This is a genomic window from Escherichia sp. AM3 (genome assembly GCF_032029835.1).
Classification (GTDB): domain Bacteria; phylum Pseudomonadota; class Gammaproteobacteria; order Enterobacterales; family Enterobacteriaceae; genus Escherichia; species Escherichia coli.
Genome location: NZ_JAVUPQ010000034.1, coordinates 1 through 43,937 on the forward strand (window position 1 = coordinate 1; position 43,937 = coordinate 43,937).

Sequence of the window (43,937 nt, forward strand, 5' to 3'; positions counted from 1 at the left end):
TCGGTGGAGCTGCATGACAAAGTCATCGGGCATTATCTGAACATAAAACACTATCAATAAGTTGGAGTCATTACCAGATAAATCTTAGCAAAATACAAATTAAAGATAAGGAAATTGTTACGAAAGCTATTAATTATTGTTGGTAATATAGTTTCAAGTGGTACTATAACTGGCTGTTAAATGGCATTTATAACTATTAGGTGCAGAGATATTCGCTTAAATGGATTAGTTTCTTTGTGGAAAAGTAACTGATGTTATAATGTATGATGTTGACTATTGCACTATTCCAATAAAACCAGTCAGCTTTAAACAAGCAGCGTCATATTAAGAGAGATAAACATTTGCCGCTGTTGGTCCTCGCAGGCCATTTACGCGGCAAAATTCCACACGTAATCCTGGTATAAGCACTTCTGCGTCGCGGGGAGTGAATGCGGAAATATGGACCTGAACTTCTTTACGACCGTCGGAGGGGATAATGAATCCTTTGCCGCTTTTGCGATCAAAGGTTTTGACAATTCCTGTCATTTTACGGGACAAACAAATTCCTTACTGAAAATACTGCGCTGCACTATACGGGGTTAATAAAATAAAGCCAGCGATATTTAAGACCGCCGGACGGCTAAAATAAAATTTGCTTAATCTCAATTATCATGCGTTAATAGCTGCGTCGGTTTGAAAGACAGACAGCATACAAAGTAGTTTACTAAAGCAGTTCTCATTATCAGGCATTATCCCCTTCTTTTGAGTCTCTCTCCTGAACACTAAGTAGTTTCTGTATTAAAGCCCTGTTTGCCGAAAGGCCCAAAATGAAGGAAGTAAAATATGTCTAATAAAATGACTGGTTTAGTAAAATGGTTTAACGCAGATAAAGGTTTTGGCTTTATCACTCCTGATGATGGCAGCAAAGACGTTTTCGTCCATTTCACTGCCATCCAGAGCAATGAATTCCGCACGCTGAACGAAAATCAGAAAGTTGAATTTTCTATTGAGCAGGGGCAACGTGGCCCCGCGGCAGCGAACGTTGTTACGCTCTAAGGTTGCCGTTATTACTCAACATCTCCATTTCCGCTGTCCATGTTGTCATGGTTCACAGTACCGTACATCGGCATTCGATGTGACGGAGCGAAACCCTTTGGGCGCTAAGTGTATTTTTTGTAAATCGACGATGATCACCTTTGATAACGTCGCGCTGCAAATACGCACGGACCATGCGCCGCTGGATTTCACAAAATAATATCAGGCTCCCTCGTGGAGCCTTTTTTATATCTGCCTTATTTTTCTTCAACGCTGTATGTATAGTAAGCGATAACCTGTTGATTATTGAATCTTTCGGGGAGATGGCTTATAACATTTCTTACCTGACCAGGGTACCGGGAACCAACACCTTACTGGCGTGTTGCTGTCTTTTAAGACCAGAAGAGGTTAACAGTGAATATTGAAGAGTTAAAAAAACAAGCCGAAACGGAAATCGCCGACTTTATCGCGCAAAAAATCGCCGAGCTGAACAAGAATACAGGGAAAGAAGTCTCTGAAATTCGCTTCACCGCACGAGAAAAAATGACCGGGCTTGAAAGTTATGATGTCAAAATCAAAATAATGTGATTTTGTGAACATCACCCGTGCGAGGTGATGTTCCGCTTGTTGCTAATTTAGTGACCAATCATTGGCGCTTGTGGAATTAAGCGTCGGTACAATTCATCCGGTACCGGGCTTTGCCATACTCCCGCATACATTGCGTAACCAATCACCGCAAACATAATCCCCAGAACCAGTAGCGTCATTAACCAGCCAGACAACGCAAAGGCTTTTTTATTTGCCGCAGGTTTTTGCAGTGAAAAGGTCAATGTTGAGGCTACCGGACATGACTCTACGCAAGTCATACAGCCGGTACATTCCACTGTTCGTACCTGAATTAATTTATCGACCGGGATCCGTGATGGGCAATTTTTTGCGCATTTGCCACAGTCGATACAACTTTCGGCATTGCGACGAATCTTAAACGGCGACAATAGCGAAACCACGCCCATCAGCGCGCCATATGGGCAAAGATAACGACACCAGGCATGGCGAATAAACAGGCTGGCAATCAGCAAAACGGTCACGCTGATTAATGTCGCGGTCCCCATATGACGAAAGAAATCGAGCATTTTAACGTCCATCACCACGCTGTAGGGCGACAACATAAAATAGTGAATCGCCTGAGCGGGCATCAATAACGCGATATAGAGAAAAAAACTCAACAGCAAATACTTCACGCCGCGCAGAGGAATATCCAGCCAGCGGGGAAGGACACATTGCCGACCAAACAGTTTGTTACCGAGATCGCCGATTAATTCAGAAAGCGTACCAACCGGGCATAACCATGAGCAAAAGGCCTTTTTGAGTAATAGACTGATGACGATAAAAGCGACCAATAACAGCATCGCGGCGGCGTGGACGGACGGTAACTGACCTGTTACAAGGCTATATTTCAGATTCATCAGCCCGGCAATCGGTAGCCAGCCTTCGATACCTCCCGGTCTGGCGACAAATGTCGTGCTACTTGCCGTTTCGTAATAGCGCACCCAATACCAGAACGTGATGGCAATATAAATATTCATTGCCAACAGTAATAATTGCGTCGCTTTACGCCAGGTCGTGGCATTACGCCAGTCATTCCACGGTAATTTGCCGCCCGTCGTGCCTGGCCGCCGCTGCCAGCGGGTTCTTTTATTCTCTGCCATGATTTTGCCAGTCCGTTAAGTTGTATACCAAATGCCACTATTCTAGTTGTTCTTAACTGGCTGATATTGATTCAAATCGCGTTCAGGTCTTTCTTATGCAACCATGCTTCCAGAGCGGCAACACTGCGTGTAATTTCTTCGTGTGGAAGGGGGGCAGATAATGGCTGCTGCTCCAGTTGTGCGCATAGCTGGCTGGCGATATGCATTCCCAGACTCGAGCAACTGCTTTTTAGCTGATGCGCGGCACGCTTTATTTTCTCGCTATCCTGACTGGCGCGGGCAATGTCGATTTCATCGAGAAGCGGCAGGGCATGTTGTGTAAATAATACCAGCCATTCGTGGATCTTCTCCGTCCCCATTAACTGAGCATCTTCATTGAGTTGCGATACATCCAGCGATTGATCATTATTGACTTGCAGTTGGAGATAGTGCGCCAGTAACTGACCGAGCACTTCACGCGGCACCGGTTTAGGGATAATCCCGCGGAATAATGAACTGGTACGCTGGCGCAGCGTTTCGTCAATGACATGGGCGCTAAAGCCAATCAAAACCAGCGACGGATATTGCTGTGCCAGTTGTCGGGCAAGCGTAATGCCGTCGATATCCGGCAGATCAAAATCCACCAGTGCGGCAGCAAACGGTTCGCTATTTTGCAGTGTCTCTAAAGCCTGCGCGGCATTGCCAACAGCAACAATCTGCGCACCACTGGTTTTCAGCATCTCAATGGTAATTCGCTGGGTTAGCGGGTTATCTTCAATTAACAGCAAACGTAAACCGTCAAGACGCACCGCCTGATTGACTGTTTTTGGCACGGGTGCCGTGGCAACACGTAACGGCAAGCGTAAACAAAAACAGCTTCCAACCTCCGGCGTGCTGGTGGCGCTCAGTTCGCCGCCCATCGCCTGGGCCAGACGGCTACTGATAGTCAGTCCCAGCCCGGTGCCGCCGCGTTTGCCGCTTACCTGCACAAATGGCTGGAAGATTTCTGCCAGTTTCGCGGGATCAATACCGCAGCCGCTGTCTTCCACTTCGACCAGCCATTGCTCGCCATCAGTGCGACTACGCAGGATAATGTACCCTTCGTCAGTAAAACGCAGGGCGTTGCTCAACAGGTTGGTTATAACCTGACGAATACGTCGTGGATCGCCCATTAACGCGCACGGCATATCATCGGCAATTGCCGTTGCCAGGCGAATCGGGCGACCTTTCACCCGTCCGCTCATTAATTGCAGGGTACTTTCCAGCAGCGGGCGCGGTTCAAAGGGCTCATCGCTGACCGAAACATTCTTGCCACCTGCTTCGATAGCGGAATAATCGAGAATATCGTTGAGGATGGTCAGCAACGATTCACCAGAGTCAGTAATTGCCCGCAAATCATCACGCTGGGCGTTAAGTGCGGGGTTATCTGCCAGCAGTTGAGCAGTGCCGAGAATACCGTACAGCGGTGTGCGGATCTCATGGCTCATCGCCGCCAGAAACGCCGATTTTGCCTGGCTGGCTTTTTCTGCTTCCGCCCGTGCCTGTCGGTGTTCTATCACCAGTTCCTGCAATTCAGCTGTACGCGCTTTGACCTGCGCCGCCAGCTGTTCGCGGTGGCGATTCAGTGCATGAACATTGCTGCGAAACGCATCCATCAGCCGCCCGATGGTATCCAGCTCCCGTACGCCAGCGGTTTCCGGGAAAGGGGAGTCAATATCACCGTCCAGCAGCCGTTGCAGCGCCTGCGTTTGTTCGGCAAGTGGACGCGTGACTGAGCGATAAACCACGCGCCAGAGGATCAGAATCAGTGCGCAAAGTGAAACCATCCCCAGCAATAACAGGCTGTATTGCCCGCGTGCACTCGCTTTTTCCAGATGCGCCAGTCCGTGCTGATTACGCAGCTCAATGGTGTCGACCAGCTGACTGACTTCGCTACTAAACTGCGCGAACTGGGCGATGTTATTTTGTGCGAGAGTTTGTAGGTGATTGCTGATTTCACTGTCCTGCTGATACAGCGCCAGCAAATCGCTATATTGGCTAACGGTAGTTAACGTTGTTGCGACCTGCGCACGAACACCCGGATCTTCAATGCGTATTTGCCGACGTTGCAGAATTTTCACCGCATTATTGAGCTGCTTTTCCAGCGTTGGTGCATTTTTCTGGATCTGCTCCAGCCCCAGATTCATCACCATTTGCTGCACCCGCAGAGCGCTAAGGCGCAGTTCATTCATCTGGTTAACATACTCAAGATCGATATCAATCAGCCGATCGAGTGCACTTTCAGCAGCCTGACGCTGATCTTGTTCGATCAAATCGTAAATCCCGGCCTGGGTCGCTCCAGCGGAAGTTGTCGCATTATTCGCCTGACCTTGCGCCAGGCGTGCGATCTCATCGGCGGCAGCGACTATCTGCTGACTGAGTTGCTGTTGTTGCTGGCGCAGTTGCAAACGCTGCCCCACCAGTTCCCCTTGCTGACGTAACGAACGGGAGATCTCCTGCTCCTGTTGTTCAATAGCGGTGGTATCAAAACCTTGTTCCCGTAACGCTTGCAGCAACGCATTAATCTTCAGGCTTTGTGCGGTGAGCATTCGCCCCTGCGCCTGCCACATCTTTTCGTTATCGGCACTGGTCAGGTTCTGCGCGGCGAAAAGTTCCCAGGCGCTGGCTTCGCTCAACTGGCGCGCCATATTCATGGTAGGAATCAATGCCTGAGTGTTGTCTTTTTCCACCTGGCTGATAAAGCGCAGGTTGTACCATCCCACCAGGGTACTGGTCAGGGTTAACAGCGCCATCAGGGCAAAGCCCATCCAGAGTCTTCGGGTCAGGGTTAAATTCACGGTCGGTGCACTTTAGGTGAAAAAGGTTGAGTCGCAAAGCGGAATGCATCTAGCATAAAGCCTTATTATTGATGAGGCTATCATGCGCGTACTGCTATTTTTACTTCTTTCCCTTTTCATGTTGCCGGCATTTTCGGCTGATAACCTGTTGCGCTGGCATGATGCGCAGCATTTCACGGTGCAAGCCTCTACGCCGCTTAAAGCCAAACGCGCATGGAAACTGTGCGCGCTTTATCCCAGCCTGAAAGATTCATATTGGTTATCGTTGAACTATGGTATGCAGGAGGCTGCTCGCCGCTACGGTGTGGATTTAAAAGTGCTGGAGGCAGGCGGCTACAGCCAGTTGGCTACCCAGCAAGCACAAATCGACCAGTGTAAACAGTGGGGCGCAGAGGCCATTTTGCTCGGTAGTAGCACGACCTCATTTCCCGACCTGCAAAAGCAGGTAGCAAGTCTGCCGGTGATCGAACTGGTAAATGCTATTGATGCTCCCCAGGTGAAAAGCCGCGTTGGTGTGCCCTGGTTTCAGATGGGCTATCAACCGGGGCGATATCTGGTGCAATGGGCGCACGGTAAACCACTGAATGTGCTGTTGATGCCCGGACCCGATAACGCCGGGGGCAGTAAGGAGATGGTCGAGGGTTTTCGCGCAGCCATTGCCGGAAGCCCGGTGCGTATTGTTGATATTGCGCTTGGTGATAACGATATTGAAATCCAGCGTAACCTGTTGCAGGAGATGCTGGAACGCCATCCAGAAATCGACGTCGTTGCCGGAACGGCCATTGCGGCAGAGGCGGCAATGGGGGAAGGGCGTAACCTGAAAACGCCGCTTACCGTGGTGTCGTTTTATCTTTCACATCAGGTGTATCGCGGGCTGAAGCGGGGAAGAGTGATTATGGCTGCCAGCGATCAAATGGTCTGGCAGGGGGAACTGGCGGTTGAGCAGGCCATCAGGCAATTACAGGGGCAATCGGTGTCTGATAATGTCAGCCCACCGATTTTAGTTCTGACGCCGAAAAATGCCGACCGTGAACATATTCGCCGCTCGCTGTCACCAGGGGGATTTCGTCCGGTCTATTTTTATCAGCACACATCAGCGGCTAAGAAATAACCTTCACCATGTTGCGTCACCAGTAAATCCGCGCTGAGTTTATGACGTAAACGACGAATTAACACATCGACGGTGCGCAGGTCAGGGTTTTCCACCCGACGCGCAGAAAGCATACGTAGCAGACGTTCACGGCTGAGAATTTCGCCCGGATTCGTCACAAATGCCACCAACATTTCATACTCTGCGCGGGTCAGTTTAATCGGCTCGCCATCCCGCTCCAGCGTATGGCGCGACACATTCAGGCAATAACCGGCAAAGCGATAGCAGTTGTCCTGAGTGTGCGGTTGAGCTTGTCGCGCGAGGTCGATTCGCCAGAGCAGATTTTTCACCCGTACTACCAGTTCGCGCAGTTCCAGCGGTTTGGTGACGTAATCGTCTGCGCCCATTTCCAGCCCAACAATACGGTCAATCCGATCGCTGCGTCCGGTAACCAGAATAATCCCCACCGTTGAGCGTTCTCGCAGGGCGCGGGTTAACATCAGGCCATTTTCATCGGGTAAGTTGATATCCAGCAGAATTAAATCTACCGACTGATTCTGCATAATTTCCCGTAGCCCGGCACCGCTCGCCGTAACGGAAACGGTATACCCCTCCTGAGTGAAGTAGGATTGTAATCGCGCCTGGGTAACCGGCTCATCTTCAACAATAACAATGTGATGTGGCATCAGAGGGTTTTACTCATTCTGTTCATATCTGTTCATATTCTGCCGTAAGCCGTTCATCCTGACCAGTGCCGCTGTTCATATTTGCTCATTAAGATCGCTTCACTAAACCATAATTCTACAGGGGTTATTATGCGGAAACTCTGGAACGCGCTACGCCGACCCAGTGCTCGTTGGTCGGTACTGGCGCTGGTCGCAATTGGGATTGTGATTGGCATTGCGCTGATTGTATTGCCACACGTTGGGATCAAAGTCACCAGCACAACCGAATTTTGTGTCAGTTGCCACAGTATGCAACCGGTGTATGAAGAATATAAACAGTCGGTGCATTTCCAGAACGCCTCCGGCGTGCGAGCTGAATGCCATGACTGTCATATCCCGCCGGATATTCCAGGCATGGTGAAGCGCAAACTGGAAGCGAGCAATGATATCTACCAGACCTTTATTGCTCACTCCATTGATACACCTGAAAAATTCGAAGCCAAACGCGCGGAACTTGCCGAGCGTGAATGGGCGCGAATGAAAGAAAACAACTCGGCAACCTGCCGCTCCTGCCATAACTACGATGCGATGGATCATGCGAAGCAGCATCCTGAAGCAGCACGTCAGATGAAGGTGGCAGCGAAAGATAATCAATCCTGCATCGACTGTCATAAAGGTATTGCCCACCAGTTACCGGATATGAGTAGCGGCTTCCGTAAGCAGTTCGATGAGCTGCGCGCCAGTGCTAATGACAGTGGTGACACGCTGTACTCTATTGATATTAAGCCAATTTATGCGGCGAAAGGCGATAAAGAAGCCTCTGGTTCTCTGCTGCCTGCTTCGGAAGTGAAAGTCCTTAAACGTGACGGCGACTGGCTGCAAATTGAAATTACCGGCTGGACGGAAAGCGCCGGACGTCAGCGTGTACTCACCCAATTCCCAGGTAAACGCATCTTTGTTGCCTCGATTCGTGGTGATGTGCAGCAGCAGGTAAAAACGCTGGAGAAAACCACCGTTGCCGACACCAATACCGAGTGGAGCAAGTTGCAGGCCACTGCGTGGATGAAGAAAGGCGACATGGTGAACGATATCAAACCGATCTGGGCTTATGCGGATTCGTTGTACAACGGCACCTGTAACCAGTGCCACGGCGCACCGGAAATCGCCCACTTTGACGCTAACGGTTGGATCGGCACGCTCAACGGCATGATTGGCTTTACCAGTCTCGATAAACGTGAAGAACGCACCTTGTTGAAATATCTGCAAATGAATGCGTCTGACACCGCAGGTAAGGCTCACGGCGATAAGAAGGAAGAAAAATAATGAACAATAACGATCTCTTTCAGGCATCACGTCGGCGTTTTCTGGCACAACTCGGCGGCTTAACCGTCGCCGGGATGCTGGGGCCGTCATTGTTAACGCCGCGACGTGCGACTGCGGCGCAAGCGGCGACTGACGCTGTCATCTCGAAAGAGGGCATTCTTACCGGGTCGCACTGGGGGGCTATCCGCGCGACGGTGAAGGATGGTCGCTTTGTGGCGGCAAAACCGTTCGAACTGGATAAATATCCGTCGAAAATGATTGCCGGATTGCCGGATCACGTACACAACGCGGCGCGTATTCGTTATCCGATGGTACGCGTGGACTGGCTGCGTAAGCGCCATCTCAGCGATACCTCCCAGCGCGGTGATAACCGTTTTGTGCGCGTGAGTTGGGATGAAGCCCTCGACATGTTCTATGAAGAACTGGAACGCGTGCAGAAAACTCACGGGCCGAGTGCCTTGCTGACCGCCAGTGGTTGGCAATCGACGGGGATGTTCCATAACGCTTCGGGGATGCTGGCGAAAGCTATTGCCTTGCATGGTAATAGCGTTGGTACGGGCGGAGATTACTCTACCGGTGCTGCGCAGGTGATCCTGCCGCGCGTAGTCGGTTCGATGGAAGTGTATGAACAGCAAACCTCCTGGCCGCTGGTATTGCAGAACAGCAAAACCATTGTGCTGTGGGGCTCCGATTTGCTGAAAAACCAGCAAGCGAACTGGTGGTGCCCGGATCACGATGTTTATGAATATTACGCGCAGCTAAAAGCGAAAGTCGCCGCCGGTGAAATTGAGGTCATCAGCATCGATCCGGTTGTCACATCCACCCATGAGTATCTGGGGCGCGAGCATGTGAAGCACATTGCGGTTAACCCGCAAACTGACGTGCCGCTGCAACTGGCGCTGGCACATACGCTGTACAGTGAAAACCTGTACGACAAAAACTTCCTTGCTAACTACTGTGTGGGTTTTGAGCAGTTCCTGCCGTATCTGCTGGGTGAGAAAGACGGTCAGCCGAAAGATGCCGCATGGGCTGAAAAACTGACCGGCATTGATGCCGAAACCATTCGTGGGCTGGCGCGGCAGATGGCGGCGAACAGAACGCAAATTATTGCTGGCTGGTGCGTGCAGCGTATGCAGCACGGTGAACAGTGGGCGTGGATGATTGTGGTTCTGGCGGCGATGCTGGGGCAAATTGGCCTGCCAGGTGGTGGTTTTGGTTTTGGCTGGCACTACAACGGCGCAGGCACGCCGGGGCGTAAAGGCGTTATTCTGAGTGGTTTCTCCGGCTCTACGTCGATTCCGCCTGTTCACGACAACAGTGACTACAAAGGCTACAGCAGCACTATTCCGATTGCCCGTTTTATCGATGCGATCCTCGAACCGGGGAAAGTGATCAACTGGAACGGTAAATCGGTAAAACTGCCGCCGCTGAAAATGTGTATTTTTGCCGGAACTAACCCATTCCATCGCCATCAGCAGATCAACCGCATTATTGAAGGCTTGCGCAAGCTGGAAACGGTTATCGCCATAGATAACCAGTGGACCTCAACCTGCCGCTTTGCCGATATCGTACTGCCTGCGACCACGCAGTTTGAGCGTAACGATCTCGACCAGTACGGCAATCACTCCAACCGTGGCATTATCGCCATGAAACAGGTGGTGCCGCCGCAGTTCGAGGCGCGCAACGACTTCGATATTTTCCGCGAGCTGTGCCGTCGCTTTAATCGCGAAGAAGCCTTTACCGAAGGGCTGGACGAAATGGGCTGGCTGAAACGCATCTGGCAGGAAGGTGTACAGCAAGGCAAAGGACGCGGCGTTCATCTGCCAGCGTTTGATGACTTCTGGAATAACAAAGAGTACGTCGAGTTTGACCATCCGCAGATGTTTGTTCGCCACCAGGCATTCCGCGAAGATCCGGATCTCGAACCGCTGGGCACGCCGAGTGGCCTGATTGAGATCTACTCGAAAACTATCGCCGATATGAACTACGACGATTGTCAGGGGCATCCGATGTGGTTTGAGAAAATCGAACGCTCCCACGGTGGGCCTGGCTCGCAAAAGTATCCGTTGCATCTGCAATCTGTGCATCCGGATTTCCGACTTCACTCGCAGTTATGTGAGTCGGAAACGCTGCGTCAGCAATATACGGTAGCGGGTAAAGAGCCAGTATTCATTAACCCGCAGGATGCCAGCGCGCGCGGTATTCGTAACGGTGATGTGGTACGCGTCTTTAACGCTCGCGGTCAGGTGTTGGCAGGGGCAGTGGTTTCTGACCGCTATGCACCCGGCGTGGCACGAATTCACGAAGGGGCATGGTACGATCCAGATAAAGGCGGCGAGCCTGGTGCGCTGTGCAAATACGGTAACCCCAACGTGTTGACCATCGACATCGGTACATCGCAGCTGGCGCAGGCGACCAGTGCGCACACTACGCTGGTGGAAATTGAGAAGTACAACGGAACAGTGGAGCAGGTGACGGCGTTTAACGGCCCCGTGGAGATGGTGGCGCAGTGCGAATATGTTCCCGCGTCGCAGGTGAAATCATGACCACGCTGACAGCACAACAGATTGCCTGTGTTTACGCCTGGCTAGCGCAGTTGTTCTCCCGTGAGCTGGACGATGAACAACTGACGCAAATCGCCAGTGCGCAGATGGCTGAATGGTTTTCGTTGCTGAAAAGCGAACCGCCGCTGGCTGCGGCGGTGAATGAGCTGGAAAACTGTATTGCCACGCTGACAGTACGTGACGATGCCCGTCTGGAACTGGCCGCTGACTTTTGCGGCCTGTTTCTGATGACCGACAAACAAGCGGCGCTGCCGTATGCATCGGCCTACAAACAGGACGAGCAAGAGATTAAACGCTTGTTAGTTGAGGCAGGGATGGAAACCAGCGGCAATTTCAACGAACCGGCAGATCATCTGGCGATCTATCTCGAATTGCTCAGCCATCTGCATTTTTCGCTGGGAGAGGGGACCGTTCCTGCGCGAAGAATCGACAGTTTGCGGCAAAAAACACTGACGGCGCTGTGGCAATGGTTACCAGAGTTTGTTGCGCGTTGTCGTCAGTATGACAGCTTTGGTTTTTACGCGGCACTAAGCCAGTTATTGCTGGTGTTAGTGGAGTGCGACCACCAAAACAGATAACGTCGTTTGTGCGCCTGAAAAGACGCGTTTAGCGTCGCATCAGGCATTATGGCGCAGTTGCCGGATGCGGCGTGAACGTCTTATCCGGCCCACAGGAACTGTAATCTTTGTAGACCGGTTAAGATGCGTCATCGCATCCGGCAAACACACATCACGGATGAGCTACAAACCGGGAAAGCCGCTGGCGCAGCAGGCGGTTTTCCTGCTTCAGGTGCGCAATATCATCCATTAACGTCAGCGCCACCGCGATCCCCGGCCAGTCCAGAGCCAGTTCATGACGCAGGCGTACCGCGCGTTGCACCACAATGGCGGCATGGTCGTCAAATACCCAGGTTGTTTCCTGGATCTCACGCGGTTCAACCACCCCCAAACCGACAATTTCATTCAACTCCTCTTCAGAGATGCCGGTATGCAGGCAAAATTCGGTAATAGTAAAAGTCACCGTAACATTAGCCATTATGCTTTCCCCCAATCTTTACGTGGATCAAAAGACGACTGGGCGTCTGCCAGTTGCTGCCACAGCGCGGCAGTGTTTTCATCCGGTTTCGGCGGCATCACGATTTTCAGTACCGCATACAGATCGCCGGTCTGTTTTTTGCTCACCAGACCTTTGCCTTTAACGCGCAATCGTTGCCCGGCCTGGCTGCCTGGCGGGATAGTCAGCAAAATGCTTTCTTTCAGTGTTGGAACGGTGACTTTAGCACCCAGCGCCGCTTCCCACGGGCTAACCGGCACCACAATTTCCAGATCCTGGCCGACAATATCAAACAGCGGATGTGGCGCAATATGAATCACCAGCCACAAATCGCCATTTGGACCGCCGTTTTCGCCCGGCGTCCCCTGGCCTTTCAGACGGATGCGTTGACCATTGCCGACGCCCGCCGGGATCTTCACATTCAGCGTTTTCGGAATTTCCTGTTCGATCATGCCAAAGGCGTTATAAACCGGCAGGTTATAGCTGATGGTACGCTTATGCTCAGTAAGCGTTTCTTCGAGGAATACCGCCACTTCGATTTCAATATCGTGGCCGCGTGTGGCGGGGCGTTGACGGCTCTGGCGGGCATGCTGACCGAAAATTGACGAGAAGATATCGTCAAAATCTTCGGCGTTAAAACTCTGACCGTCGCCATGGTGGAACTGACGGTTAAATTGCGGATCGTTGCGATGTTGCCACATCTGATCATACTCAGCGCGACGTTGTTCATCACTTAACACTTCCCAGGCTTCAGCGACCTCTTTGAAGCGGGCTTCGGCATCCGGTTCTTTGCTGACATCAGGATGGTATTTGCGGGCAAGTCGACGATAGGCGGTCTTGATTGTCTTGAGATCGTCCGTCGGTTTCACGCCCATGATGGCGTAATAATCCTTTAATTCCATAGCGTTATCTCGCGTAAATCAACACAAATTGAAGGAACCCCTGTAAGGTAACTCCTATAAGTGTAGGGTAATCCTCAAAATTTCATATGCCAACACAGAATATGTTATTGAAATCATCGCGGAGAGGAGGTCGCCATCAAGATGGGTTGCTGAACATATTTTAAACAGGTGAAAAAGGGTGAGCGATTTTTGATAGTTGAACCAGGCACTTTAAGTTTAACTAGGGCGTCATTATTTATTAAATTTTATAGACGCTATATATGGGTAGTAATATACATGGAATTAGTTGCACTGCAAATAATTATTTGAAACAGGCCTGGAACGATATAAAAAATGAGTACGAAAAAAATCAAACATATTCAATCACGCTTTTTGAAAACACACTGGTGTGTTTTATGCGGTTATACAATGAACTCAGACGTAAAGTAAATGAAGAGGATACTCCATGTCTGGAATGTGAATCACTAGAAAAAGAATTTGAGGAAATGCAGAATGATAATGATCTATCATTATTTATGAGAACATTGCGTACTAATGATACACAAATTTATTCAGGGGTTTCAGGAGGTATTACATATACTATACAATATGTTCGAGATATTGATATTGTTAGAGTGTCCTTGCCGGGCAGAGCTTCAGAGTCTATCACAGATTTTAAAGGTTATTATTGGTATGGCTTTATGGAATATATTGAAAACATTAATGCGTGTGATGATGTTTTTTCTGAGTATTGTTTTGATGATGAAAATATAAGTGTCCAGCCAGAGCGGATAAATACGCCGGGAATATCTGATTTGGATTCTGACATTGATTTGTCTGGTATATCTTTTATTCAGCGTGAAACTAACCAGGCATTAGGATTAAAATATGTTCCTGTAGATGGCGATGGATATTGTCTGTTAAGAGCTATACTGGTTTTAAAACAACATGATTATTCATGGGCGCTGGTCAGTTATAAGATGCAAAAGGAAGTTTACAACGAATTCATTAAAATGGTTGATAAAAAAACGATCGAGGCTCTTGTTGATACGGCATTCTATAATCTCAGGGAAGATGTAAAGACGTTATTTGGCGTTGATCTACAATCTGACAACCAAATTCAGGGGCAGAGTAGTCTTATGTCATGGAGCTTTCTGTTTTTTAAAAAACAATTCATTGATAGTTGCTTGAATAACGAAAAATGTATCCTGCATTTACCCGAGTTTATATTTAATGATAACAAGAACTTGCTTGCTTTAGATACCGACACGTCGGATAGGATTAAAGCGGTGAAGAATTTTCTTGCTGTTCTTTCAGATAGCATTTGCTCATTATTTATTGTTAATAGTAATGTGGCATCAATCTCCTTGGGGAATGAATCCTTTTCAACAGATGAAGATCTTGAGTATGGTTATTTAATGAACACTGGCAATCATTATGACGTTTACCTCCCTCCTGAACTTTTTGCTCAGGCTTACAAGTTAAACAATAAGGAAATGAATGCGCAACTCGACTATTTAAATCGTTATGCAATTTAATGGCAAAGGCATATGCTAAAAACCATTGTTATTAGTCTCACACTTTTTTATTGGTAAATATTGTCTCTGTATTGGTAACGCCGCAGATATTCTGTTTAGCCACAGGTGCAATTATCAGCGGCGTACGCGAGGCAGGGGCTAATCAGGCATAGTTTGCGTCAAACCTTGCCTGTTTTTGAAGATGTATATAGAAAAACAGGCGTTCAACAAGCCATTTTGCGAACCTGTTCCCGGAAAAATGTCATATTTCTGTCACACTCTTTAGTGATTGATAACAAAAGAGGTGCCAGGAATGAACAAAACGCTAATCGCCGCAGCTGTGGCAGGGATAGTTTTACTCGCTTCAAACGCTCAGGCACAAACCGTACCGGAAGGCTATCAGCTACAGCAAGTGCTCATGATGAGCCGCCATAACTTACGTGCGCCGCTGGCGAACAATGGCAGTGTGCTGGAGCAGTCGACGCCGAATAAATGGCCAGAATGGGACGTCCCCGGTGGGCAACTCACCACCAAAGGTGGCGTGCTCGAAGTGTATATGGGCCATTACATGCGTGAATGGCTGGCAGAGCAGGGGATGGTGAAATCGGGGGAATGCCCGCCGCCGTACACCGTTTATGCCTATGCCAATAGTCTGCAACGTACCGTTGCGACCGCACAGTTCTTTATTACCGGCGCATTCCCGGGGTGTGATATTCCTGTGCATCACCAGGAAAAAATGGGCACTATGGACCCAACCTTTAACCCGGTGATCACCGATGATTCCGCCGCATTCAGTGAACAGGCGGTGGCGGCAATGGAGAAAGAGCTCAGCAAACTCCAGCTTACCGACAGCTACCAGCTACTGGAAAAAATCGTTAACTATAAAGATTCCCCTGCCTGTAAAGAGAAACAACAGTGTTCGCTGGTGGATGGCAAAAATACCTTTAGCGCGAAGTATCAACAAGAACCAGGTGTTTCCGGGCCGCTGAAAGTCGGCAACTCGCTGGTAGATGCGTTTACTTTGCAATACTACGAAGGTTTTCCGATGGATCAGGTGGCCTGGGGAGAAATCAAATCTGACCAGCAGTGGAAGGTGTTGTCGAAGCTTAAAAACGGCTACCAGGACAGCCTGTTTACCTCACCGGAAGTGGCGCGCAATGTTGCGAAACCGCTGGTCAGTTATATCGACAAAGCTCTGGTCACCGATCGCACCAGCGCACCGAAAATTACAGTGTTGGTTGGGCACGACTCCAACATTGCCTCTCTGTTAACGGCGCTGGATTTCAAACCGTATCAGTTGCATGACCAGAACGAACGCACGCCGATTGGCGGCAAAATCGTTTTCCAGCGTTGGCATGACAGCAAAGCCAATCGCGATTTGATGAAAATTGAATATGTGTATCAGAGTGCGGAACAGTTACGTAATGCCGATGCGTTAACCCTGCAGGCACCTGCTCAGCGTGTGACGCTGGAATTAAGCGGTTGCCCGATAGATGCCAACGGTTTCTGCCCGATGGATAAATTTGATAGCGTGTTGAATGAAGCGGTGAAATAACAGAAAACTCCCCCGCGAGAAGCGGGGGAGTATGAGATTGATGACAAACGTGAGATTGCCTGATGCGCTACGCTTATCAGGCCTACCCGAGAATTGCACTATATCGAATTTGCACGATCATGTAGGCCGGATAAGGCGTTCACGCCGCATCCGGCATGAACAAAGCGCACTTTGTCAACAATTTGAAAGCCCCCCCGCGTGAAGCGGGGGAGCCGCTGGTTAAACGTTTTTACGTTCGATGGTCTGTTCGCCCCAAAAAAGCGAATCTTTATCGGTCTTAGCAAAGGCTTTGACTAACACTTCATCGCTACCTTCTTCCCAAATCTTTTCCGCCATTTTTTCGTCGTACCCGGCGACTTCGAAAATGGCCTCGGCTATTTCCGGCGACGTATTGCGCAGAGATGCCCATTCACCGACGTGATGAGCTTTCGCTTCTTGAGTTGGCATGCGTATCCTCCTGTTGAAGATTAGCCGTTAAGTTTAACTGCCAGACCTGCGACATATTCCCCTTGATAACGAGCAATAGACAGTTCTTCCTGGCTTGGCTGGCGTGAGCCGTCACCGCCTGCGATGGTTGTTGCGCCGTACGGCGTACCGCCGCGAACCTGTGAAACGTCAAATAATTCCTGCGCTGCGTAGCCAATGGGGACAATTACCATGCCGTGATGCGCAAGGGTCGTCCAGGTTGAAGTAATAGTTTGTTCCTGACCGCCGCCAGTACCGGTGGAACTAAAGACGCTCGCCAGTTTTCCGTATAGTGCGCCGGAAGCCCACAGGCCGCCCGTCTGGTCGAGGAAGGTACGCATTTGACCGGACATGTTGCCAAAGCGGGTAGGTGTACCAAAAATAATGGCGTCGTAATCGGCCAGTTCTTGCGGGGTTGCAACCGGTGCAGTTTGCGTTTTACCGCCTGCTTTTTCAAATAATTGCGGCGGCATGGTTTCCGGTACACGCTTAACGACAACTTCTGCGCCATCCACTTTGCTTGCACCCTCAGCGACTGCGCGTGCCATCGTTTCAATATGTCCGTACATGGAATAATAAAGCACCAGAACTTTAGCCATTTCTAACCACTCCTCGTGTTATCTCTATTCCGTAGCGATTCGCTACCACTTATTTAAAGATAAGACGTCCTTTTCAGAGTGCAAATTTCACAACCACTTATTTGATTTATAACAACTTTCACAAGCACGTAATTTTGTCGCAAAATGACACATTTTTATCTCATCGCGTTTTTTTAATCATAAGAGCGGCTTATGGATAATTATTGGAGATGATATCTATTCTCGCTAAGAAGCTGTTGCAGGATATTACCAAACGCGGGTCTGCCCGCGTCAGTTCACTAAGCTTAGTCCCACGTAGCGAAAATATGGCAGCCGCCATACGCCGCGTTAATTCTATGCAATATGATGTCTATACCCAGACGGAGGTCAGTAATGGCAAACCATCGAGGCGGTTCCGGCAATTTTGCAGAAGACCGCGAAAGAGCATCAGAAGCAGGTAAAAAAGGTGGACAGCACAGCGGGGGTAATTTCAAGAATGACCCGCAGCGCGCATCTGAAGCAGGTAAAAAAGGTGGCAAGAGCAGTCACGGCAAAAGCGACAACTAGCCGGGCTAATCAATGACGAATGCATTTTTGTCTGTAGCTCGTCAAAAAGCCATCACCGCCGGTTACCCGGTGGTTGATACTGATGACAAATGTAAGCTTGCCTGATGCGCGATGCTTATCAGGCCTACCAGAAGATTGCAATATATTGAATTTGCACTGTTTTGTAGGCCGGATAAGGCGTTTACGCCGCATCCGGCATGAACAATGCGTACGTTGTCAACAATCTGCACCGCCGGGTAATCCCGGCGGTTTTCTGTTTATGGCTCCTGATGAACAACTTCTGGCGGTGGAACGTCAACCAACTTTCTGCTTAACAACGCATTGAGTAAAATCGCGCCAAAGGTTGCTGTACCAATCCCTCCCAACGTAAAACCGCCCAGCGTGAGAGCAAAATCACCCGCGCCCAGCACTAAGGTTACTGCGACCATAATCAAATTACCGTTCTGGCTTAAATCGACACGGTTTTGTACCCAGATCCTTGCGCCTGCGACGGCAATCAGCCCGAACACAACAATTGATGCACCACCAATCACCGCGGCCGGAATGGTATGAATCAGCGCGCCAAATTTCGGTGAAAAGCCCAACAGCATGGCGATGACGGCAGCAGCGACAAACACCAGCGTCGAGTAGACTTTTGTCACGGCCATTACACCGATATTCTCGGCGTAGGTGGTTACGCCGCTGCCACCGACAGAACCAGAAAGCATCGTCGCCAGCCCATCACCGACGAATGCCCGTCCCATATATGGATCCATATTGCGTCCGGTCATCCCGGCGACCGCCTTGAGATGGCCTAAGTTTTCCGCCACCAGAATCACCGCCACGGGCGCAATCAGCATCATTGCCTGACCATTAAAAGCAGGAGTGGAAAAATGTGGCAAACCGAACCAGGCAGCATGGCTGACGAGAGTAAAATCGACGGCTTTTCCCAGCCCTAAAACGTTGGTCATCACGCCATACAGCAGACAGGCGACAATTAATCCTACGAGAATCAATAATCGCTGGATCATGCCACGGGTAAACACCGCCACCAGCCCAATACACAGCACCGTCATTACCGCCATCCAGCTATCAAAGGCCGAAGCCGATACACTTTTCACTGCGATAGGCGCTAAGTTCAGGCCAATCGCCATCACCACCGCACCCGTCACCACCGGCGGCATTAGCCGTTCAATCCAGCGTGTACCGATTTTCATCACCACCAGGCCAATGACGGTATAAACCAGCCCACAGGCGATAATCCCGCCCAGCGCAATGCTGATATTCGGGTTAATGCCCTGACCGTTAAAGCCCGTCGCGGCAATCACCACGCCGACAAAAGCCGCGCTGGAACCGAGATAACTGGGGACGCGCCCGCCGGTAATAAAGAAAAACAGTAATGTGCCGATCCCCGACATTAAAATGGAAAGATTGGGATCCAGCCCCATCAGAATCGGCATTAACACCGTCGCGCCAAACATCGCCACCGCGTGTTGAACGCCCATTATTGCCGTCTGAGCAAACGGCAATCGTTCATCCGGCGCGACCACGCCGCTCTCTGTAGAGGTCGATTTTAACTGCCAGTGAGGAAGACCGAACATTGCCATCAGCTGTCTCCTTAAGGAGGTTAACAAGCAGGGCGCATCAGCGCGTGATAACTGCGATCGAACCACACCAGCCCGTAGGGTGTGGCGTGACGATGAATCGCTTCGATGGCGCAAAACAAAATGTCGTGGGTGCCGACGCTCACCACCTGGCTGATACGGCAGTCAAACGAAACCAGCGCCTCTTCCAGTTGCGGGCATCCGGTCACACCAGTCTGCCAGCGGGCGGCGGCAAAGCGGTGTTCCATGGGCGTTTTGCCGCCAAAAAGGTTTGAAAGCGGCTCCTGCCCGGCGCTAAGTGTATTTACACACAGCGTTCGATTTTCATTGAATACCGGCCAGACGGACGCCCCACGATTCAGGCACACCAGTAATGTGGGCGGCGTGTCGGTCACGCTGCAGACGGCGCTGGCGGTGAACCCGGCGCGCCCGGCTGGACCGTCCGTGGTGATGATATTGACCGCCGCGCCCATGCAGGACATCGCATCGCGAAAAGTTTGTTGATCGACAATGTTCATAGTTTGCTCCTTACAACAGCCCGCAGGCTTCTTCAAAGGACAGACGTGGCAGGCGCGCAAAAAGTTTGCTGCTATCGCCATAGCCGATATTAATCAGCAGATTGCTCTTCAGCGTGCTGCCCGCAAAAAAGGCGTCGTCAACGTGTTGACGGTCAAAACCCGACATCGGGCCGGTATCCAGTCCCAGCGCACGGCAAGCGATGATAAGATAGGCCGCCTGCATGGAACTGTTGCGAAACGCTGTTTCTTCGGCAAGTTGTGGGCTGGAGGTAAACCAACTGCGGGCATCGCCGTGAGGAAACAGTTGCGGTAACCGTTCATAAAATTCACTGTCCCATGCGACGATAGCGGTGACGGGCGCGGTCAGGGTTTTTTGCAGATTGCCGCTGGAAAGCGCCGGGCGCAGACGTTCTTTTCCCTCTGCAGTGCGGATAAACACGATACGTGCCGGAGAACAGTTAGCTGATGTCGGCCCCCATTTCATCAGGGCATAAAGCTCCCGTAACGTCTCATCGCTGACGGGTGTCTCCCGCCAGCCATTGTGAGTGCGGGCATCGGTGAACAGGGTGCTAAGCGCACCTGGGCTAACGGCTTCGTTCATAGCAATTCCTTACAGGGCGGCTTCACGGTGATGTAACAGGCTGGCAAGCCCGTTGAGTAACAGAGCATTAAACGTTTCGGGATCGGTCACGTTGCAGGCGTGTCCGCCATAGCGCATCACCATTTTCTGGCTATCGGGCAGGGCGGCATGAAGTTCACTGGAACATGCTGATGGCACCAGCAGATCATCACTGGCGCAGATGATTTGCACCGGGCAGCGGATGCGATCCGCATGGTGACTAAAGTCAGCGCGTTTGAGGGCGTTAAGTCGACGCAGTAAATTATTTTTGCCCTGAAAATGCGCCAGTGCCAGCGCGTCTTCTGCCTCAAGGCGAGGTGCGCGGGCCGCCATCCAGTCGGCGGGATAGAGGAACAACGGCTGCGCTTCCACCCATGCCTGCGCGCCACCGCTATACAGTAATCGTTCGCGAACCTGAAAACAGCGGCGCGTATGGGCGTTTATTCGTAGCCAGCCGTTAACGCTGACCAGCACAGTTACCGACGCGGGATAATCCAGCGCCAGCTGCATTCCCACCAGCGCACCGAGCGCATGGCCGACCACCGCGTAATGCTCAATCCCTGCGGCTACCAGCACCTGATGCAGTTCCGCTCCCATCTGGGCGATACTGTAATCTTCTGCCAGTGTGTCGGGATTATTGCCGGTGCCGCGCTGGTCGTAACAGACTACCTGATACTCCTGCTCCAGCACCGCCAGTTGCGGTAACCAGTAACTGCCGCTACCGCCAAGACCCGAAATCAACACCACTACGGGTGCATCAGCATAAGGGGGAGGTGAGAGTGAAAGTTTCATCGCGGCCTCACTTGGCGATATGCGCAATTGTGGCGATTTCCACCAGCGCGTCAGGTTTTACCAGTCCGCACTGAATGCAGAATCGCGCCGGTTTATCACCCGGAAAAAACTCGGCGTAGATTTCGTTAATCGCGGCGTAATTTTTCCAGTCGGTAATAAAGATGCTGTTGAAGGTCACATCCGCCATCGTGCCACCCGCCGTCTCGATCACCTTGCGGATGGTTTCCAGAACGTGGCGGGTTTGCGCCTTTGGGTCATCGGCAAACAGCACGTTATTATGTTGATCAAAAGCCAGCGTACCGGAGACATACACCACTCCATCAGCCAGCGTGCCGGGAACGAAGGGGGCCAGCGGTGCGCTGCTGCCAGCGGGAATAATTACGGATTTTGGCATCGTTAAACTCCTTAAGCGATACGAGCAAAGGACGTGGGAGAAAGCGCGTCGCAGAACGTTTCGACGTCGCTGACCCAGCCAAAAAAGGTTTCGATATTGAACAACGCAGCTTTCTGCGCAAATTCCGGCCCCGCCTGGTGAGTTGCGTCTTCCAGCACCACGCCGAAATACTCCAGAAAAAAGCCGTCGCGTAGCGTCGATTCGACGCAGACGTTGGTAGCGATGCCGGTGAAAACCAGATGGCGTATTCCGCGGCTGCGCAAAATGCTGTCCAGCGGCGTATTGAAGAAACCGCTGTAGCGCGGCTTCGGCAGCACAATATCGCCAGGCTGCGGCACCAGTTCATCCACCAGTTGATAATCCCAGGAGCCTTTCGCCAGCAATTTCCCCTGCAGCTGCGGCTGTTTACGCATGGTTTTCAGGGCGTTCGATTTATGAAAATTCGGTGAGCCAGGGCCGCCAGCCTCGACATACTGTTCATCCCAGCCATTTTGAAACCAGATGATCAACATCCCTGCCGCTCGCGCTGCAGTCACGGCGGTTTGAATGTTGGCAATGACCGGGCGAGTGGTTGAGACATCAAACCCGGCGAGATCTAAGTAGCCGCCTGGCGTGGCATAGGCGTTTTGCATATCCACCACGATCAGCGCACTTTGCTGCGGATCGAAGGTAATGGCTTCCGGTCGAGCGGTTAATGTCGTCATCATGCCACCTCCTGAGTCAGCACAGGGAGATGGGCGCGGCACTGCATCAGTGGTTGAATGCGCTCGCCGAAGGTTTCGATTCCCGACAGAAAATCGTCGAAGGTTAACAGCACGCCTTCGGCACCAGGCACGCTTGCGACTTCATCTAACATGCGCGCGACACTGGCGTAAGAACCGACTAACGTCCCCATATTGATGTTTACCGCCGAAGTGGGATCGGCCATCTGACGGACGTTGGTGTCAGTACCTGAGCGGGTATCTTTCTGACTTTGTTCGGTTAGCCAGCTTAACGCCTCTTCATCCGCGCCCGCTTTGTAGTGTTCCCATTTGGCGCGAGCGGCATCGTCGGTTTCATCGGCAATCACCATAAACAATACATAAGAGCCAACGTCGCGCCCGGTTTGCTCTGCGGCCTGTTTCATCCGCGCAGCGGTCGGGGCGAAAGCCGTGGGTGTATTTACGCCTTTGCCGAAACAGAAGTTGAAATCGGCATACTGGGCGGAGAACGCCATGCCAGCGTCGCTTTGCCCGGCGCAGATCACTTTCATAGGGACACTCGGTTGCGGACTGACGCGACAATCATTCATGGTGAAAAAATCGCCTTTAAAATCGCTTTTTCCCGTGCCCCACAGGTCGCGCAGCACCTGAACATACTCGGTGAGATAGTCGTAACGACGGGAGAAATAGTCATCGCCAGGCCAGATACCCATCTGCTCATACTCGGGCTTTTGCCAGCCAGTCACGAGGTTGACGCCAAAACGCCCGCCAGAGATTGAGTCGATGGTTGCGGCCATACGGGCGACGATTGCTGGAGGTAACGTTAAGGTGGCGGCGGTGGCGTAAATCTGAATGCGCGAGGTCACGGCCGCCAGCCCCGCCATCAAGGTGAACGACTCAAGGTTGTGATCCCAGAACTCAGTTTTGCCGCCAAAGCCACGCAGTTTGATCATCGACAGGGCGAAATCGAAATGGTAGTGCTCCGCTTTTTGCACGATGGCTTTATTCAGTTCAAAGGTCGGCATGTACTGCGGCGCGTGGGTCGAAATGAGCCAGCCGTTGTTGCCAATAGGTACGAATACGCCAATTTTCATCATCAACCTCTCTTCGTCTCGTAAAGTGAAAGTCAGACGGGGCACTGCGTCCTGCATATCCTTTTCAGCCGCGTAATGGCTTGTTTGCAAAGTGGATGCCAGTTTTTAAAAAAGTGAATGTTATTAATGTGTTAATGTTAAGTTATCTAAAATATCTGGTAAAAAGCGGACTAAACGGTCAAAACAGTTGCACATAAAACATGCATCCGTGCGCGATGAGAGTGCAGAAGGTCGAGGCCGGGCGGGGGTTTTGCTATCCTGTTGCCAATCTACAAGAGGGGAGAGCGCATGACGCAAGGCGCAGTGAAAACAACGGGTAAACGTTCGCGCGTAGTAAGCGCGAAGAAAAAAGCGATTCTTAGCGCAGCACTGGACACTTTTTCACAATTCGGTTTTCACGGCACAAGGCTGGAGCAGATCGCAGAGTTGGCGGGTGTTTCAAAAACCAATCTGCTGTATTACTTTCCGTCAAAAGAGGCGCTGTATATTGCCGTGCTGCGGCAGATTCTCGATATCTGGCTGGCACCGTTAAAAGCGTTTCGAGAAGATTTCGCCCCGCTGGCGGCGATCAAAGAGTACATCCGTCTGAAGCTGGAAGTCTCACGCGATTATCCGCAGGCTTCGCGCCTGTTCTGTATGGAGATGCTGGCAGGCGCGCCGCTGTTAATGGATGAACTGACGGGCGATTTGAAGGCATTAATTGATGAGAAATCGGCGCTGATTGCCGGTTGGGTCAAAAGCGGCAAACTCGCGCCGATTGATCCGCAGCATTTGATTTTTATGATTTGGGCTTCCACTCAACATTACGCCGATTTCGCCCCTCAGGTGGAGGCGGTGACAGGCGCGACGTTGCGCGATGAGGTATTTTTCAATCAAACGGTTGAAAACGTGCAGCGGATTATTATTGAGGGGATTCGACCACGTTAAAGATGCCGGAGGAGGTTGTAACATCCTCCGGCTACCTGTTTAACCTATAGTCATTAAGCTGGCGTTACCGCCAGCGGCAGCGGTATTCACACTCAGCGAACGCTCGATATACAGCCGTTCCAGAAGGATATTGCTTTCGCCACGGGCAAAACCCTGCACCGAAACAATTGCGCCATCCCGCGCAGCAACGGCTTCACACAATGCGCGAAGCTGATCCGAATCACCGTGGAAGATCACCGCATCAAACGGTTGAGCGGTTATATTTTCCGCTTTCGCCAGTTGAATACGTTCGCTGACTGCCGATGGCAATGCCTTCACTAACTGACGATGCAGCGCGTCATCCGGCCACAGTACCTGGCTGCCCACCGCCAGCACGGCGGCGAGCTGAGTCAGCGCATCCTGCTCATCATCGGCAATACACAACACGCGCTCACGCGGCAGCAGCGTCCAGGTGTTGCGTTCACCCGTCGGCCCCGGCAGCAATCGTTGTGTTCCTGCCTGCGCCAGCTCGCCATATTGCGTACATAACGCCTGCAATTCTGGACGATTTGCTGCCCATTCCCGCAGTGCATTTAGCGGCTGAGTCAATGCGGCTTTCAACTGCGCATCGACCGGATACTCTGCATCCTGACGCGCGAGCGTTACTGCCAGCGCACTTTCCGGGCGATTCGCCAGCAGACGGTAGAGATAGAGCGGACCGCCTGCTTTCGGCCCGGTACCGGACAACCCTTCGCCGCCGAACGGCTGCACACCAACCACTGCGCCCACCATATTACGGTTAACATACAGGTTACCAACATGGGCCGAGCCAGTGACCTGGGCGATAGTTTCATCAATACGCGTATGGACGCCAAGCGTCAGACCATAACCGGAAGCGTTAATCTGCTCGATCAGCTCTGGTAGCTGGTTACGGTTGTAACGCACCACATGCAGCACCGGACCAAAGACCTCTTTTTGCAATTCGGCAAAGTCATCCAGTTCGATCAGCGTCGGGGCGACAAAGGTGCCGCTTTGCCATTCACGGGCATCTTCACTGTTTTCCCGCACCGCCTGGAACACCGGACGGCCTTTGCTACGCATGGTCTGAATATGGCGCTCAATATTGACTTTCGCTTCGCTATCAATCACCGGACCGATATCGGTGGTCAGGCGACCCGGATTACCCATCCGGCATTCGGCCATTGCGCCGCGCAGCATTTTCAACGTGTGGTCGGCAATCTCATCTTGCAGGCACAGCACGCGCAGCGCCGAACAACGCTGACCCGCACTGTCGAACGCCGAGGCCAGCACATCTATTACTACTTGTTCGGTCAGTGCTGAAGAATCGACAATCATCGCGTTCATGCCGCCGGTTTCAGCGATGAGCGGAATAGGGCGACCCTGAGCGTCCAGGCGGCTGGCGATATTGCGCTGCAGTAACGTAGCGACTTCGGTTGAACCGGTAAACATCACCCCGCGTACGCGATCATCACCCGTCAGTTGCGCGCCCACGGTTTCCCCCTGACCTGGCAGCAACTGCACCACGCCTGGCGGTACACCCGCTTCCAGCAAAATGGCGATCCCTTGCGCGGCAATCAGCGGCGTTTGTTCTGCCGGTTTTGCCAGCACGCTGTTACCTGCCGCCAGTGCGGCAGCAATCTGCCCGGTGAAAATAGCCAGCGGGAAGTTCCACGGACTGATACACACCACAGGCCCTAATGGACGGTGGGTTTCGTTAGCGAAATCATCCCGCACCTGTCCGGCATAGTAGTGGAGAAAATCGACCGCTTCGCGCACTTCGGCAATGGCGTTACTGAAGGTTTTTCCGGCTTCACGCACCAGAATACCAATCAGTTGCTGCATCTGGCTTTCCATTAGCACGGCAGCGCGATGCAAAATCGCCGCGCGTTCAACCGGAGGAGTGGCAAACCAGATTGGCGCGTTATTAACCGCACTTTCCAGCGCCTGTTCTACCTCACGCGGCGTGGCTTCACGCACAAAGCCCACAATATCTTTCGGTTCCGCAGGGTTAATAACGGGCGACATCTCACCTGCCGCTACCGGTTGTTCCAGCATTGGCAAGGCCTGCCATTTTTGCAGTGCACTATTGAGCAGGGCAGAAGAGAGCGAGGCCAGACGGTGTTCGTTAGCGAGATCCAGCCCTGCCGAGTTGTCGCGCCCGTGACCGTAAAGATCGCGCGGCAGGGGAATTTTCGGATGCGGTAATCCAGTTTGCCCTTCCTGTTGCGCCAGTTTTTCTACAGCAGTGACCGGATCGGCGACCAGTTCATCCAGTGGCAAAGAGGTGTCGGCAATACGGTTAACAAACGAGGTGTTAGCACCGTTTTCCAGCAGGCGGCGCACCAGATACGCCAGCAGCGTTTCATGTGTGCCAACCGGGGCATAAATACGACACGGACGGTTAAGTTTGCCGTCGGCAACTTTCCCGGTGACCTGCTCATACAGTGGCTCGCCCATACCATGCAGGCACTGGAACTCGTACTGACCCGGATAGTAGTTTTGACCAGCCAGTTGATAAATCGCTGCCAGCGTATGGGCGTTGTGCGTTGCGAACTGCGGGTAGATTAGATTCGGCACCGCCAGCAGCTTTTTCGCACAGGCGAGATATGAAACGTCGGTATACACCTTGCGGGTATAAACCGGATAGCCTTCAAGGCCGTCCATCTGCGCACGCTTGATTTCACTATCCCAGTACGCGCCTTTCACCAGGCGAATCATCAGACGGCGACGGCTGCGGGTGGCGAGATCAATCAGGTAATCAATCACCAGTGGGCAGCGTTTTTGATAAGCCTGAATAACAAAACCGATACCGTTCCAGCCTGCCAGCTCAGGCTCGAAACAGAGTTTTTCCAGCAGATCGAGGGAGATCTCCAGACGATCGGCCTCTTCGGCGTCAATGTTGATACCAATATCGTACTGACGCGCCAGCAGGGTGAGTGATTTCAGACGTGGGTAAAGCTCTTCCATTACCCGGTCATACTGGGCGCGGCTGTAACGCGGATGCAGCGCCGACAGCTTGATTGAAATGCCCGGACCTTCATAGATGCCACGACCATTGGACGCTTTACCAATGGCGTGAATCGCCTGCTGATAGGAAACCATATACGCTTGTGCATCTGCGGCAGTCAGTGCAGCTTCGCCAAGCATATCGTAAGAGTAACGGAAACCTTTCTCTTCCAGCTTGCGGGCATTGGCTAACGCTTCCGCGATGGTTTCGCCAGTGACGAACTGCTCGCCCATCAGGCGCATCGCCATATCCACACCTTTGCGGATCAGCGGTTCACCGCTTTTACCGATAATGCGGTTCAGCGAGCGGGAGAGGCTGGCTTCGTTATGGGTGGAAACCAGTTTGCCAGTAAACAGCAGCCCCCAGGTGGCGGCATTAACAAACAAAGACGGGCTACGACCAATGTGTGATTGCCAGTTACCGTTGCTGATTTTGTCGCGAATTAACGCATCACGGGTGGCTTTGTCGGGAATACGCAACAACGCTTCCGCCAGACACATCAGCGCCACGCCTTCCTGCGATGACAACGAAAACTCCTGCAATAACCCCTGAACCATACCTGCGCGACCACTGGCGTTTTTTTGATTACGCAGTTTATCGGCCAGTTGATACGCCAGTTTGTGCGCCTGTTCAGCAACTGGCTGCGGCAGGCGGGCTTGTTCCAGCAGCATAGAAACCGCTTCGGTTTCCGGGCGGCGATAGGCCGCTGTGATCGCGGCGCGGGAAACCGACTGGGGCAAAATTTGCTCGGCAAAGTCGAGGAATGGTTGGTGTGGTTCCTCTGCCGGAGTCGGTGCTTCATCGCTCTCATTGGCAGCGCCAGAAAGCAGCGCAGGTAGCTCCGGCAGAGTATCGCTGTTTTCCAGTTGTTCGAGATAAGAAAAAATCGCCTGCTTAATTAACCAGTGTGGCGTGCGATCGATACGTGTCGCGGCAGACTTAATACGCTCACGCGTCGCGTCGTCCAGCTTAACCCCCATGGTGGTGGTTCCCATGCCATTACTCCTGTTGTTCTGAAAGGTGCAACTTAACGTTATCGTGAAATATCCATGATGTTGCAACTTTGTGCAACCATGTTAAATGTGACATGCGTAGCAAGCTTAAAAATGAATGAAATGTTAATAAAAGAAATCGATATGACAGGGATTAAAAAAATAACTCAGACTTTTTCTCTGCGGCAGTTAACATTTTTGAAAGGTGCAACCGCAAAAAATGTGAGAGAGTGCAACCTGATGAAAAATAGTGTCGCTGAGCACTAAAATTTAATGTAAATGGTGTGTTAAATCGATTGTGAATAACCAGCGCTTCCGGCAGGATACGGTCGCCCTGGTAAAACATAAACTCTGTTACCCCGTTCCGGTGGCAGATATAACGGCAAGTTTCGACATTGCCGATAATAATTTTTTGGAGACTTTAGATGGCTATTAGCACACCGATGTTGGTGACATTTTGTGTCTATATCTTTGGCATGATATTGATTGGGTTTATCGCCTGGCGATCAACGAAAAACTTTGACGACTATATTCTGGGCGGTCGTAGCCTTGGGCCATTCGTGACGGCATTATCGGCGGGTGCGTCGGATATGAGCGGCTGGCTGTTAATGGGGTTGCCGGGCGCGGTTTTTCTTTCCGGGATTTCCGAAAGTTGGATCGCCATTGGCCTGACATTAGGCGCGTGGATCAACTGGAAGCTGGTGGCGGGGCGGTTGCGTGTGCATACCGAATACAACAATAACGCCTTAACATTGCCGGATTATTTCACCGGGCGCTTTGAAGATAAAAGCCGCATTTTGCGCATTATCTCCGCGCTGGTGATTTTGCTGTTCTTCACCATTTATTGCGCTTCGGGCATTGTGGCAGGCGCGCGTCTGTTTGAAAGTACCTTTGGCATGAGCTACGAAACGGCTCTGTGGGCGGGAGCTGCGGCGACGATCCTTTACACCTTTATTGGCGGTTTCCTCGCGGTGAGCTGGACTGACACTGTACAGGCCAGCCTGATGATTTTTGCCCTGATCCTGACGCCGGTTATCGTCATTATCAGTGTCGGTGGCTTTGGTGACTCGCTGGAAGTGATCAAACAAAAGAGCATCGAAAACGTTGATATGCTCAAAGGGCTGAACTTTGTCGCCATTATCTCACTGATGGGTTGGGGGCTGGGTTACTTCGGGCAACCGCACATCCTGGCGCGTTTTATGGCGGCAGACTCTCACCACAGTATTGTCCATGCGCGTCGTATCAGTATGACCTGGATGATCCTCTGCCTGGCAGGGGCGGTAGCTGTCGGCTTCTTTGGTATTGCTTACTTTAATGAGCACCCGGCGGTAGCAGGTGCGGTAAACCAGAATGCTGAGCGCGTGTTTATCGAACTGGCGCAAATTCTGTTTAACCCGTGGATTGCCGGGATTCTGCTGTCGGCAATTCTGGCGGCGGTAATGTCAACCTTAAGTTGCCAGCTGCTGGTGTGCTCCAGTGCGATTACCGAAGATTTATACAAAGCGTTTCTGCGTAAACATGCCAGCCAGAAAGAGCTGGTGTGGGTAGGTCGTGTGATGGTGCTGGTGGTGGCGCTGGTGGCCATTGCGCTGGCGGCAAACCCGGAAAACCGTGTGCTGGGGCTAGTGAGCTATGCGTGGGCAGGCTTTGGCGCGGCGTTTGGTCCGGTGGTGCTGTTCTCGGTGATGTGGTCACGCATGACGCGCAACGGTGCGCTGGCGGGGATGATCATCGGGGCGCTGACGGTTATCGTCTGGAAACAGTTCGGCTGGCTGGGACTGTACGAAATTATTCCGGGCTTTATCTTCAGCAGTATTGGGATTGTAGTGTTTAGTTTGCTGGGTAAAGCGCCGTCAGCGGCGATGCAAAAACGCTTTGCCGAGGCCGATGCGCACTATCATTCGGCTCCGCCGTCACGGTTGCAGGAAAGCTAAGGGACTTAGCCTGCGGCGGTTTTGTTTGGCTTCAGCAGCGGGTTGCGCTCCCTTAATGTGCCTCGCCATATAAATTGAATGGTGCAGGGAGCGCGCAGGGGGCGGCCAATCGCCGCCGCCCCCTGCTGTCCCGGCCTTCGGGGAACGCTTCAGCGATTTTGACGCCACCAACACCCGAGCTGTTATTATGTTCCGGGCAAAAAGTTAGATTTGATAATCGCGGATGGACGAAATTGCTTGATACACCCGCTTATCAGTTTTACATGGAAGCTCTGATGCATTGAGTCTGGACAGTTTTGTCGGCTGGATACGGCGTTTACGCGGCATCCGGCAAGAACACATGGCTCGTTGTAAACAATCCCATCTTTGTACCTGGAATAATCGTTTATATCCCCTGGCATTACCTCTCTTTGTTTACATTTCAACATCATTTTATAAACATTCCGCTTGTATTTTTCTTTACCGTAATGATAATCGCTATCACTGCGATTTACTTTTCTTTGCATAGATTGACTCAGAAAAACGTTTAAGGGTGGGTGGCATGTTTGTTCCGTTTCTCATTATGTTGCGCGAAGGACTTGAAGCCGCGCTGATTGTCAGTTTGATTGCCAGCTATCTTAAGCGTACCCAGCGAGGCCGATGGATTGGTGTGATGTGGATTGGCGTGTTGCTTGCCGCTGCGTTGTGCCTGGGCTTGGGTATCTTCATTAACGAAACCACCGGCGAATTTCCGCAAAAAGAACAGGAACTGTTTGAAGGTATCGTGGCGGTGATCGCCGTGGTGATCCTTACCTGGATGGTTTTCTGGATGCGCAAAGTGTCGCGCAACGTCAAAGTGCAACTGGAACAGGCAGTCGATAGCGCATTGCAGCGTGGAAATCATCATGGCTGGGCGCTGGTGATGATGGTCTTTTTTGCCGTTGCAAGGGAAGGGCTGGAGTCGGTCTTTTTCCTGCTGGCGGCATTTCAACAAGATGTCGGGATCTGGCCGCCGCTGGGTGCAATGCTCGGTCTTGCTACTGCCGTGGTGCTAGGCTTCCTGCTCTACTGGGGCGGTATTCGCCTCAATCTTGGTGCATTTTTTAAATGGACCAGCCTGTTTATTCTCTTCGTCGCCGCAGGGCTGGCAGCTGGTGCCATTCGCGCATTTCATGAAGCCGGATTGTGGAACCACTTTCAGGAAATCGCCTTCGATATGAGTGCGGTGCTCTCAACTCACTCGCTGTTTGGCACGCTGATGGAAGGGATTTTTGGCTATCAGGAAGCGCCGAGCGTCAGCGAAGTCGCCGTCTGGTTTATTTATCTCATCCCGGCGCTGGTGGCATTTGCTCTGCCACCACGCGCAGGGGCGACAGCGTCTCGCTCCGCGTAACAAATACGACGCAAACTCTTGCTTAGTTACAACATACTTTAAAGGGATAGTCTCGTCATGACCATTAACTTCCGCCGTAACGCATTGCAGTTGAGCGTGGCTGCGCTGTTTTCTTCTGCTTTTATGGCTAACGCCGCTGATGTGCCGCAGGTCAAAGTGACCGTGACGGATAAGCAGTGCGAACCGATGACCATTACGGTTAACGCCGGGAAAACACAGTTCATTATTCAGAACCACAGCCAGAAGGCGCTGGAGTGGGAGATCCTCAAAGGCGTGATGGTGGTGGAAGAGCGGGAAAATATCGCCCCTGGCTTTAGCCAGAAAATGACGGCGAATTTACAGCCTGGCGAATACGATATGACCTGCGGTCTGCTGACTAACCCGAAAGGGAAGTTGATCGTCAAAGGTGAGGCAACGGCGGATGCGGCGCAAAGTGATGCGCTGTTAAGTCTTGGTGGTGCAATTACTGCATATAAAGCGTATGTCATGGCGGAAACCACGCAGCTGGTGACCGACACCAAAGCCTTTACCGACGCGATTAAAGCAGGCGATATCGAAAAAGCGAAAGCACTGTATGCACCGACGCGCCAGCACTATGAGCGTATTGAACCGATTGCTGAACTGTTCTCCGATCTGGATGGCAGCATTGACGCCCGTGAAGATGATTACGAGCAAAAAGCCGCCGACCCAAAATTCACTGGTTTCCACCGTCTGGAAAAAGCATTGTTTGGCGACAACACCACCAAAGGGATGGATCAGTACGCTGAGCAGCTTTATACCGATGTGGTCGATTTGCAAAAACGCATCAGTGAACTGGCTTTCCCACCTTCAAAAGTGGTCGGCGGCGCAGCCGGACTGATTGAGGAAGTGGCAGCCAGCAAAATTAGCGGTGAAGAAGATCGCTACAGCCACACCGATCTGTGGGATTTCCAGGCTAACGTTGAAGGCTCGCAGAAAATTGTCGATTTGCTGCGTCCACAACTGCAAAAAGCCAACCCGGAACTGCTGGCAAAAGTCGATGCCAACTTTAAAAAGGTCGATACCATTCTGGCGAAATACCGTACTAAAGACGGTTTTGAAACCTACGACAAATTGACCGATGCCGACCGGAATGCACTGAAAGGACCGATTACTGCGCTGGCGGAAGATCTGGCGCAACTTCGCGGTGTGCTGGGACTGGATTAAGCGTTATGCAGTATAAAGATGAAAACGGCGTGAATGAACCGTCACGCCGACGTTTACTGAAAGTGATAGGTGCACTGGCGCTGGCGGGAAGTTGTCCGGTCGCTCATGCACAAAAAACGCAAAGTGCGCCGGGTACGCTTTCACCGGATGCTCGCAATGAGAAACAGCCGTTTTATGGTGAGCATCAGGCAGGGATCCTGACGCCACAACAGGCCGCAATGATGCTGGTGGCGTTTGATGTGCTTGCCAGCGATAAAGCCGATCTTGAGCGGTTGTTTCGCTTGTTGACTCAGCGTTTTGCTTTTCTGACTCAGGGCGGAGCAGCACCAGAAACGCCAAATCCGCGCCTGCCACCACTCGATTCCGGCATTCTTGGCGGCTACATTGCGCCCGATAATCTCACCATCACGTTATCGGTGGGTCACTCATTGTTTGATGAGCGCTTTGGCCTTGCGCCACAGATGCCAAAAAAGCTGCAGAAGATGACGCGTTTCCCCAACGACTCGCTGGATGCGGCGTTATGTCATGGTGATGTGTTGCTACAGATTTGCGCCAACACCCAGGACACGGTTATCCATGCGCTGCGCGATATCATCAAACACACGCCGGATTTGCTCAGTGTGCGCTGGAAGCGGGAAGGGTTTATTTCCGATCACGCGGCGCGTAGTAAAGGCAAAGAGACGCCGATTAATTTGCTGGGTTTCAAAGACGGCACTGCCAATCCCGATAGCCAGAATGATAAGTTGATGCAAAAAGTGGTGTGGGTAACGGCAGATCAGCAGGAGCCTGCGTGGACAATCGGTGGCAGCTATCAGGCAGTACGCTTGATTCAGTTTCGAGTGGAATTTTGGGACAGAACGCCGCTGAAAGAACAGCAGACGATTTTTGGCCGTGATAAGCAAACCGGTGCGCCGCTGGGAATGCAGCATGAGCATGATGTGCCTGATTACGCCAGCGACCCGGAAGGGAAGGTGATCGCGCTGGACAGCCATATCCGGCTGGCGAATCCCCGCACGGCGGAGAGTGAGTCCAGCCTGATGCTGCGTCGTGGCTACAGTTATTCACTGGGCGTCACCAACTCCGGGCAACTGGATATGGGGTTGCTGTTTGTCTGCTACCAACACGATCTGGAAAAAGGCTTCCTGACAGTACAAAAAAGGCTCAATGGCGAAGCGCTGGAGGAATACGTTAAACCTATCGGCGGCGGTTATTTTTTTGCGCTGCCGGGGGTGAAGGACGCGAACGATTATTTCGGAAGCGCGTTATTGCGGGTTTAATGTTTTTAGGCGGATAAGGCATTTGTGCGCAGATGCCTGATGCGACGCTTGCGCGTCTTATCATGCCTACAATCAGTGCGGGTTTGGTAGGCTGGATAAGGCGTTCACGCCGCATCCGGCGATCGTGCACTGATGCCTGATGCAAATCCTGCTGAAAGCACACAGCTTTTTTCATCACTGTCATCACTCTGTCATCTTTCCAGTAGAAACTAATGTCACTGAAATGGTGTTTTATAGTTAAATATAAGTAAATATATTGTTGCAATAAATGCGAGATCTGTTGTACTTATTAAGTAGCAGCGGAAGTTCCCGGCAGTGATAGTCAGTCACTATGGAGATCGCGGATGGTAACGTCCTGTACTGGACATGTTTTAGATAATCAACGCGCCACCACTCGCGGAGTTTTCTCCTCCGGTAGTCATCTCGTCACTTTGCATTTTCAACCTCATCCTTTCTTTTCATGTGTTACCGACGCCGTAAACGGTGCGCGTAGCCGTTTTTCGGCATTTTATCCAAAAGCAAACTATGGCTTACAAGGAAGCCAACCCTCTGATGTTCGTGCGCATAATCGCGCTGCCAACGGCGCGTGTGATGAATACAAACAACTCAAGGTGCTCTCCATGGGAAGACAAAAAGCAGTGATCAAAGCTCGTCGCGAGGCAAAACGTGTGCTGAGACGGGATTCGCGCAGCCATAAGCAGCGTGAAGAAGAATCGGTCACCTCGCTTGTGCAGATGGGCGGCGTAGAAGCCATTGGTATGGCCCGCGACAGTCGCGATACTTCGCCCATCCTCGCGCGAAATGAAGCGCAATTGCACTATCTGAAGGCTATTGAGAGTAAGCAGCTGATATTCGCCACGGGCGAAGCCGGGTGCGGAAAAACCTGGATCAGCGCAGCAAAAGCGGCAGAGGCCCTGATACATAAGGATGTCGACAGGATTATCGTCACCCGTCCAGTTCTGCAAGCCGATGAAGATCTTGGCTTCTTACCTGGAGATATCGCAGAAAAGTTTGCTCCCTATTTTCGCCCGGTCTACGACGTGCTGGTCCGGCGCTTAGGGGCTTCCTTTATGCAGTACTGCCTGCGACCGGAAATAGGGAAGGTGGAAATTGCGCCGTTCGCCTATATGCGTGGACGTACCTTTGAAAATGCAGTCGTCATTCTTGACGAGGCGCAGAATGTGACTGCCGCGCAAATGAAAATGTTTTTAACCCGCCTCGGGGAGAACGTGACGGTTATCGTCAACGGTGATATCACGCAATGCGATTTGCCTCGCGGCGTGTGCTCCGGATTAAGTGACGCGCTGGAACGTTTCGAAGAAGATGAAATGGTTGGGATCGTCCGGTTCGGTAAAGAGGACTGCGTACGTTCGGCACTTTGCCAACGTACGCTGCATGCCTACAGTTAAGTGTGTTATCGGTGCAGAGCCCGGGCGAACCGGGCTTTGTTTTGGGTGTTTATGCCCGGACTAGCGCTTTTTCTGAAACAACCATTTTTATTTGCCCCTGGCTGGTGAAGTGTACGCTCATCCTGTGGCTTTTTTGTAGTTGCTGATAGAGCTCATCAGGTATTGCTAAGCTCTCTGCATATTCTTGCGGCGTATATTGGTAGGCTGCATGATGCTGCTGTTTTTGAAAACGCAGCTTATTGTACAGCGCCCAGACAATTAACACGACGGCATTCGCCACTGCCAGCAAAAAATAGAACTGAAGTCGGCTTCTGGCCTCGCTTTGCCAGTAATAACCCGTCAGCAGATCCATGGCGAATAAGAATATGAACAACGCAAATAATGTCCACAAGATGGTTGTGGCAACATAATCAACCAGTAAACGTACTGGTGATTGTCGGGTCGTAATAATTAAATTGTTCATATTAACCTCTCAGAATCCCGCGATCGGGACTTACCCAACGGGCGCGTTGCTTTTTAGGCATCAACATGACTCGTGTAAATGATACCAATGTCGTTGCCAGGCTCAGCATCCAGAAAATAACCGGGAACCAAATAATCCAGAAAAGCGATGAAGTCAGATTATGCTCATAGCGATTCTCGATCATCAGGCTGACAATAAATTGCAGTAAACATAACGTACACAATAATATTCCGGCAGTATGTGTCGCAGCGATATGTGTCAATTCAATATTTAACGGTACACCGGCAAGTTGGACTGCGTAAATAATGAAACCGACCAGGCAGGTGAAGGCCCATATTGTCGTCAGGCAGTATTCAAAAAACAGCGGCCACATTCGAAAGTTTTCTTTGCGCCACAACCTTGTCATATTTTTGAGGAATACTTCTGCACCGCCCTGAGCCCAGCGCAGGCGCTGTTTCCACAGCCCTTTTAACGTTTCAGGCATTAATATCCAGCACAGTGCCCGTGGCTCGTAAAAAATCGTCCACTGATTCAACTGCAGCTTCCAGCTAATATCAATATCTTCGGTGATCATATCGTCACTCCAGTAACCCACTTCTGCCAGGGCGCTGCGACGAAATGCGGCAATAACACCGGAAACGGTAAATACGTTTCCATAGATACGCTGGGTTCGCTTGATCAAACCAATAATTGAGGAATACTCGCCAACCTGAATTTTACCCACTAGGGTAGAACGTGTTCGAATACGAGGATTACCGGTTACGGCACCCACACGCGGGTTGTACAACATCGGTTCCACAATATATGCCGCCGCATCGCGGTCTAATAACGCATCGCCATCAATGCACACCAGATATTCACTTTTCGCCGCGGCAGCTCCGGTTTTAAGCGCAATGGCTTTCCCCTGGTTTTGCGCCAGATGAATGACCCGCAAATGGGGAATTTGTGCAGCCATGCGATCCAGGATGGCACGGGTTTTATCTGTTGAACCGTCATTTACGGCAATAACTTCAATGTTCTCATAACGCTGTGCTAAAGCGGCGTGTATGGTTTCCTCAACGTTTTTCTCCTCATTAAAACAGGGAATGATAATGGAGATAGACGGATTATCTTTCAACTGGGGAGCTGGTGCGTTTTCTCCCCACGGCCAGTGGCGTTCACGATAGACCCAGAAATAGACGCCGCCAACAATCCACATAATGGACATAAAAAACGGCCAGAAGAAAACGAACCTCATCATCAGTTCACCAGAGTGAAAGTACGCTACGCATAGGGGTATGCATAACACCAGACATAATATAAAAAACGATACGATGCGATTAATCATTTTTCGGATACCAGGCTGTTGAAAACTCAGGACGAATAAGGTCTATTTCAGGTTGGTTATGCAGAAAATTGTCGGGATAATAACCATAGTTTTTCACTCCATTCAGTTGTAATAGGCTCATCCAGTGAGCGAGTTGTTGCGAAGAAATAGCCTGATGCTGACCATTTTTCTGCCAGTTTTGTGCCTGTAATTCTAAAATAGATTTGTCTTTAGCCTGAGGGATGTTTTTAATTTGATTGGTCAATTGTATTAACCATTGGTCAGCCGATTTTTCTGCGACACCTTCCAGATAAGGCATAGCCATAATAGCGGTCCAGTCATAGCTTTTTAGGAAATCAGCATAATTCTGTGCAAACCAGGCTTCACTTTCAGGTTGTATTACCGGAAGTGCAAAAATATTTCGTGCAGTTTTAATATGTGGACCGCGAATGGCTTTTACGCGCGCACTAAGTTCTAAAGTGAAGTCAGTTAACGCACGACTTTTAAAGCGGGCCCACTGTTTAAATTGCTCCGGATTTTGTCGAATTTCGCTCAGACTCCCGCTAAAGCCTGCTTGCTGATAAGCCGTGATAGCCGGTGCACTGGCATCTTCATAATCTGAAAGCAAAGCATCATCGTGGAACAATATGCCATCAAAAGCAGCATGTCCGGCAAGATCTTCATATAACATGCCAACTTGTGCTCTGACTCTGTCATCGAAAGGAGAGAGACGGTGATATTGTTCAGGATGAATTTGTGCTTTTTTCTCCCCTGTTGGTAAGTATTTTACTCGCGTTAATGTGGGATCTAAATCCCAGCTTAATACCGGCATCCACGCATAGATGTTTACACCTGAGCGGGTACGTAATTGCCAGGCAACCCGACTAAAAATATCTGCTTTCATTGGTAGCAAACGATTTGGAAACCAGACCTCTTTGACCAGCCCATCACCATCGGGATCAGCAAATGCCTGCAAATACACGGTTGATATTTGCATATCTTTCACCCGCTGAATTAGCACATCAATATTGCGATCCATTTGCTGGAGGTTTTCGTCATAAACGTAATCAAGATCGATATGCATTATCCGTTGTGGTGATTTTTCCTGTACGGTAATAATTTGCTGGGCAAACTCTTTTAATGAGGGATTATTGGCGATTAATACCCGCGGAATGGAATCCAATTGCGACGCATTTGCCAAACCTGATTCAAGGGTGAAGAACATGTCATAACCGAGTTTTTTTAATTCCTCTATCGCTATGCCATTCGCTTCGCCATAAGGCCAAACAAAAACGTGTGGATTTACCTCAACCTTTGTACGCAGGTATTCCGTCATTTTTACAGCATCCAGACGAATTCTTTCCCGGTATTCTGCTGCGGTTTCATACCGTGCGTGGTCAGTAAAATATGCACGATTTACATATACAGGCAATAAGCTGCCGGTGGCATTAGCCTGAATACCGTAGTGAGAATTCCATGTATGAGAAGCGAGCTCAACGAGCCGGGAACGCGCAACTTCTCGCACTTGTTGCCACGTGGCAAAATATTCTCGATCGACCAACTCATCGCCAAATTTTACTTGTTTATCCGCTGGCGTATCGACCCAACTGCCGACGGGGGCCCATACAGCAGGCCACTGGAAGGCCTGAAGAATTGGGAAGACGCGGGTATAAAAACTCTGGTAGCCGTCATCAAAAGTCAGCACTACAGCTTTTTCCGGTAGCGGTTTTCCTCCTCGATGTGCTTCACGAATTTGAGCAATACTGACCGGTTGATAACCGTTCTCGCGCAGCCAGGCAAATTGTTCACGCAGTGCTGATGTCCGCACTGACATAAAACGCTGGTCGGCAGCTTCGTCTTCAACGTTATGCCATGAAATCGCTACAAAACCATTATGCGGCCACGGTTGCTCGGCGAGTAAAGATTCGCGATCCTGTGGCGGTATAAATGATGTTCTTGACTGGCTAATGCACGCGGTGAGCATAATTATACTCACCAGCATCAGGAGATATTTATTTCCATTACGTAACATATTTATCCTTAAAATCTGAATGTCATATCGAATTCAACGTATAAGTTGTGTTCTCTGTCACCGTCATAAGGTCGTTTTTCCCAGCGTAGCGTTGCGCCAGCATCAATCACGTCATTCCAACTAATGCGTTGCCCGTAGCCGAGTTGGGTGACGACATCCGTGCCATAATGTTTTTGCCAGGAGGCACCAACACCTGCGCTGAATATTTGCTCCCAGCTATTTTCATAGCTTCGCCATAACAAATGGCTTGCCTCAAATGCCGGAACAATATCGAACGTTTTTATAGGGTTGTAGTATGGGGTATCGTGTTCTGTATTTTGTTCGTAATACAGACTGGGTAGGAAATCGACAATCAAATATGGTGAAGACCAGATGCGTTCCTGACCCTCAAGTGAGACTTCATGACGCTGGTTACTGTCGGAAAAATCAGTGAAAGCCCAGGAGACACCGTACTTACGCCGCTCATTTTGATACCAGCGAACATAAGCCTGAGCACTGTTGCCTGTAACACCATTTTTCATTGCCCGTAATGGAACGCGGTGAGAGAGGCGTTCCAGTTGCGAACCAATACGCCAGTTATCATTAAAATCATACCAGCCAGACAGGCGCGCGCCGGGTTTATGCTCATGATTGAAAACGCGTTCAGCGTACTCTGCCTCGAGCCAGATATTACGTGACCGCCACTCAACACCCGCAAGCCAGTCGCGAACAATCCCTTTTCCTTCGCTAAATTGTCCATCGGCATAACCGAATCCAGCAAAACCGCGCCAGTTATCCTTCAGCGGTGGTGAATAAACGATGGTGGTTAAGTCGACATCATGTTTACCACTATCCGGGCCTTCGGCATCAATTCCTGTTGAGCCAGCGATACGAAGCTCTGCAAGATTATGTACATCAACCGCACGTTTTAATCGTACAACGCCGGGATCTTGCGGTTCACGTTCGACAACATCGTGCGTTAAGACAGCTGCCTGCTGCCATTCTTGTAACGTTAATGCTGTCCAGGCTTGTTCAACCTCCAGATTAATATTACGTGGCTCGATCACTTCTGCTTTTTTTAATTCATTTTCTGCTGCACGAGGCCAACCGCGGGCTTGTAACACACTCGCGTAATCAATGCGCAGTCCCTGATTTCCTGGTGCGTTATAAGCAAGCTCTCTGGCTGTCATTTCAGCCTGAGGAAGATCATTACTATATTTTGCTACGGTTGAGAGAAACGAATGCCCCTGTAACCAGGTATCATTCGGGATGCTCGTAGGCGTGCCCATTAACCGAAGGAAAGGCGGCGAAGTATTAATGGTATGTTGGGTGACAGTTAGCGCGCCCGGATAATTTTCACTCTCCAGGTGGCTGTAAAAGAGATCCGCAAGTTCTTCATCGGATAAATCCGGGGCAATGGTCTCCTTGTGATAAAAGAGCTCGGTCATTATTGACTGTGCTTTTTTCGGCTGATGATCTTTGAGATAAGCCGATGCAACCCAATATTGCCCCCAGGGCGGAATAATTTGCCCCGTCTTTTTTAATCGCTGATAGTGAGAAATAACGTCTTTATAACGATCGCGAGTTAATAACGCGCCAAGATGATCAACCTGAATACGCTGGTACTGGGCAGTGCGGTCTGGGTTATCGTACCACAGAATTTCTAATGCAGCGTATTGGGCGAGGGCGCGATCGGCAATGGCATAACGTTCACTTTCACTGCGCGTAGGCATAAACGACAGTCTGACCAGTTCGGCATGAATATCAGCGCGAATATCTGGCGTTAAATTGGCATCGTCAATCGCGGCAGCAAGTTGATTATTACGTAATGCCTGCACGTATTCTGTGGGATATTGTTGCGTAGATGCATTTTCAGGTAATGACTCTGTCATCGCCCGTAATTCATCCTGATGACGCCCCGCCAGTTTATAGATATAGGCTTCTGCGAGTAAATTGGCTTTGTCCGGTGCTCCAGAGTTAAGCTGCTTAAGTTTAACCAGCGCAGTATCATAGTGACCAGCATCTGCCAGGGTTAAAATTTGTCCCCGTTGATAATCCTTATTTTGCGGCTCCAGAGAGAGCGCCTTTTGCCACAGTGTAAGCGAGTTTTGCCATTGTTGCAGGTTACGATAAGCGACGGCGACAGCTGCATAACCACGCGCTGGTAATTGCTGATGACGGTAGCGGTTGTAAACGGTAATAACCTGTTTATCTTGCCCGGCCCATAAGGCAATCTGTAACCAGTCAGCAATTTGGTTATTGCTGAGTGCTGATTTTAGTGCAAACCATGACAAAGCTGGCTGAGTATTACCCTTGCGAGCTTCAATAATCAATGCATCATAGGCGTTATTAACAGCACTCTTCGCCGCGGGACTCGCTGCTAAAAATGCGGCAGTAAGAAGTTTCAAAGCCCATTTGGTTTTCGGGCACCTTTTTCTGCTACTTGAATACATCCTGTATTACTCCATGTATTGCCAAAATCTCTCTCTGTATCTAATTACAGGTAACTGAAAAGAAAGATATTTTTGCACCTCATAATCCGTTATTAAACGCGGAAGAGAGACGTGAATTGTTGATGATGAGAAGAAGAAATGATGAGCAGAGTGTCCATATAAAATCCTTTTCTCGCCCGAAAATCCATTCCAATGATGAGGATCTTCAGGAATACGGCATAAATCCCAATGCCTTTTTCAAAATAAATTAGGATTAAAATAATTAAATCAGTAAATTCCGATGCATGATTTCGGATTTTTCGAAAGTCCTGATGAAAGGCTGCGCTACGGCACTCACGGATTTAATTGTTATTCCTAATGTATCTATGAATTAATGTTTTATAAGGATTTTCTATAACCATTTATAAGTATTTTCAAGCCTGGCTTGTTGCAAACAATGTATAAAGCACTTAGGCAATAATAATTACATTCAGCAACTATCATCATCGGTATTGTTTGTGGGCGGAATTTCATATTGACAACAGTACAGTTCTTATATCTATTAATAATAGAAAGGGATCTACAACCTACAGATTGGTGTAGCTTTATGGAAAAAGACTATTTGAGAATTAGTAGTACTGTATTAGTGAGCTTATTGTTTGGGCTTGCTTTGGTTTTGGTGAATAGTTGGTTTAATCAGCCAGGCGTTGAGGAAGTTGTTCCACGATCAACCTATCTGATGGTAATGATTGCTTTATTTTTTATCGATACTGTTGCATTTATTTTTATGCAGTTGTATTTCATTTATGACCGTAGGCAATTTTCAAACTGTGTACTTAGTTTGGCTTTTCTGAGTTGTTTGATTTACTTTGTTAAAACCGTCATTATCATTCAGCAAATTATTGAGGAGCGTTTGACAAGCAGTGTTGTCCAAAATGACATTGCAATCTATTATTTGTTTCGTCAGATGAGTTTGTGCATATTAATATTTCTGGCATTGGTGAATAAAGTTAGTGAAAACACAAAACAGCGCAATTTATTTTCCAAAAAAATGACTTTGTGCATAAGTTTGTTTTTTGTTTTTGGGGGGCCGATAGTTGCTCACATACTTTCTAGTCATTATGAGAGCTACAATTTACACATTGCCGAGTTAACCAATGAAAATGGTCAGGTGGTTTGGAAAGCCTCATATGTTACCATAATGATTTTCATGTGGTTAACCTTGCTTTCGGTTAATCTATACTTTAATGGTTTACGCTATGATATCTGGAATGGAGTGACGGTGATTGCTTTTTGTGCCGTACTGTACAATATCTCTCTGTTATTTATGAGCAGGTATAGCGTGTCCACTTGGTATATTAGTCGCACTATTGAAGTAGTCAGTAAGTTAACCGTTATGGTAATATTTATGTGCCATATATTCAGTGCGCTACGAGTAACAAAGAACATTGCACATCGCGATCCCTTAACCAATATATTTAACAGAAATTATTTTTTTAATGAACTGACAGTTCAATCAGCATCAGCCCAAAAAACGCCTTATTGCGTCATGATTATGGATATCGACCACTTCAAAAAAGTCAACGACACCTGGGGGCATCCGGTTGGCGATCAGGTGATAAAAACAGTGGTGAATATCATTGGGAAAAGCATACGACCAGATGACCTTTTAGCGCGCGTCGGCGGCGAAGAGTTTGGCGTCTTGCTGACGGACATCGATACTGAACGTGCGAAAGCTTTAGCGGAAAGGATTCGGGAAAATGTTGAGCGTTTAACTGGCGATAATCCTGAATACGCTATACCACAAAAAGTGACGATTAGTATTGGCGCTGTTGTGACTCAGGAAAATGCGTTAAACCCAAATGAGATCTATCGACTGGCTGATAACGCACTTTACGAGGCGAAAGAGACCGGGCGTAATAAGGTGGTTGTGAGGGATGTGGTGAATTTTTGTGAGTCACCATAAAGCGGCATTTTGATCCTACCCACGTAATATGGACACAGGCCTAAGCGAGGTTCTTGTTTTCAAATTGTTCCGGACTGAGGCCGCCACACCAACTGTGCCGCCGCCACCGATTGTAATCACATTCGATATAATTAAACACCGTTGCCCGCATTATTTCC

At 50.2% G+C, this 43,937-nt stretch carries 41 protein-coding genes; 20 read left to right on the forward strand and 21 right to left on the reverse strand.

Going from position 1 to position 43,937, the window contains the following annotated elements; translation table 11 throughout:
• Nucleotides 1–60 (forward strand): IS1 family transposase (locus tag RTW80_RS31375; protein ID WP_071528444.1); only part of this gene is annotated, 60 nt, incomplete at its 5' end.
• Between the two features lie 264 nt (nucleotides 61–324).
• On the opposite strand, the gene cspH is transcribed toward RTW80_RS31375, so the two are convergent.
• On the reverse strand, nucleotides 325–537 hold the full coding sequence (cspH, locus tag RTW80_RS13575) for a cold shock-like protein CspH (protein ID WP_000087763.1): 213 nt from the start codon (nucleotides 535–537) through the stop codon (nucleotides 325–327).
• 285 nt (nucleotides 538–822) lie between these two features.
• Between cspH and cspG the strand changes: the two genes are divergently transcribed.
• From cspG to RTW80_RS13595, 4 genes are read left to right on the forward strand one after another with little or no spacing between them, the layout of a single operon-like run.
• Nucleotides 823–1,035 carry a cold shock protein CspG gene (cspG, locus tag RTW80_RS13580; protein ID WP_000066490.1) on the forward strand — a complete coding sequence of 71 codons (213 nt, stop codon included), beginning with the start codon at nucleotides 823–825 and terminating at the stop codon, nucleotides 1,033–1,035.
• A 10-nt stretch (nucleotides 1,036–1,045) separates the two neighbouring features.
• Nucleotides 1,046–1,234, forward strand: coding sequence for a cold-shock protein (locus RTW80_RS13585; RefSeq protein ID WP_071524879.1), 189 nt, complete (start codon nucleotides 1,046–1,048; stop codon nucleotides 1,232–1,234).
• The gene (gene ymcE, locus RTW80_RS13590; protein WP_001309400.1) at nucleotides 1,209–1,439 is read left to right on the forward strand and encodes a protein YmcE; all 231 of its coding nucleotides are present in this window, start codon (nucleotides 1,209–1,211) and stop codon (nucleotides 1,437–1,439) included. The genes RTW80_RS13585 and ymcE overlap by 26 nt, the downstream gene beginning before the upstream one ends.
• A complete protein-coding gene (locus RTW80_RS13595; RefSeq protein ID WP_001019197.1) occupies nucleotides 1,429–1,602 on the forward strand; it encodes a GnsA/GnsB family addiction module toxin in 174 nt (57 codons plus the stop codon). Before ymcE ends, RTW80_RS13595 begins: the two co-directional genes overlap by 11 nt.
• A 47-nt stretch (nucleotides 1,603–1,649) precedes the next feature.
• Here the strand turns inward: RTW80_RS13595 and RTW80_RS13600 are convergent, their stop codons facing one another.
• Both RTW80_RS13600 and torS read right to left on the reverse strand, forming a co-directional pair.
• Entirely contained in the window at nucleotides 1,650–2,723 is a 1,074-nt protein-coding gene (locus RTW80_RS13600; RefSeq protein ID WP_000829668.1) for a 4Fe-4S binding protein, read from the reverse strand.
• A 71-nt stretch (nucleotides 2,724–2,794) separates the two neighbouring features.
• The gene (gene torS, locus RTW80_RS13605) at nucleotides 2,795–5,539 is read right to left on the reverse strand and encodes a TMAO reductase system sensor histidine kinase/response regulator TorS (RefSeq protein WP_001300633.1); all 2,745 of its coding nucleotides are present in this window, start codon (nucleotides 5,537–5,539) and stop codon (nucleotides 2,795–2,797) included.
• An 82-nt stretch (nucleotides 5,540–5,621) separates the two neighbouring features.
• Between torS and torT the strand changes: the two genes are divergently transcribed.
• A complete protein-coding gene (gene torT, locus RTW80_RS13610; protein WP_001264933.1) occupies nucleotides 5,622–6,650 on the forward strand; it encodes a TMAO reductase system periplasmic protein TorT in 1,029 nt (342 codons plus the stop codon).
• Here torT and torR read toward each other — a convergent pair.
• The gene (gene torR / locus RTW80_RS13615; protein WP_001120125.1) at nucleotides 6,623–7,315 is read right to left on the reverse strand and encodes a two-component system response regulator TorR; all 693 of its coding nucleotides are present in this window, start codon (nucleotides 7,313–7,315) and stop codon (nucleotides 6,623–6,625) included. The two genes, torT and torR, sit on opposite strands and share 28 nt — an antisense overlap.
• 129 nt (nucleotides 7,316–7,444) lie before the next feature.
• On the opposite strand from torR, the gene torC reads away from it, so the two are divergent.
• The 3 genes from torC to torD are packed head-to-tail and all read left to right on the forward strand — an operon-like array spanning nucleotide 7,445 to nucleotide 11,759.
• Complete coding sequence (gene torC / locus RTW80_RS13620; protein ID WP_001230242.1) at nucleotides 7,445–8,617, forward strand: pentaheme c-type cytochrome TorC; 1,173 nt, start codon at nucleotides 7,445–7,447, stop codon at nucleotides 8,615–8,617.
• Nucleotides 8,617–11,163 (forward strand): trimethylamine-N-oxide reductase TorA, encoded by a 2,547-nt coding sequence (torA, locus tag RTW80_RS13625; protein ID WP_001062091.1) that lies wholly within the window; start codon nucleotides 8,617–8,619, stop codon nucleotides 11,161–11,163. The genes torC and torA overlap by 1 nt, the downstream gene beginning before the upstream one ends.
• Nucleotides 11,160–11,759, forward strand: a complete 600-nt coding sequence (torD, locus tag RTW80_RS13630; protein ID WP_000209868.1) for a molecular chaperone TorD — start codon at nucleotides 11,160–11,162, stop codon at nucleotides 11,757–11,759. The genes torA and torD overlap by 4 nt, the downstream gene beginning before the upstream one ends.
• A gap of 151 nt (nucleotides 11,760–11,910) precedes the next feature.
• Here torD and cbpM read toward each other — a convergent pair whose 3' ends face one another.
• Nucleotides 11,911–12,216 (reverse strand): chaperone modulator CbpM, encoded by a 306-nt coding sequence (cbpM, locus tag RTW80_RS13635; RefSeq protein ID WP_000024560.1) that lies wholly within the window; start codon nucleotides 12,214–12,216, stop codon nucleotides 11,911–11,913.
• Nucleotides 12,216–13,136 (reverse strand): curved DNA-binding protein, encoded by a 921-nt coding sequence (gene cbpA / locus RTW80_RS13640; RefSeq protein ID WP_000420621.1) that lies wholly within the window; start codon nucleotides 13,134–13,136, stop codon nucleotides 12,216–12,218. The genes cbpM and cbpA overlap by 1 nt, the downstream gene beginning before the upstream one ends.
• Nucleotides 13,137–13,396: 260 nt before the next feature.
• Here cbpA and RTW80_RS13645 point away from each other — a divergent pair, with 260 nt between their 5' ends.
• Complete coding sequence (locus tag RTW80_RS13645; RefSeq protein ID WP_312719332.1) at nucleotides 13,397–14,653, forward strand: YccE family protein; 1,257 nt, start codon at nucleotides 13,397–13,399, stop codon at nucleotides 14,651–14,653.
• A 292-nt stretch (nucleotides 14,654–14,945) separates the two neighbouring features.
• Complete coding sequence (gene agp, locus RTW80_RS13650; protein WP_001044280.1) at nucleotides 14,946–16,187, forward strand: bifunctional glucose-1-phosphatase/inositol phosphatase; 1,242 nt, start codon at nucleotides 14,946–14,948, stop codon at nucleotides 16,185–16,187.
• 219 nt (nucleotides 16,188–16,406) lie between these two features.
• Here the strand turns inward: agp and RTW80_RS13655 are convergent, their stop codons facing one another.
• On the reverse strand, nucleotides 16,407–16,634 hold the full coding sequence (locus RTW80_RS13655; RefSeq protein WP_001143120.1) for a YccJ family protein: 228 nt from the start codon (nucleotides 16,632–16,634) through the stop codon (nucleotides 16,407–16,409).
• A gap of 20 nt (nucleotides 16,635–16,654) precedes the next feature.
• A complete protein-coding gene (gene wrbA, locus RTW80_RS13660) occupies nucleotides 16,655–17,251 on the reverse strand; it encodes an NAD(P)H:quinone oxidoreductase (protein ID WP_001151437.1) in 597 nt (198 codons plus the stop codon).
• A 372-nt stretch (nucleotides 17,252–17,623) separates the two neighbouring features.
• Between wrbA and RTW80_RS13665 the strand changes: the two genes are divergently transcribed.
• Nucleotides 17,624–17,797 carry a general stress protein gene (locus tag RTW80_RS13665; protein WP_001273658.1) on the forward strand — a complete coding sequence of 58 codons (174 nt, stop codon included), beginning with the start codon at nucleotides 17,624–17,626 and terminating at the stop codon, nucleotides 17,795–17,797.
• Between the two features lie 257 nt (nucleotides 17,798–18,054).
• Here the strand turns inward: RTW80_RS13665 and rutG are convergent, their stop codons facing one another.
• The 7 genes from rutG to rutA are packed head-to-tail and all read right to left on the reverse strand — an operon-like array spanning nucleotide 18,055 to nucleotide 23,498.
• Nucleotides 18,055–19,383, reverse strand: a complete 1,329-nt coding sequence (gene rutG, locus RTW80_RS13675; protein WP_012304885.1) for a pyrimidine utilization transport protein G — start codon at nucleotides 19,381–19,383, stop codon at nucleotides 18,055–18,057.
• Between the two features lie 20 nt (nucleotides 19,384–19,403).
• The gene (gene rutF, locus RTW80_RS13680) at nucleotides 19,404–19,898 is read right to left on the reverse strand and encodes an NADH-dependent FMN reductase RutF (RefSeq protein ID WP_001028095.1); all 495 of its coding nucleotides are present in this window, start codon (nucleotides 19,896–19,898) and stop codon (nucleotides 19,404–19,406) included.
• A 10-nt stretch (nucleotides 19,899–19,908) separates the two neighbouring features.
• On the reverse strand, nucleotides 19,909–20,499 hold the full coding sequence (locus RTW80_RS13685; protein WP_001001189.1) for a malonic semialdehyde reductase: 591 nt from the start codon (nucleotides 20,497–20,499) through the stop codon (nucleotides 19,909–19,911).
• 9 nt (nucleotides 20,500–20,508) lie between these two features.
• Nucleotides 20,509–21,309 carry a pyrimidine utilization protein D gene (gene rutD / locus RTW80_RS13690; protein WP_063119202.1) on the reverse strand — a complete coding sequence of 267 codons (801 nt, stop codon included), beginning with the start codon at nucleotides 21,307–21,309 and terminating at the stop codon, nucleotides 20,509–20,511.
• 7 nt (nucleotides 21,310–21,316) lie between these two features.
• Nucleotides 21,317–21,703: a 3-aminoacrylate deaminase gene (gene rutC / locus RTW80_RS13695; RefSeq protein WP_001126780.1), complete on the reverse strand. Its 387-nt coding sequence runs from the start codon at nucleotides 21,701–21,703 to the stop codon at nucleotides 21,317–21,319.
• An 11-nt stretch (nucleotides 21,704–21,714) separates the two neighbouring features.
• Nucleotides 21,715–22,407, reverse strand: coding sequence for a peroxyureidoacrylate/ureidoacrylate amidohydrolase RutB (rutB, locus tag RTW80_RS13700; RefSeq protein ID WP_001307708.1), 693 nt, complete (start codon nucleotides 22,405–22,407; stop codon nucleotides 21,715–21,717).
• Nucleotides 22,407–23,498 (reverse strand): pyrimidine utilization protein A, encoded by a 1,092-nt coding sequence (rutA, locus tag RTW80_RS13705; protein ID WP_001301233.1) that lies wholly within the window; start codon nucleotides 23,496–23,498, stop codon nucleotides 22,407–22,409. Before rutA ends, rutB begins: the two co-directional genes overlap by 1 nt.
• 288 nt (nucleotides 23,499–23,786) lie before the next feature.
• Here rutA and rutR point away from each other — a divergent pair, with 288 nt between their 5' ends.
• On the forward strand, nucleotides 23,787–24,425 hold the full coding sequence (gene rutR, locus RTW80_RS13710; protein WP_001301219.1) for an HTH-type transcriptional regulator RutR: 639 nt from the start codon (nucleotides 23,787–23,789) through the stop codon (nucleotides 24,423–24,425).
• A 39-nt stretch (nucleotides 24,426–24,464) separates the two neighbouring features.
• Here the strand turns inward: rutR and putA are convergent, their stop codons facing one another.
• The gene (putA, locus tag RTW80_RS13715; protein ID WP_001741503.1) at nucleotides 24,465–28,427 is read right to left on the reverse strand and encodes a trifunctional transcriptional regulator/proline dehydrogenase/L-glutamate gamma-semialdehyde dehydrogenase; all 3,963 of its coding nucleotides are present in this window, start codon (nucleotides 28,425–28,427) and stop codon (nucleotides 24,465–24,467) included.
• A gap of 54 nt (nucleotides 28,428–28,481) precedes the next feature.
• Here putA and RTW80_RS13720 point away from each other — a divergent pair, with 54 nt between their 5' ends.
• The 6 genes from RTW80_RS13720 to phoH all read left to right on the forward strand — a co-directional run bounded on the left by RTW80_RS13720 (nucleotide 28,482) and on the right by phoH (nucleotide 35,601).
• Nucleotides 28,482–28,691 (forward strand): hypothetical protein, encoded by a 210-nt coding sequence (locus RTW80_RS13720; RefSeq protein WP_000979516.1) that lies wholly within the window; start codon nucleotides 28,482–28,484, stop codon nucleotides 28,689–28,691.
• A 158-nt stretch (nucleotides 28,692–28,849) separates the two neighbouring features.
• Nucleotides 28,850–30,358, forward strand: coding sequence for a sodium/proline symporter PutP (gene putP, locus RTW80_RS13725; protein ID WP_001018489.1), 1,509 nt, complete (start codon nucleotides 28,850–28,852; stop codon nucleotides 30,356–30,358).
• A 541-nt stretch (nucleotides 30,359–30,899) separates the two neighbouring features.
• The gene (gene efeU / locus RTW80_RS13730; protein WP_000497942.1) at nucleotides 30,900–31,730 is read left to right on the forward strand and encodes an iron uptake transporter permease EfeU; all 831 of its coding nucleotides are present in this window, start codon (nucleotides 30,900–30,902) and stop codon (nucleotides 31,728–31,730) included.
• Nucleotides 31,731–31,787: 57 nt separating this feature from the next.
• On the forward strand, nucleotides 31,788–32,915 hold the full coding sequence (gene efeO, locus RTW80_RS13735) for an iron uptake system protein EfeO (RefSeq protein ID WP_000154398.1): 1,128 nt from the start codon (nucleotides 31,788–31,790) through the stop codon (nucleotides 32,913–32,915).
• Between the two features lie 5 nt (nucleotides 32,916–32,920).
• Nucleotides 32,921–34,192 carry an iron uptake transporter deferrochelatase/peroxidase subunit gene (gene efeB / locus RTW80_RS13740; RefSeq protein ID WP_001199471.1) on the forward strand — a complete coding sequence of 424 codons (1,272 nt, stop codon included), beginning with the start codon at nucleotides 32,921–32,923 and terminating at the stop codon, nucleotides 34,190–34,192.
• A 620-nt stretch (nucleotides 34,193–34,812) separates the two neighbouring features.
• Nucleotides 34,813–35,601: a phosphate starvation-inducible protein PhoH gene (phoH, locus tag RTW80_RS13745; protein ID WP_000533522.1), complete on the forward strand. Its 789-nt coding sequence runs from the start codon at nucleotides 34,813–34,815 to the stop codon at nucleotides 35,599–35,601.
• A gap of 49 nt (nucleotides 35,602–35,650) precedes the next feature.
• On the opposite strand, the gene pgaD is transcribed toward phoH, so the two are convergent.
• Genes pgaD through pgaA form a run of 4 tightly spaced genes read right to left on the reverse strand, consistent with a single transcriptional unit; the run spans nucleotide 35,651 to nucleotide 41,834 of the window.
• Nucleotides 35,651–36,064, reverse strand: coding sequence for a poly-beta-1,6-N-acetyl-D-glucosamine biosynthesis protein PgaD (gene pgaD, locus RTW80_RS13750; RefSeq protein WP_001061095.1), 414 nt, complete (start codon nucleotides 36,062–36,064; stop codon nucleotides 35,651–35,653).
• 1 nt (nucleotide 36,065) lies between these two features.
• The gene (gene pgaC, locus RTW80_RS13755; RefSeq protein ID WP_000610451.1) at nucleotides 36,066–37,391 is read right to left on the reverse strand and encodes a poly-beta-1,6-N-acetyl-D-glucosamine synthase; all 1,326 of its coding nucleotides are present in this window, start codon (nucleotides 37,389–37,391) and stop codon (nucleotides 36,066–36,068) included.
• Nucleotides 37,384–39,402, reverse strand: a complete 2,019-nt coding sequence (pgaB, locus tag RTW80_RS13760; protein WP_000945561.1) for a poly-beta-1,6-N-acetyl-D-glucosamine N-deacetylase PgaB — start codon at nucleotides 39,400–39,402, stop codon at nucleotides 37,384–37,386. The genes pgaC and pgaB overlap by 8 nt, the downstream gene beginning before the upstream one ends.
• 8 nt (nucleotides 39,403–39,410) lie before the next feature.
• On the reverse strand, nucleotides 39,411–41,834 hold the full coding sequence (gene pgaA / locus RTW80_RS13765) for a poly-beta-1,6 N-acetyl-D-glucosamine export porin PgaA (protein ID WP_312719342.1): 2,424 nt from the start codon (nucleotides 41,832–41,834) through the stop codon (nucleotides 39,411–39,413).
• A gap of 586 nt (nucleotides 41,835–42,420) precedes the next feature.
• On the opposite strand from pgaA, the gene RTW80_RS13770 reads away from it, so the two are divergent.
• The gene (locus RTW80_RS13770) at nucleotides 42,421–43,779 is read left to right on the forward strand and encodes a GGDEF domain-containing protein (protein WP_000409883.1); all 1,359 of its coding nucleotides are present in this window, start codon (nucleotides 42,421–42,423) and stop codon (nucleotides 43,777–43,779) included.
• 40 nt (nucleotides 43,780–43,819) lie between these two features.
• On the opposite strand, the gene RTW80_RS13775 is transcribed toward RTW80_RS13770, so the two are convergent.
• Nucleotides 43,820–43,937: IS3 family transposase (locus RTW80_RS13775; protein ID WP_137456841.1), on the reverse strand; the 118-nt coding region annotated here is incomplete at its 5' end.

Bases quoted from the DNA above. Each gene is read 5' to 3' on its own strand.
- cspG (WP_000066490.1), top strand. From the start codon at position 823: ATGTCTAATAAAATGACTGGTTTAGTAAAATGGTTTAACGCAGATAAA.
- ymcE (WP_001309400.1), top strand. From the start codon at position 1,209: ATGCGCCGCTGGATTTCACAAAATAATATCAGGCTCCCTCGTGGAGCC.
- RTW80_RS13600 (WP_000829668.1), bottom strand. From the start codon at position 2,723: ATGGCAGAGAATAAAAGAACCCGCTGGCAGCGGCGGCCAGGCACGACG.
- torT (WP_001264933.1), top strand. From the start codon at position 5,622: ATGCGCGTACTGCTATTTTTACTTCTTTCCCTTTTCATGTTGCCGGCA.
- torR (WP_001120125.1), bottom strand. From the start codon at position 7,315: ATGCCACATCACATTGTTATTGTTGAAGATGAGCCGGTTACCCAGGCG.
- torC (WP_001230242.1), top strand. From the start codon at position 7,445: ATGCGGAAACTCTGGAACGCGCTACGCCGACCCAGTGCTCGTTGGTCG.
- torA (WP_001062091.1), top strand. From the start codon at position 8,617: ATGAACAATAACGATCTCTTTCAGGCATCACGTCGGCGTTTTCTGGCA.
- torD (WP_000209868.1), top strand. From the start codon at position 11,160: ATGACCACGCTGACAGCACAACAGATTGCCTGTGTTTACGCCTGGCTA.
- cbpM (WP_000024560.1), bottom strand. From the start codon at position 12,216: ATGGCTAATGTTACGGTGACTTTTACTATTACCGAATTTTGCCTGCAT.
- cbpA (WP_000420621.1), bottom strand. From the start codon at position 13,136: ATGGAATTAAAGGATTATTACGCCATCATGGGCGTGAAACCGACGGAC.
- RTW80_RS13645 (WP_312719332.1), top strand. From the start codon at position 13,397: ATGGGTAGTAATATACATGGAATTAGTTGCACTGCAAATAATTATTTG.
- agp (WP_001044280.1), top strand. From the start codon at position 14,946: ATGAACAAAACGCTAATCGCCGCAGCTGTGGCAGGGATAGTTTTACTC.
- RTW80_RS13655 (WP_001143120.1), bottom strand. From the start codon at position 16,634: ATGCCAACTCAAGAAGCGAAAGCTCATCACGTCGGTGAATGGGCATCT.
- wrbA (WP_001151437.1), bottom strand. From the start codon at position 17,251: ATGGCTAAAGTTCTGGTGCTTTATTATTCCATGTACGGACATATTGAA.
- RTW80_RS13665 (WP_001273658.1), top strand. From the start codon at position 17,624: ATGGCAAACCATCGAGGCGGTTCCGGCAATTTTGCAGAAGACCGCGAA.
- rutG (WP_012304885.1), bottom strand. From the start codon at position 19,383: ATGGCAATGTTCGGTCTTCCTCACTGGCAGTTAAAATCGACCTCTACA.
- rutF (WP_001028095.1), bottom strand. From the start codon at position 19,898: ATGAACATTGTCGATCAACAAACTTTTCGCGATGCGATGTCCTGCATG.
- RTW80_RS13685 (WP_001001189.1), bottom strand. From the start codon at position 20,499: ATGAACGAAGCCGTTAGCCCAGGTGCGCTTAGCACCCTGTTCACCGAT.
- rutD (WP_063119202.1), bottom strand. From the start codon at position 21,309: ATGAAACTTTCACTCTCACCTCCCCCTTATGCTGATGCACCCGTAGTG.
- rutC (WP_001126780.1), bottom strand. From the start codon at position 21,703: ATGCCAAAATCCGTAATTATTCCCGCTGGCAGCAGCGCACCGCTGGCC.
- rutB (WP_001307708.1), bottom strand. From the start codon at position 22,407: ATGACGACATTAACCGCTCGACCGGAAGCCATTACCTTCGATCCGCAG.
- rutA (WP_001301233.1), bottom strand. From the start codon at position 23,498: ATGAAAATTGGCGTATTCGTACCTATTGGCAACAACGGCTGGCTCATT.
- rutR (WP_001301219.1), top strand. From the start codon at position 23,787: ATGACGCAAGGCGCAGTGAAAACAACGGGTAAACGTTCGCGCGTAGTA.
- putA (WP_001741503.1), bottom strand. From the start codon at position 28,427: ATGGGAACCACCACCATGGGGGTTAAGCTGGACGACGCGACGCGTGAG.
- RTW80_RS13720 (WP_000979516.1), top strand. From the start codon at position 28,482: ATGATGTTGCAACTTTGTGCAACCATGTTAAATGTGACATGCGTAGCA.
- putP (WP_001018489.1), top strand. From the start codon at position 28,850: ATGGCTATTAGCACACCGATGTTGGTGACATTTTGTGTCTATATCTTT.
- efeU (WP_000497942.1), top strand. From the start codon at position 30,900: ATGTTTGTTCCGTTTCTCATTATGTTGCGCGAAGGACTTGAAGCCGCG.
- efeO (WP_000154398.1), top strand. From the start codon at position 31,788: ATGACCATTAACTTCCGCCGTAACGCATTGCAGTTGAGCGTGGCTGCG.
- efeB (WP_001199471.1), top strand. From the start codon at position 32,921: ATGCAGTATAAAGATGAAAACGGCGTGAATGAACCGTCACGCCGACGT.
- phoH (WP_000533522.1), top strand. From the start codon at position 34,813: ATGGGAAGACAAAAAGCAGTGATCAAAGCTCGTCGCGAGGCAAAACGT.
- pgaD (WP_001061095.1), bottom strand. From the start codon at position 36,064: ATGAACAATTTAATTATTACGACCCGACAATCACCAGTACGTTTACTG.
- pgaC (WP_000610451.1), bottom strand. From the start codon at position 37,391: ATGATTAATCGCATCGTATCGTTTTTTATATTATGTCTGGTGTTATGC.
- pgaB (WP_000945561.1), bottom strand. From the start codon at position 39,402: ATGTTACGTAATGGAAATAAATATCTCCTGATGCTGGTGAGTATAATT.
- pgaA (WP_312719342.1), bottom strand. From the start codon at position 41,834: ATGTATTCAAGTAGCAGAAAAAGGTGCCCGAAAACCAAATGGGCTTTG.
- RTW80_RS13770 (WP_000409883.1), top strand. From the start codon at position 42,421: ATGGAAAAAGACTATTTGAGAATTAGTAGTACTGTATTAGTGAGCTTA.